This is a genomic window from Pseudomonas sp. 14P_8.1_Bac3 (genome assembly GCF_025466085.1).
In the GTDB taxonomy this organism is placed as follows: Bacteria; Pseudomonadota; Gammaproteobacteria; order Pseudomonadales; family Pseudomonadaceae; genus Aquipseudomonas.
In genome coordinates, this window is the sequence record NZ_JANLOD010000028.1 from 1 (window position 1) to 45,149 (window position 45,149).

Here is a 45,149-nt window from a genome sequence, read left to right on the forward strand (position 1 = left end):
CCCCCCCCCGGCCCCCCCCCCCCCCCCCCCCCCCCACCCCCCCCCCCCCCCCCCCCCCCCCCCCCCCCCCCACAGGGGGATATGTGTTTCAACCCGGGGGCCTCCATCCACCGGTCATTCCGTCCAGCAGCGCTACTGGACCCGCGTATCTTTGGCATATGATGCCGGCCTTCGCCAAACGCCGCCCCGTGCTCGCTCCTACCGGAACAGCCAGGCAGGAGTCACCATGCAGCTCAAACACAAAATCGTCGCGCTCGGGATTCTGCCACTGGTGCTGGCGATTGCGGTCATCTGTGCGCTGGTGATTTCCCTCAATCGCCAACTGGGCGATCAACAGGCCCAACTGATCGAAGACAGCATTCTGGCGAGCAAGCGCGCCGAGCTGAAAAACTACGTGGAAATGGCCCGGAGCCTGATCGCGCCGCTGTACGACGACGGCCACGGTGACGCGCATGCCCAGCAGCAAGTGCTGGAGGAACTGCGCAAACTCAGCTTCGGCATTAACGGCTATTTCTTCGTCTACGACCGCGAAGGCCGCAGCCTGATGCACGCGCGGCAATCGGACCTGGTGGGCCAATACCTGTGGGACATGAAGGACCCGCACGGTCTGCCGGTGATCCAGGCCTTGCTCAAGGCCGCACAATCCGGCGAAGGCTTCCAGCGCTACGCCTGGAACAAGCCCTCCTCCGGTCAGGTGACCGACAAGCTCGCCTATGTGGTGATGCTGGATCGCTGGGGCTGGATGCTCGGCACCGGCATCTATCTCGAAGACGTTGAACGCGCGACCCAGCAGGCGCGTGACGAAGTGGCCCAGGGCATCCGCAAGACCATGCTGGCGATTGCCGCCGTGGCGCTGGTGGCGGTGCTGTTCGTGTTCGCCAGCGGCATGACCCTCAACGTCAGCGAGCACCGTCTGGCTGACAAAAAACTGCAGCGCCTGACCCAGCGTATCGTCAGTCTGCAGGAGGAAGAACGCTCGCGGGTGTCCCGGGAATTGCACGACGGCATCAGCCAGGTGCTGGTGTCGATCAAGTTCCAGTTCGAACTGGCCAGCCATGTGCTGGAGAATGGACAAGACAAAGGGCTGAGCATTCTGAAGGAGGCCACCGAGCGTCTGGGCGAAGCGATTGGCGAGGTGCGCAGCCTCTCCCACGACCTGCGCTCATCCCTGCTCGACACCCTTGGCCTGTCAGCCGCCATTGGCCAACTCGCCGAGGAATTCGAGCAACGCAGCGGCCTCACGGTGACCTACAACGACAACGAATTCGACTGCCATCTGGTCGATGGCGCGGCGGTCTCGCTGTTCCGCATCGTGCAGGAAAGCCTGACCAATATCGAACGGCATGCGCAGGCGAAAAACGTTTCCATCAGCCTGCACGGATCTGAAGAATCCTTGCGGTTGACGGTGATCGATGACGGCGTCGGCTTCAACGTCGCCCAGGTCGAACGGCTGCATGCCGGCATTGGCTTGCGTAACATGCGTGAACGTGTCGAACATTTCGGTGGTCGGTTCGACTTGATATCGATCCCGGGAAGAAGTGAGCTGGATGTGCTGCTGCCGATGAAAATGCCCGGCGCCAAACGCTGAACTGACCTTAAGAGTGAATTGCCCGTGATGAACCTGCCCTCCCCGATCCGCGTCGCCCTGGTCGACGACCACTCTTTGGTCCGCGACGGCATCAAGGCGCTGCTGTCGGTCATGGCCCCGCTGGAAGTGGTCGGCGAAGCCGAGAACGGTGCGGAGGCCATCGAGATGGTCGGACGCTGTCAGCCCGACCTGCTGCTGGTCGACATCAGCCTGAAGGACATGAACGGCCTGGAGCTGACCCGCTTGCTGCGCAGCCAGTACCCGGCGCTGAAAGTGCTGGTGCTGAGCATGTACGACAATTACGAATACGTCAGTGAATCCGTGCGTTCAGGGGCCAGCGGCTATGTGCTGAAAAACGCGCCGTCACGGGAAATCATCGCCGCCATCGAAGCCATTGCCAGCGGCGGCACGTTCTACAGTGCCGAAATCGCCCAGCGGCTGATCGCCGATAAAAGCACCGACAACGAGCTGACGCCCCGGGAAAGCCAGGTGCTGTACAAAATGGCCCAAGGCATGAACAACAAGGAAATGGCCCGCGACCTCGACATCAGCGTGCGCACCGTCGAAACCCATCGCCTGAGCATCCGTCGCAAGCTCAACATCGACAAACCGGCGGCACTGGTCAAATACGCGATCGATCACGGGATCATCTCCAGGTAGGCCTCTCTCAAGTCATCCCGGCTTCCACGACATCGCCGTTCAAGCGCACCGGCCACCCTTGATTCACTGCGACCAAATCAACCGCGCCAACACCACCTCCAACGGATGGCGCAGCGGCTTACCGGCCAAGCGCTTCACCTGACTGCGGCAAGAATAACCCGTTGCCAGTGCCTCACCCGGCTTGTCCAGCTTGCCGGCCCATGACTGCTCGAAAATGGCCCGCGACGTTTCCTGGTTCCGCGCTTCGTGGCCGTAGGTGCCGGACATGCCGCAGCAGCCGGTCGCCTCGGTCACCAGCTTGAGCCCCAGACGCGCAAACACCGCCGCCCATTGCGAAGTACTCGCTGGGGCATTGGTCTTCTCAGTGCAGTGCGCCAACAACCGGTAGGTCTCGGTGGCAGGGCTCGGATTTTCCGGCAGCGCATCGATGAGCCATTCCTGCGGCAGCAAGACCTTCGGGCAATCATCAAGCCCCGGCACTTTCTGATATTCCTGGCGATAAACCAGCGTCATCGCCGGGTCCAGCCCCACCAGTGGCACGCCGCAGTCGGCGAGGGCCTTGAGCTGATTGCCGTTGCGGATCGCCGCCTTGGCGAACGCGCCGAGGAACCCCTGCACATGCAACGGCTTGCCATTGGCGCTGTAGGGCGCGAGGAATACCCGATAACCCAACTGATGCGCCAACTGGATAAAACCCGCTAGCAACGGCGTTTCGAAGTAGCGGGTGAACGCGTCCTGTACCAGCACCACGCTGCGCTCGCGTTGCGCGGCGGTCAGTTCGCGCAAGGCCGGCACGCTGGCGACGGCGACCTTGCAGCGGGTCAACGTGGCCTGCAAGTCATGGCGATGGATCAGCGGACTGTCGAGCATCCCGACGTGTCGTTCGAGCAGACGGCTTACCCACTTCGAGCCCATCACCGCGTTGTACAGGCCGGGAGCGTAGGCCATGTAAGGAATGGTGAACTCCAGCGAGCCAATCAGATAATCACGCAACGGACGCTGATAACGACCGTGGTACAGCTCGAGAAAACGCGAACGAAAGTCCGGCACGTTGACCTTGACCGGGCATTGTCCCGCGCAGGATTTACAGGCCAGGCAACCGGCCATCGCGTCGTAGACCTCATGGGAAAAATCCGCCTCGCCCCGCGAACGCGCGAGGTTATTGCGCAACCGCATCGGCAAGCCGCTCAACCACGCCAACCTGCCCCGCGCCGCTTGCAGCACATCGATATTGGCCGCCCCTTGCAACCGCAACCATTCTCGAATCAACGACGCCCTGCCCTTCGGCGAATGCTGGCGCTCACGAGTGGCTTTCCACGACGGGCACATCGCGTCGTTGGGGTCGTAGTTGTAGCAGGCGCCATTACCGTTGCAGTGCATGGCGGTGCCGAAACTTTGCCAGACGCGCTCGTCGATCTGCCGATCGAGATCACCGCGCAGCGTCACCTCGTTGACCTTGAGCAAACTCTCGGCGGCAGCCGGCGGCGTGCAGATCTTGCCGGGGTTGAGCTGATTGTGCGGATCGAACGCCCCCTTGAGCGATTGCAGCGCCGGGTACAACTCGCCGAAAAACCCGGGCACGTATTCCGAGCGTAAACCCTTGCCGTGCTCACCCCACAGCAACCCGCCATAACGCTGGGTCAGCGCGGCCACAGCATCGGAAATCGGCTTGACCAGCGCGGCCTGGGCCGGGTCTTTCATGTCCAGCGCCGGGCGTACGTGCAACACCCCGCCATCGACGTGACCGAACATGCCGTACGCCAGGTGGTAGCTGTCCAGCAATGCGCGGAACTCGGCGATGTAGTCCGCCAGTTTCTCCGGCGGCACCGCGGTGTCTTCCACGAAGGGCTGCGGACGAATCTCACCTTCAACGTTGCCCAACAGCCCGACCGAACGTTTGCGCATGGTGTAGACGCGGCTCACCGCTTCGGCGCCTTCGGCCAACGTGTGTCCGACGCGTTCAATGCTCGTGTCGGCCTGCAAGTGCGCCACAAACGCTGTCACCCGCGCGTTCACTTCAGCCACGTCGTCGCCGCTGAATTCCACCAGATTAATGCCCAGCGTCGGGCGTCCGGCGTCGCTCGGGAAATACTCGGCGACGCTGTGCCAGACGATGTCCTTCATCGCCAGCAACAACACTTTGGAGTCCACGGTTTCGATGGACAGCGGCTTGTGCGCCAGCAACGCATTGGCGTCGCGCAACGCCTCCATGAAGCTGCCGTAGCGCACGTTCACCAACACTGAATAGTTCGGAATCGGCAGCACGTTGAGCTTGGCTTCGACGATGTAGCCCAGCGAACCCTCCGCACCGCACAGCACGCTATTGAGGTTGAAGTGCCCATGTTCGTCGCGCAAGTGCGCCAGGTCGTAGCCGGTCAGGCAGCGGTTGAGCTTGGGGAATATCGATTCGATCAGTTCCGCCTGGGTTTCCTGAATGTGCCGGGCCACCCGGTACACCTCGCCGATCCGGCCGGTTTGCGCGCAGGCGCTCTCCAGCTCCGCGTCGGTCAGCGGCTGGCTGTGCAGGCGCTCACCGCCGAGCAAAACGCTGTGCAGCTCCAGCACATGATCGCGGGTCTTGCCATAGGTGCAACTGCCTTGGCCGCTGGCGTCGGTGTTGATCATGCCGCCGACGGTGGCGCGATTGGAGGTCGACAGCTCCGGGGCGAAGAACAGCCCGTGGGGCTTGAGCGCGGCATTCAGCTGGTCCTTGACCACGCCGGCCTGCACCCGCACCCAGCGCTCGGCAACGTTGATTTCGAGGATGGCGTTCATATGCCGCGACAGGTCGACCACGATGCCATCGGTCAGTGACTGGCCGTTGGTGCCGGTCCCGCCACCGCGCGGGGTCAGTTTGATCTGGCGAAAATGCGGTTCGGCCATCACGGTCGCGATGCGCACGACGTCGTCTGCATCCAGCGGAAACACCGCAGCTTGCGGCAAACGCTGGTAGATCGAATTGTCGGTGGCCAGCACGGTGCGTGTGGCGTAGTCGGCGCTGAGCTGGCCGCGGAAACCGCTGGCACGCAGGGCTTCAAGAAACTCGGGGTAGTCTGCCGCGAGTGCAACGGTGGGCAACTGGGCGATCATCGCAGGCGGTTCTCTTCTTGGTCTGAACACGGAAAATGCAAAACACTTGTCGCCTGGGCATTAATGGGTCAGCCTCAGGTCGTCGGCTACGCCAATGATCCTGAAGGTTCTGGCGTAGGACAAACGGATAATCCTGCCGCTATCGATGACTTTTACGAATGAATTACCGCCACCTCACTCCTTCGATGTCGTTGCTGTTGGCGTTTGAAGCCGCCGCCCGCCACGAAAGCTATACCCGCGCCGCGATGGAACTGTCGCTGACCCAAAGTGCCGTGAGCCGCCAAGTCCAGGCGCTGGAACAGCAACTGGGCCTGACGCTGTTCCGCCGCGAAGGCCGACAAGTGCAACTGACCGATGTTGGCCGTCTCTATCAGCGAGAAATGAGTGAAGCCCTTGGACGCATCCGCAGCGCCACGTTGCAGGCCATGGCCTATCAGTCCGGCAGCGGCACCTTGCGCCTGGCCACCTTGCCGACCTTCGGCTCGAAGTGGTTGCTGCCGCGCCTGCATGATTTCTACAAAACCCATCCCGGCATGCTGGTGCACATCAATTCGCGGATCGACGCCATCGATTTCGAAACCAGCGGCATCGATGCGGCAATCATGGTGGGAAGTGCCGACCTTCCGGGGCTGATCAGCCACCGTCTGCACACTGAAGAGCTGATGGTGATCATCTCTCCTGAAGCCGCCGAGGCCCATGACCTGTGGACGCCGGAGCGTGTTGCGGGCCAGACGCTGCTCAACGTCGCGAGCAACGCCAACGTCTGGGGCGAGTGGTTCAGCCATCACGCCCTGCCCCATCGGATGATGCGGCTGGGGCCGAGTTTCGAACTCACCTCGCACTTGATCCAGGCCGTCAGGGCCGGTATCGGCATCGGTCTGGTGCCGCGGATTCTGGTGACCGATGAGCTGGCCAACGGCGAGCTGATCAGCCTCGGACAGCCCTTCGCCAGCCAGCGCAGTTATTACCTGGCTTACCCGCCACGCAACGAAATGCTGCCGTCACTCGTGGCGTTCCGTACCTGGCTGCTGGAACAGATATGACCGATGCCGGGGCATAGGCAGCGGACATGCGGGAGCGCGCAGGCTCTCCTTAGGGGTTTGTGTTCGAAGGGGTGATGGCGGAATTTTGCTGTCGCTACGACATCGCCAACGCATAAACCAAATCATTGCGTGCTGCCGCATGACCCCTCTTTGACCCAAGGTCGACAAGCGGCTCCATCTCGTGAAAAATGCGCCTTTCGCTACGGGACGAAACTTCTTCCCGCGAGGCTGAGCCCACGAGGTCCTGGATGTTCCCCGAGTCAACCGCACCCGACCACTTGCCCGATCACTGCATGGCGGTCCTGTACGGGTTGGTAACGTCATTTCCCGGCAAGGGCAAGATGTCGCTGCTGAAACTGGTGCGCTCAATGGGCGTCAATGACTCCAGTGGCCGCCTGCTGGACGCCGAAACGCTGTCCGCGCTTCTTGAGTCTCTTCAGCGGGAGCACTGGATCACGTTGGAGGAGCGGCCCGAGGGCCGTTATTTCAACGTTGCGTCCGAGCGGCGCAATCGCGTGTTGCTGAGCCTGTTGGATTCACCCGATCTAGAGCGGTGGCTGCACGAGATCAAGGACGGCCTGCCCTTGCTCAGTGAATGGCAAACCCCTTCCCGCTCACGGATTTTGCAGGACCTCTGGCTGAACCTGCTCAGCGGCAACCTGGGCGGACTGGCGCAGTCGCTGCGCCTGGCGACCTATCTGTTTTTTCACCACCAGTCTCCGGCACCCCACCCGGTGCATTCGTTGACGTCCGACGCGGAAGGCCTCGAGGTGGTTGCCCGGCTCGATGCTGACATCCGCCTGTTGCTGGTGGAGGATCATCTCAATCTGATCAATACCCAACTCGGCCCCGCCGGCCACAGCTACCCGCTGGCGCAGCGCGAGATGGAAGCTCGGCCAAACCGGATGCTGGGGTTGGAGTTGGCGCTTCAGGCGTTGTGGCGGGGAGACTGGGGCAACCTTGAACACATCGACGTGGATGAGTTGACGTTATTGCAACAAACCGTCCATCTGATGCTTCGCGGCCACGTGAGCGAGGCGCTGCGGGGGCTGCGCACCTGGCTGACCGAGATTCGCAGACTCACCAAGAAGCGCAAGATCGACCTGCCTCCCGTGCTCAACATTTTTTACTGCCTCGCGCTGGTCGCGGAGAACGACCCACTGCAGCGTGCTTCACTCAAGCAAGCCATCGCGCTAGGCACGAAGGAAAACTACGGCGAAGCCTACAAAGAGTTACAAGGATTGTTGGAGCAAATGGCAGGAGACAAGCCGTCTCTACCATCTTTCCTGCCCTCCACGCTCAATGGCCTGGACGGTCTGGTGCGTGCCATTGCCCTGTACTGGCAGGATGCGCCTCAGGTGCGCCAGGATAAATGGCGTATCACCCTGCAGGATTATCGTGATGAACTGGCGCGGGATGAATACCTCTGGCTCGCGGCGGAGTTCGACGCGCTGATCGCCGTGCAATTCGGCCAACCCCGGCTATTCGCCGAGGTGCATCAGCGCGCTGGCTTGCAGCCCCTGGTTGGACTCTGCCAGCGCCAGGAAGCGTGGGAGCATGCCCTGAATGCGCTGAGCCAGCTCAGGCCCGGCAAGGCACCAGCCACCCTCAAGGCTGACGAGAAAAACACGCGCCTGGCCTGGTCCATTGAACTCGATGCGTACTGGAGCAGAGTCGAACCCCGCGAACAGAAGCGCAATGCGAAGGGCCAGTGGAGCAAGGGGCGCGCGGTGGCGTTCAAGCGCCTCGTGGAAGATGTTGATCTCATGGATTTTCTCTGCGAACAGGACCGACAGACGATCGGCGCGATCCAGGTGAGCTATCACTACGGCAGACCTGAATACGAATTGGCCGCCGTTCACGCCTTGCCTCGGCTGGTCGGTCATCCCGCCGTCTACTGGCAGGACGCGCCGGACGTGCGTATCGACGTGCATGCGGGTCAGGCGGCCTTGCACCTGCAAAATCATGCCGAACAGATTCGCCTGCACCTCGAGCCACCTGGCATCGTCGAAGCGGGTGAAACCTATACGCACAAAGAAACCCCCACGCGTCTGGTGGTGTATCCCATCAACCGCGAACTGCGCAAAATCATAGACATCGTCGGCCAGGGCCTGAGCGTGCCAACATCGGCCAAGGCGCAACTGATCGAAGCAGTGAGCGCCATCGCGCCACTGTTGCCGATCCACTCGAACATCCCCGAACTCACGGGCCACCTTGACCGAGAACCCGCCGACACCCGTCTCTACGCGCACCTGCTGCCACTGGCTGAAGGGGTGCGCCTGCAATTACTGGTACGTCCATTGGCCGACGGCAGTTGGTTCCGCCCGGGTCATGGTGCCGAGAATCTGCTGAGTGAACGGGACGGCAAGCCGCTGCAGGTCACTCGAGACCTGGCCGGTGAACGACACGTCCTGCAGCAAGTGCTGCACAGTTGTCCGGGACTCGCCTATGCCGACAGCGATGGTCAGGAGTGGCAGCTGGACCAACCCCAGCATGCTCTGCAGTTGCTCAGCGAATTGCACGCACTGGACGGTGAGCAACTGCATTGCATCTGGCCGGAAGGTGAACGCATGCGGATCAAGGCCCGCCCCGGCCTGCCCCAGCTAACGCTGGGTCTTCGCCAGCAGGGCGACTGGTTCGTTCTGCAAGGAAATATCACCCTCGACGACGGCAAGGTGTTGCAGCTCAAGGAATTGATGGAGCTGCTCAAAGCCAGTCCCGGACGCTTCCTGCGGCTCAACGAGCGTGATTGGCTGGCCCTCGACGAGAGCTTGCGCAAACGCCTCGATGAACTGGCTCACCTGACGGACCGGGTCAGCGACCAAGGCCTGCGACTCAGCGCCCTCACCTCGCCGCTGCTCGCCAGCCTGGCGCAGGAAGTCGGGCAATTCGATGCCGACGCAAACTGGCAAACGCACCTGGAAAAACTGCAATCCCTGCGCGACTACCAGCCGCTGGTGCCCGGCACCCTGCAAGCCGAACTGCGCGATTACCAGCACGATGGGTTCGTCTGGCTGGCGCGCCTTGCCCAGTGGGGCGTTGGCGCCTGCCTGGCCGACGACATGGGTCTGGGCAAGACCGTGCAGACGCTGGCCCTGCTGTTGCAGCGGGCCAGCCTTGGGCCGCAACTGGTCGTCGCTCCGACGTCGGTTACGCTCAACTGGCAAGCGGAAAGCGTACGCTTTGCGCCAAGCCTCAGATTGCGCCTCTATCAGCAGCAGCGCAGCTTGAACGACCTCGGTCCTGGCGATCTGGTCATCGTCAGCTATGGCCTGTTGCAACTCGACGCCGGGGCATTCGCTGAGCAGCACTGGACCAGCGTGGTACTGGACGAAGCCCAGGCCATCAAAAATGCCCAGACCAAACGCTCGCAGGCCGTCATGGCGTTGCAGGCCGACTTTCGCATGGTCGCCACCGGCACCCCGCTGGAAAACCATCTCGGCGAGTTGTGGAACCTGTTCCGGTTTATCAACCCTGGTCTGCTCGGCAGTCAGGATAGCTTTGCCGCCCGCTTCGCGACCCCCATCGAACAAGGTGACGTGGCAGCGCGCCGGGCACTCAAGGCATTGATCCAGCCCTTTATCCTCCGTCGACTGAAAAGTCAGGTACTCGCAGAACTGCCGGCCCGTACCGAAATTACCTACAAGGTGCCGTTATCGGAGGAAGAAGCGCACCAGTACGAAGCCCTGCGCCAGCAGGCAGTGGACAACTTGTCGCGACTCGATCCACAGGCGGGCAAATCCATGCAAGTCCTGGCGGAAATCACCCGCCTGCGGCGCTTCTGCTGCCACCCTTCACTGGTCCTGCCTGGCTCGACGTTACAAAGCAGCAAGTTGCAGGCGTTCACCGAAATCGTCAGCGAATTGCTTGAAAACCGGCACAAGGCGCTGGTCTTCAGCCAATTCGTGGACCATCTGAGTATCGTTCGCGCCTGGCTCGACCAAGCAGGTATCGCCTATCAGTACCTTGATGGCGCGACACCCGTGAAAGAGCGACAGAGCCGGGTCAACGCCTTTCAGTCCGGGGTCGGCGACATCTTTCTGATCAGCCTCAAGGCAGGTGGCAGTGGGCTTAACCTGACGGCGGCGGACTATGTGATCCACCTCGACCCCTGGTGGAACCCGGCCGTCGAAGATCAAGCCAGCGACCGCGCTCATCGAATGGGTCAACAACGGCCTGTGACGATCTACCGGCTGGTCACCGAAAACAGCATCGAAGAGCAGATCGTCGGCTTGCACGGGCGCAAACGCGATCTGGCCGACAGCCTGCTGGACGGTGGGGAAATCAGTGCAAAACTGGACGCTGATGCGCTGCTGGAGTTGCTCAAAGGCTAGAGGCGGTGCCGGCTGCCTGACGTTGCGCCAGGTCCCGGCACCTCGCAAAAACCGGGCTTCACGGAGCCCGGATATACGCAAGACCCGCAGGAGCCAGCTTGCTGGCGATGGTCGTTAACGATTACGCGACTGGCCTGAATGAACGTGGAGGTTTTTTTCAGGCACAAAAAAAAGCCACTCGATTGAGTGGCTTTTTCTTTAATTTGGAGCGGGAAACGAGACTCGAACTCGCGACCCCGACCTTGGCAAGGTCGTGCTCTACCAACTGAGCTATTCCCGCGTCTTGGTGTGGCGCATTCTATAGAATCCAGATGCCCCGTCAACCCTTTGATTCAAAAAAGCTTATTTCTTTTCCACGTCCGTCTTCAGATGCGGCCAGGCGGCCCGCAGGTATTGAACCATCGACCACAGCGTCAGGCCTGCGGAGATCAGCAGCAGCGCGTAACCGACCAAAACCCAGAAACTGAAGTCTGACGGATTCGCCAGCAGGATCACCAGCGCCAGCATCTGCGCGGCGGTTTTCCATTTGCCCAGGTTCGACACGGCGACGTGGGCACGTGCGCCGAGTTCGGCCATCCACTCGCGCAGTGCCGAGACGACAATCTCGCGCCCGATAATGACCGCAGCCGGCAATGTCAGCCACAAATTACCGTGTTCCTGCACCAGCAGGACCAGCGCCACGGCGACCATCAGCTTGTCCGCCACCGGGTCGAGAAAAGCCCCGAATGGCGTGCTTTGCTCCAGACGCCGAGCCAGGTAACCGTCCAGCCAGTCGGTGGCGGCAGCAAACGCGAAAACCGACGCGGACGCCAGGTAGCTCCATTGATAAGGCAGGTAAAACAACAAAATGAAGATCGGGATGAGCAGGACGCGTAGAACGGTAATCAGATTAGGGATATTCATCGGCACAACTGGCTACGAGGTGAGTTGGGCATTCTACTCGCTGTGCAGATTTGCATAAATCAACTCTGCGAGCTTTTTACTGATCCCGGGTGCTTTGGCGATCTCTTCGATGCTGGCACGAGACAGCTCCTGCAATCCACCAAAATGTTTCAGCAGATCACGCCGGCGTGTCGGTCCGACGCCCGCGACGCCTTCCAGTGTAGACGTGCGGCGGGTTTTGCCACGACGGGCACGGTGTCCGGTAATAGCGAATCGGTGGGCTTCGTCACGGATCTGCTGGATCAAATGCAGCGCCGGTGAATCACCGCGCAGGGTGAATTCGTGGGCGGCATCGTTAAGGTACAGGGTTTCGAAACCGGCCTTGCGCGTCGCGCCCTTGGCCACGCCGAGCAGTATCAGGTCGGGCACCGCCAGTTCGTTGAGTACGTCACGGGCCATGGACAACTGACCTTTACCGCCGTCCACCAGCAGAATGTCCGGCAGCTTGCCCTCCCCGTCCTTCAGTTTGCTGAAGCGTCGGGTCAGCGCCTGGTGCATGGCGGCGTAGTCGTCGCCGGGCGTCACGCCCTCGATGTTGTAGCGGCGGTAGTCGGATTTGATCGGGCCTTCGGGACCGAACACCACACAGGACGCCACGGTCGCTTCGCCGCTGGAGTGGCTGATGTCGTAACACTCCAGGCGCTGCGGCGGCTCATCCAGTTTCAGCACATCGGCCAGCGCTTCAAAACGCGCGGCCACGTGTTGCCGGTTGGCCAGGCGCGCACCCAGAGCCTGTTCGGCGTTGGTCACGGCCAATTGCTGCCAGCGCGCGCGTGTCCCGCGAACACGGTGGCTGATGGACAGTTCGCGACCACGCAGTTCTTCGATCGCCGCGATCAGCGTCGGGAAATCTTCGTGAACCACGTTGACGATCAACTCGCTCGGCAAATCGCGTTCCGGGCTGGTGATGAAGTATTGGCCGAGAAACGCGGCCATGACCTCGGAAACATCCTCGTCGATACCCACTTGCGGGAAGAAGTTCTTGCTCCCCAGCACCCGGCCGCCGCGCACACTGATCAAGTGAACGCAGGCACCGCCCGGGTTGACGAACGCAGCAATCACATCAACATCACCGGAACCGCCTTCCATGCTTTGCTGATCCTGGACCCGGCGCAGCAATGAGATCTGGTCGCGCAGCTCGGCGGCACGTTCGAACTCCAGGTTGATCGCCGCCTCTTCCATGGCGGCAGACAACTCGTCGGTCAGCGCATTGCTACGCCCTTCCAGGAACATCACCGAGTGCCGCACGTCTTCGGCGTACACCTCGGGCTCCACCAGCCCCACACACGGCGCCTTGCAGCGTTTGATCTGGTATTGCAGGCACGGACGCGTGCGGTTCTTGTAGTAGCTGTCTTCACACTGTCGAACGAAAAAGGTTTTCTGCAGCAGGCTCAGGCTTTCGCGAATCGCACCGGCGCTGGGATAAGGGCCGAAGTATTTGCCCTTGGCCTTTTTCGCCCCACGATGAATGCTCAGTCGTGGAAACTGACCGTCCGAGAGAAAGACATACGGGTAGGATTTATCGTCGCGCAGCAGGATGTTGTAGGGCGGCCGCCATTCCTTGATCAGCGTCTGCTCAAGCAACAGGGCTTCGGTTTCGTTGGCCGTGATGGTCGTTTCGACCTGGGCGATACGCGCGACCAGCGCCGCGGTCTTTGGCGCGAGCCCGGACTTGCGGAAGTAGCTCGACAGCCGATTCTTGAGGTTCTTGGCCTTGCCGACGTAGAGTAGGCGCGCCTCGCTGTCGAACATGCGATAGACGCCGGGGCGTCCACTGACCGTCGACAGGAAAGCGCTTGGATCGAAGGTGTCAGTCATGTTCAGAGGCTGGCATCCACCATGCCGTGACGAACCGCGAGCAGCGTCAATTCGACATCGCTGCTGATCGAAAGCTTTTCGAAAATTCGATAACGGTAGGTGTTAACGGTTTTGGGCGACAGGCACAGCTTGTCGGAAATGATCTGGACTTTCTGGCAGCCGACAATCATCAGCGCGATCTGGATTTCCCGCTCCGACAGTACGTCGAACGGCGAATCGTTGGTCGGCTGGAAGGATTTGATCGCCAATTGCTGGGCGATCTGCGGGCTGATGTAGCGTTGCCCGGCAAACACCAGACGAATGGCCTGGACCATTTCAGGCAGCCCGGCGCCCTTGGTCAGGTAACCGGCGGCACCGGCCTGCAACAATCGGGTTGGAAACGGATCTTCTTCGCACACGGTGACCGCGACCACCTTGATGTCGGGGTGACTGCGCAACAATTTACGGGTGGCCTCAAGACCGCCGATACCGGGCATCTTGACGTCCATCAGAACCACATCGGGTTTCAACTCACGCGCCTTGAGCAGGGATTCTTCGCCAGACTCAGCCTGGCCGACCACTTGCAGGCCATCGATGTCAGCCAGCATTCGTGTAATGCCTGTACGAACGAGATCATGGTCATCGACTACTAGCACCCTAATCAAGCAGACACCTCGCGATATGGTCTTATTGAGTTGTCGACACCTTAGCAAAAAGCGACTGGCAGACCTAGCGGCAAGCGTCATATAAAAAGTTTCAATACATCTTGAAAGGCTTGTCTTATGCGTGTTTCAGCGTTTCACGACCTCGACATCGAGCTGCATTCTCAGGAAACACTCGTCCGCGCCGACCACCTTCAGGCCCTTTCTTTCATATAAGGCTTTCGCCGGATTATTTTCAAATACTGTCAGCCGCAAGGCCGGGCGCCGCTCATTGCAAGCCATCGTCAATACCTGACCGATCGCCCAGGAACCAGCGCCCTGTCCGCGAAACGCCTCAAGGACGTGCAGTTCACGGATGTACAGCGCTCTCGCGTCCCGGCTCAGGCTCACATAACCCAGCCGCTCGTCATCGCGCACGATCAACCAGTTTTGCCGTCCCGCCCAGGCCCTATCGAAAGCCTCGTCCTGCCACAACAAGTCGTGCTGAATGTAATAGCGGAGCAATGACCGACAGGTCAGCTCGCGAGCAAAGTGGAGATCCTGCGCGGTTGCCGGGCGTAATTCGAATACGTCGGCGCTGGTCGATATCGTCATGGCAGGTCTTGGCGCTTTTGAAGAGTTCGAAGTGTGGCACAACCTCCGATGCACTCAAGCGATAGATAACCCCTCCAGTCATTGATAGCAATTTCTGATTGAATCCGCGTACCGGCCTCTAGTAAGCTCGGCGCATCCATCGGAGACAGACCATGTCCAACGCCCTCTTACAGCTTCGTACCGCCAGCGCCTCGCGCTCGGTTGTGGCTGCCCGGGCGAACTGTGTTTGCGCTCCGGTCAGCTTTTATTTTGGGTATTGGTTTAGCCACTGGCGCGCCTGATACCCACACGGCGCCCACTTTAGACGGGTCGCCACCAGAGAATTCTCAACCCCCGGTCGGCCTCCCGACCGGGGGTTTTGTTTTTTCAGCCCCTACATTTTTAGCAACACACCAGACAACTTGAGGATTCAGAAAATGAACTACGCCACTTATTACCGTTACGACAGTTTTACCGCCTGGCGATTTAGCAGCCTCCGCTCGGGACAGCCTGCCGCCTCCGATCGGTCACCCACAGGTGGCAAGCACACCCACGCAGCCAATCCGGCCAATTGTCGAACACCCCAGTAGGGCCGAGCGCGCGGGAAGAACCCGCTGCTCGCCCAGGAAACCTGACTATGAACTCGTCCGTCTCTGCTCTGCCGCTGTCCACCCTGAGCCCTGCCAACGAAGCGCTGACCTTGCGCCTGCCCAGCTCGTTGCAACTCAAGCAGCAACTGCCCCTCAGCAACGCCCTGACCCGGCAAGTCGCCGCCCATCGCGACGCGGTCCGTGCGATCCTCAACGGTGAAGACTCCCGTTTGCTGGTCATCGTCGGCCCCTGCTCGATTCACGATCCCCGCTCCGCCCTCGAATACGCCGGCCACCTCGCCCGCCTCGCCGCTGAAGTCAGCGATGAAATGCTCCTGGTGATGCGCGCCTATGTCGAAAAACCTCGTACCACAGTCGGCTGGAAAGGCCTGGCCTACGATCCGCACCTGGACGGCAGCGATGACATGGCCGGCGGCCTGACGTTGTCTCGCGAACTGATGCGCGAAATGCTCCAGCTCGGCTTGCCGGTCGCCACCGAATTGCTGCAACCGATGGCCGCCGGCTACTTCGATGACCTGCTCAGCTGGGTCGCCATTGGCGCCCGGACCACCGAATCGCAGATTCACCGGGAAATGGCCAGCGGCCTGAGCATGCCGGTCGGCTTCAAGAACGGCACCGATGGTGGCGTCGGCGTGGCCAGTGACGCCATGCGCTCCGCCGCGCACCCGCATCGGCATTTCGGCGTCGACAGCCAGGGCCATCCGGCGATCATTCAGACCCAGGGCAACGCAGACACCCACCTGGTCCTGCGCGGCGGTCATCGCGGCCCTAACTATGACCGCGACAGCGTTGCCCAAGTGAACATCGACCTGAACAAACTGAAGATCCCGGCGCGGATCATGGTCGATTGCAGCCACGCCAACAGCGGCAAAGACCCGCTGCGTCAACCGGCGGTGTTCAACGATGTGCTTGAACAGCGCTTGCAGGGCGATCGAACGTTGATCGGGATGATGATCGAAAGTCATTTGTTCGAGGGTTGCCAGCCGTTGAGCCCCTCGCTCCAGTACGGCGTGTCGGTGACCGATGGTTGCCTTGGGTGGGAGGGGACGGAAGAGTTGTTGCGCCGGGCGGCGCAACGGTTGCGTTCCGCCCGCGGCTGACGGGTAAAAGCCCTGCCGGCGGTAGTCCATCGCGACGTTGTGGGCTACCGCCGATTAAAAGACGCTCGGACATTCCGAAACGGACCTCATCCAGATTCGAATCTACACACAGTTTCTATTCCGTTTTCATCCGCGTACAGCGGCTTTTTCAGACATCGCGCAAACGTCCGAGTGCTTTAGAGTGAGGCCCGAGCACATCCACGAACTTCTGCGAAAAGGTACGAATATGCAACGGAATGCAAGCACTCTCTATCCCATCCTGCTGGTTCACGGCCTGTTCGGTTTCGACCGGATTGGCCCCTTCGAACTCTTCCATGACATCAAGCAAGCCCTGCGCAGTGGTGGCGCCAGGGTGTTCGTTCCGCACCTGTCGGTGACCCATAGCAATGAAGCACGCGGCGAGCAGCTGCTGGCGCAGATCGAACGGGTGCTGGAGGGCACCGGTGCCGAAAAGGTCAACCTGATCGGGCACAGCCAGGGCGCGCTTGCCGCGCGTTATGCCGCCGCGATAGCACCGCACATCGTGGCGTCGGTGACGTCGGTCAGCGGACCGAATCATGGCTCGGAACTGGCGGACTTCCTGCGCAAAGCCCTGACACCCGGACGCATCCCCGAGCGGGCGGCCGATGCGGTCGTCACGTTGTTCGCCGATTTCCTGGCGGCGCTGAACGGCCATCCCGACCTGCCGCAAAACGCCCTTTGCGCGTTGAATGCGTTGACCACCGAAGGTGTCTACGCGTTTAACGAGAAGTACCCCCAAGGGCTGCCAAAAACCTGGGGCGGCAAGGGCCGCGAGCTGGTCAACGGCGTTCGCTACTATTCCTGGAGCGGCACATTGCAAGGCAGCGTCCTCGATGAAGGATTCAACGCCCTCGATCCGATGAACGCCTTCTCCCGGGCCTTTTCCCGCTATTTCACCACCGAAGCCGATCAGAACGACGGCATGGTCGGGCGCTTCAGCTCGCATCTGGGCAAGGTGATCCGTTCCGACTATCCACTGGATCACCTCGACAGCATCAACCAGACCGCCGGTCGCGTGCGCCAAGGCATTGATCCGGTTGAACCGTTTGTGCGGCACGCCGAGCGTCTGCGAAAGGCGGGCCTTTAAGCAGCGGAAGGAACTTTGAGGAGAAATGGACCACTGAATCCGGTAGGCTCAGCACTTTACTGAACATTGAAAGGAGTATTTCCCCATGGCTAAAGCCACTGCCCGTCACATCCTGGTTGCCAGCGAAGACAAGTGCAACGAACTCAAGGCCCAAATCGAGGCAGGTGCCGATTTCGCCGACGTTGCCAAAGCCAACTCCACCTGCCCGTCCAGCCGTCAGGGCGGCGATCTGGGTTCGTTCGGTCCAGGCCAGATGGTCAAGGAATTCGACACCGTGGTCTTCAGCGCACCGATCAACGTCGTACAAGGCCCGGTGAAGACCCAGTTTGGCTACCACCTGCTGGAAGTGACCAGCCGCCAGGACTGATCAATTCGCAATGTTTCCCCACGACGGCCCGCCATTTTGGTGGGCCGTCGTGTTTCGGACGCGCGATACGGCTGGCGAGGGACGCGCCGCTAGCGTACAAATTGCGGTTATCGATCACCCGGCTCTAAGGCTGACAATGCGACTGGCTTTCCCTACTTTATTGTTCACTGCCGTGGCCCTGTTGTTGGGCGCCGCCGGTGTGAACGCGGCACCGCAACATGCGCTTACCGTCTACGGCGAGCCGGCGAAATACCCTGCCGGCTTCAGTCACTTTGCCTACACCAACCTGCAAGCGCCCAAGGGCGGGACGATGCGCCGTTCAGCGATCGAGATCGGTCACTTCGACCATCTTCTTCCTTATATAGACAAAGGCATCGGCGTGACGCAGATCGACGGTCTGCTCTACTCGCCCCTGGCCCAGCGTTCCCTGGACGAGCCTTACACCGTGTACGGCCTGGTGGCGCAGACGATGGAGCGCTCGGACGACGGTTTGTCCCTGCGGTTCTATCTCAATCCCAAGGCGCGCTTCGCCGATGGCCAGCCGATCACCGCCGAAGACGTGCGCTACACCTTCAACCTGCTGATGACCCAGGGCAGCCTGCGTTATCGCACACAGTTCGCCGACGTCAAAGGCGTTGAGGTGGAATCGCCGCTGACTGTGCGTTTCGACTTCAAAAGCAACGAAAACCGCACCCTGCCCCTGGACATCGCGACCCTGCCAGTGTTTCCCGAACACTGGTGGAAGAGCCGCGATTTCGCCGGTGGTGGCGGTTACGAGCCGCCACTTGGCAGTGGCCCGTACAAAGTGAGCAAGGTCGATTCCGGGCGCAGCATCACCTTTGAACGCAATCCCGACTGGTGGGGCAAGGACCTGCCGGTCAGCCGTGGCTTGTACAATTTCGATCATTTCAGCATCGAGTACTTCGGCGACACCGACGTGGCGCGCCAGGTATTGCGCGGCGGCGCCTACGACTACAACCGCGAATTCTCCGCCACCGGCTACTCCATCGGCTACGACAGCCCTGCCCTCGCCGACGGCCGCCTGCAAAAGGCCCACCTCGCGCAGAGCGCGCCGCAATCGGCGCAAGGCTTTGTGTTCAATCTGCAGAATCCGCTGTTCCAGGATCGCCGCGTCCGCCAGGCCCTGGTGATGCTCTGGGATTTCGAGTGGAGCAACCGGCAGATGATGCGCGACCTCTATATCCGTCAGCAGAGCTTCTTTTCCAACACCGACCTGGCCGCACGCAGCTTGCCGGATGCCGCCGAACTGGCGATTCTCGAGCCGTTGCGTGGGCAGATCCCCGAAGAGGTGTTCACCAAGGTCTTCGAAGCGCCGAAAACCGATGGCAGCGGCGTGATCCGCGACAAACAGCTGCAAGCGCTGGACCTGCTCGAACAGGCCGGATGGAAACCCGATGGCGACCAACTGGTGAACGCCGAAGGCAAGCCGCTGAGCTTCACTTTCCTGGTCAGCCAGAACGGCATGGACCGCCTGCTGTTGCCGTACAAGCGCACGCTGAAACAGATTGGCATCGACCTCAACATCCGCCGCATCGACTCGTCCCAGTACGTCAATCGCCTGATGTCGCGCGATTACGACATGATCGTCACCGGCTACCCGGTCACCACCTCGCCAGGCAATGAACTGACCAATTATTTCGGTTCGGCGGCGGCCAACGATCCAGGCTCCAACAACTACATGGTGCTGAAGAACCCGGCGGTCGATACGCTGGTCAGCGGCCTGGTCCGCGCCACCACCCAGGCCGACATGTTGCGCTACGCCCATGCCCTGGACCGGGTGCTGCAATGGAACTACTACTGGATTCCCAACTATTACCCGCCGGGCAGTTCCACCGTGTGGTGGAACCGTTTCGGTATTCCCAGCGTCCAGGCGGCCAATGACGAAGCCATCGAGAGTTGGTGGGAAGTGAGTTCCACGCCCTTGACCAACCAACAGATGACCGCCGAGCTGATCAAACGCGGCAGACCCGGAGGGCCGCACTGATGTGGGCTTACATACTGCGGCGCCTGCTGCTGATCATTCCGACGCTGGTGATCATTCTTCTGGTCAATTTCATCATCGTCCAGGCCGCACCGGGTGGACCGGTTGAACAGGCCATCGCGCACCTGCAAGGCATCGGCGGCGCCAGCGTCGGCGGCGGTGCCAGCGAAGTCATGAGCGGCAGTTCGCGAGCCAGTCGTGGCCTCGATCCGCAATTGATCAAGGAAATCGAAAAACAATACGGCTTCGACAAACCCGCCCCGGAACGCCTGTGGCTGATGCTCAAGAACTACGCGCAGCTGGATTTCGGCAAGAGCTTTTTTCGCGGCGCCACCGTCACCGACCTGATCCTGGAAAAAATGCCGGTGACCATTTCCCTCGGGCTATGGGCCACGCTGATCACCTACCTGGTGTCGATCCCGCTGGGTATCCGCAAGGCGGTGCACCATGGCAGCCATTTCGACATCTGGAGCAGCACCGCGATCATCATTGGCTACGCGATGCCGGCATTCCTGTTCGCGATGTTCCTGATCGTGGTGTTCGCCGGCGGCACGTCGTTGAACTGGTTTCCGGTACGCGGCCTGGTCTCGGACAACTTCGACTCGCTGTCCACCGTGGGCAAGATCGCCGACTACTTCTGGCACCTGGTGTTGCCAGTCACGGCCCTGGTGATCGGCGGCTTCGCCACCCTGACCATCCTGACCAAAAACTCCTTCCTCAATGAAATCACCCGCCAATACGTAGTCACCGCCCGCGCCAAAGGCATGAGCGAGCGTCGCGTGCTCTACGGCCACGTGTTCCGCAACGCCATGCTGCTGGTGGTGTCGGGGATTCCCCAAGCGTTCATCAGCGTGTTCTTCGCCGGCTCGCTGTTGATCGAGGTGATTTTCTCCCTCGATGGCCTGGGCCGCATGAGTTACGAAGCCGCGGTGTCCCGGGACTACCCGGTGGTGTTCGGTTCGCTGTTCATCTTCACGTTGTTCGGCCTGCTGATCAAACTGGTCGGCGACCTCTGCTACACCCTGGTCGACCCGCGTATCGACTTCGCCGCGAGGAACGCCTGATGTTCAATCTTTCACCGTTGGCGCGGCGCCGCTTCGAACGCTTCAAGAAAAACCGCCGCGGCTGGTGGTCGCTGTGGCTGTTTGTCGGCCTGTTCCTGCTGACCCTCGGTGGCGAACTGATCGCCAACGACAAGCCGCTGGTGGTCAGCTATCAGGGTTCGTTGTACTTCCCGGTGTTCAAGCGCTACACCGAGCAGGAATTCGGCGGGCAACTGCCGTTCCAGGCGGACTACCGCAGCGACTACGTGCAGAAGCTGATCAGGAAGGACGGCGGCTGGCTGCTGTTTCCGCCGATCCCGTTCAGCGACGACACACCCAATTACGACCTGAACAAACCGGCACCGAGCCCGCCCTCCAACGTCAACTGGCTGGGCACGGACGACCAGGCGCGGGACGTGCTGGCCCGGGTGATTTTCGGTGCGCGGGTGTCGATTCTGTTTGCGTTGATGCTGACGTTTGTCAGTGCGCTGATCGGCATCGCCGCCGGCGCGCTGCAAGGCTATTACGGTGGCTGGGTCGATCTGATCGGTCAGCGTTTGCTGGAGGTCTGGTCGGGTCTGCCCGTGTTGTACCTGCTGATCATTCTTTCAGGGTTCGTTGAGCCGAATTTCTGGTGGCTGCTGGGGATCATGGCGCTGTTTTCCTGGCTGGCGCTGGTGGACGTGGTGCGTGCGGAGTTCCTGCGCGGACGCAACCTCGAATACGTCAAGGCTGCCCGGGCGCTGGGTCTTACCGATCGCAAGGTCATCGTGCGGCACATCCTGCCCAACGCGATGAACGCGACCCTGAGTTACCTGCCGTTCATCCTGACCGGGGCGATCTCGACGCTGACTGCGCTGGATTTTCTCGGCTTCGGCATGCCGGCCGGCAGCGCATCCCTGGGCGAGCTGATCGGTCAGGGCAAGCAGAACCTGCAAGCGCCTTGGCTGGGCCTGACGGCGTTTTTCACTCTGGCGCTGATTCTTTCTTTGCTGGTGTTTATCGGTGAGGCATTGCGAGATGCCTTTGACCCACGATCCTGAAGCGAGCGTTGAGATGAGTAACCTGATCGAAATCCGTGACCTCAGCGTCGCCTTCAACGGCCAGATCGTGGTGCGTAACCTGTGCCTGGACATCCGCCCCGGTGAATGCCTGGCGCTGGTCGGCGAGTCGGGTTCCGGCAAATCGGTGACTGCGCACTCGATCCTGCAACTGCTGCCGGAAATCGGCACCGAATCTACTGGCAGCATTCGCTATCGCGGCAAGGAACTGCTGGGCGCCTCCTCGAAGGTGCTGCGCGAGTTGCGTGGCAACCGCATCGCGATGATCTTCCAGGAGCCAATGACCTCGCTCAATCCGCTGCACAGCATCGAAAAGCAGATCGGCGAGACCCTGCTGCTGCACAAAGGCCTGACCGGCAAAGCCGCGCAGGCACGGATTCTGGAGTTGCTGCATCTGGTGGGCATCCAGAAACCCGAAGAGCGGCTCAAGGCCTATCCCCATCAACTGTCTGGCGGGCAGCGGCAACGGGTCATGATCGCCATGGCCCTGGCCTGCGAACCGGAACTGCTGATCGCCGACGAACCCACCACGGCGCTGGACGTGACCGTGCAGCGCAAGATTCTGCTGCTGCTCAAATCCCTGCAACAGCGCCTTGGCATGTCGCTGTTGCTGATCAGCCACGACCTCAATCTGGTGCGCAGCATCGCCCAGCGCGTGTGCGTGATGAAGGCCGGGGAAATCGTCGAGCAAGCGCCGTGCGAGACGTTATTCACCGAACCAAGGCACCCTTACAGCTGCGTGCTGCTGAATGCCGAACCGGAAGGCGAGGCGCTGGCCCGGGACGAGCGCGAGAAGGTCCTGGAAGTGGACAACCTGCGGGTGAAGTTCGCCCTCGGCGGCGGACTGTTCCAGCGCAAGACTTACCTGCACGCGGTCGACGGCATCAGCCTGAATGTCCAGCGCGGCAAGACGCTGGGGATCGTCGGTGAATCGGGCTCTGGCAAGTCGACGCTGGGCCAGGCGATCCTGCGCCTGCTCGAGTCCGAAGGCAGCATCCGCTTTCAAGGCACGGCCCTGGATGGCCTGACGCAGAAGCAACTGCGGCCGTGGCGCAAGAAAATGCAGGTGGTGTTCCAGGACCCGTTCGGCAGCCTCAGCCCGCGGATGTCGGTGGCGCAAATCATTAGCGAAGGCCTGGAAGTTCACAGCCAGTCGACCGCTGACGAATGCGAGGCCCAGGTGATCCAGGCCCTGCAGGAAGTCGGCCTCGACCCGCAAAGCCGTCATCGTTACCCCCATGAATTCTCCGGCGGCCAGCGTCAGCGCATCGCCATTGCCCGGGCGCTGGTGCTGAAACCGGCGCTGATTCTGCTGGATGAGCCGACGTCGGCGCTGGACCGCACCGTGCAAAAACAGGTGGTCGCGCTGCTCCGCCAGCTTCAGGAAAAACATGGCCTGACGTACCTGTTTATCAGCCATGACCTGGCGGTGGTCCGCGCCCTGGCCCACGACATGATCGTGATCAAGGATGGCAAAGTGGTGGAAAGCGGTGCGAGCCACGACGTGTTCGACTCGCCGCAGCATCCGTATACCAAGGAGCTGTTGGCGGCGGCGCATCAGCGGTAGACATAATTGCGCCATTCAGTGAGACCGCGTCGCGGCCTTCGCGGGCAAGCCCGCTTCCACATGGGGTTGTGTGAACGACACAGACCCGGTGTGGGAGCGGGCTTGCTCGCGAAGAGGCCGGGACAAGCACCACACAACCAGGATCTGTCAGCATGAACACCACCGAAAGCCTCAAGGATTACCAGCGCGTGCGCCTGTTGGCGATCCGCTCGCTGTTCGAAATCATCGAGCAGTCCAGCGAAGGCACGGTGATTGTCGATCGCGACGCCAACATTGTCTGGATGAACGAGCGTTACGCCCGGCGCTTTGGTCTGGAATCGGCGGAAGTGGCCATCGGCAAGGCCTGCGAAAGCGTGATCCCCGGCAGCCTGCTGCGTGAAGTCGTGCGCACCGGCCGGCCGATCCTGCTCGACATGCAGGACACCCCCAAGGAACCGCTGGTGGTCATGCGCCTGCCGATCCACGACGACGCCGGTGTGGTGATCGGCGCGATCGGTTTTGCCCTGTTCGACGAGTTGCGCAGCCTGTCGCCGATGCTCAAACGCTACATGAGCATGCAGGAGGAACTGGCCTCCACCCGCTCGTTGCTGCGGGCGCGGCAGACCAAATACAACTTTGCCCATTTCATCGGCACCAGCGCCGCCAGCCTGGAAGTCAAACGCCGCGCCCGCCGCAGTGCCAGTGCCGATTCACCGGTGTTGCTGCTCGGAGAAACCGGCACCGGCAAGGAACTGCTGGCCCAGGCTATCCACGGCGCTTCGCCGCGGGCCCATAAGGCCTTCGTCAGCATCAACAGCGCGGCGATCCCCGAGTCGCTGCTGGAAGCCGAATTCTTTGGCACCGCCCCCGGCGCGTTTACCGGTGCTGATCGCAAGGGTCGCGCAGGCAAGTTGCAGATCGCCCAGGGCGGCACGCTGTTCCTCGATGAAATCGGGGACATGCCGCTGCCGTTGCAGAGCAAACTGCTGCGGGTCTTGCAGGAAAAGGAATTTGAACCGGTCGGCTCCAATGAGGTGATCCAGAGCGATGTGCGGGTGATCGCAGCGACCTCGACAGATCTTGAGGCGGCGATCAAGCGCGGTGAATTTCGCGCTGATCTGTATTACCGGCTCAATGTGCTGCCGATCCAGGTGCCGCCGTTGCGTGCTCGTCTCGATGACCTGCCGGCCCTGAGCGAAGCCATTCTTGAGGAGCTGCGCAGTCAGCATGAGTTGAACCATGAAGCCCTCGCGTTGCTGGCGCAACACGCTTGGCCGGGGAACATCCGCGAACTGCGCAACGTGCTGGAACGGGCGGCGTTACTCAGTGATGACCTGCGGCTCACGGTCGCGGATATTCGGGCAGCCATTGGCACGTTCACCCCGGTAGATCGTGTGGTCCCCAGCGCTATCGAGGCATTTGCCCATGAAACGTTCAGTGCCGCGCGGGAGCGGTTTGACCGGCAATTGATCGAGACCACCCTGGCGCAATGCGGGGGCAAGGTGATTGAAGCGGCGGCGCGGTTGGGCTTGGGACGGTCGACGTTGTACAAGAAGATGGTGGCCTTGGGGATCGCCGAGTCTCCATAACGAGACACCCATCTCCCTTATTAGACAGGACCTCTTTGCGGGCAAGTCCGCTCCCACAATGACCGGGTTGTGGTAAAAGACGCGCTCACCTGTGGGAGCGGGCTTGCTCGCGAAGAGGCCATCACTGACGAAAAAATCTCCAAACCGAGACAACTTACTCACAACAAAACTGAAACCCTAAAAATATCCTTATATTTCAATAAGTTGCCAACCTGGCACGCATCTCGCTAAAGCCCTCCCACCCAGCTTCATCACAAAAATAACAATCCAGGAGACACACCATGAGTGTGATCATTGCCTTGGCAGCCCTCGCGCTGCTGATGCTCGCGGCATACCGTGGCTACAGCGTTATCCTCTTCGCCCCGATTGCCGCCCTCGGCGCCGTGCTGCTCACCGACCCTTCCGCCGTCGCCCCTGCCTTCACCGGGGTGTTCATGGAAAAAATGGTCGGCTTCATCAAGCTGTATTTCCCGGTATTCCTGCTGGGTGCCGTGTTCGGCAAGCTCATCGAGTTGTCGGGTTTCTCGCGCTCCATCGTTGCCGCGGCCATTCGCCTGCTCGGCACCCGCCAGGCGATGCTGGTGATCGTGCTGGTCTGCGCGCTGCTGACCTACGGCGGTGTCTCGCTGTTCGTGGTGGTGTTTGCGGTCTATCCGTTTGCCGCGGAAATGTTCCGCCAGAGCAATATTCCCAAGCGCCTGATCCCGGCAACCATCGCCCTTGGCGCGTTCTCGTTCACCATGGACGCCCTGCCCGGCACCCCGCAAATCCAGAACATCATCCCCAGCACCTTCTTCAACACCACCGCCTGGGCGGCGCCGTGGCTGGGGTTGATCGGGACGATTTTCGTGTTCTGCACCGGCATGTTGTTCCTCCAGCGCCAACGCAACAAGGCCCAACGCGCCGGTGAAGGTTACGGTACCGAGTTGCGCAACGAGCCGGAAACCGCGGCCGATATCAAGCTGCCGAACCCGTGGATCGCCCTGTCGCCGTTGCTGGCCGTGGGCATCATGAACCTGCTGTTCACCCAGTGGATTCCGCAGTGGTACGGCAAGACCCACAGCCTTTCGCTGCCGGGCATGGCCACGCCGGTGACCACCGAAATCGCCAAACTCACCGCGATCTGGGCGGTGCAGGCAGCATTGCTGGTCGGCATCATCATGGTGCTGGTGTTTGGCTTCCAGGCGATTCGCAGCAAGCTCGCCGAAGGCAGTAAAAGTGCGGTCAGTGGCGCGCTGCTGGCGGCGATGAACACGGCGTCGGAATACGGTTTTGGCGCCGTGATCGCGTCGTTGCCGGGTTTCCTGGTGCTGGCCGACTGGCTCAAGAGCATCCCCAACCCGCTGGTCAACGAAGCGATCACCGTGACCTTGCTGGCCGGCATCACCGGTTCGGCGTCAGGCGGCATGAGCATCGCGCTGGCGGCCATGGCCAACGACTTCATCGCCGCGGCACACGCAGCCAACATTCCACTTGAAGTGCTGCACCGGGTGGCCGCGATGGCCAGCGGCGGCATGGACACCCTGCCGCACAACGGCGCGGTGATTACCTTGCTCGCGGTGACCGGCCTGACCCACCGCGAAGCCTACAAAGACATTTTCTGTATTACGCTGATCAAGACCCTGGCGGTTTTCGTGGTGATCGGTACTTTCTACGCCACTGGCATTGTGTGAGGACTTCATGACAACTCTTTCCGGCAAGACGGCACTGGTTACCGGCTCCACCAGCGGCATCGGCCTGGGCATCGCCCTCTGCCTGGCCAAGGCTGGCGCCAACCTGATCCTCAACGGTTTCGGCGATGCTTCCAAGGTGGTCGCCGAGGTCGGGCAATTCGGTGGCAAGGTCGGCCATCACCCCGCCGACGTCAGCGACCCGGCGCAGATCGCCGACATGATCGCCTACGCCGAGCGCGAGTTCGGCGGCGTCGACATTCTGGTCAACAATGCCGGCATCCAGCACGTGGCGGCGGTGGAAGATTTTCCCGTGGAGCGCTGGGATTCGATCATCGCGATCAACCTGTCGTCGGTGTTTCACAGCACCCGCCTGAGCTTGCCGGGGATGCGCGACAAAGGCTGGGGCCGGGTGATCAACATTGCTTCGGTGCATGGCCAGGTGGGCTCCGTGGGCAAGGCCGCTTATGTGGCGGCGAAGCACGGGGTCATCGGCCTGACCAAGGTGGTAGGCCTTGAAACCGCGAAGACCGGTGTCACCTGCAATGCGATTTGTCCAGGCTGGGTGTTGACGCCACTGGTGCAGAAGCAGATCGATGACCGCATCGCTACCGGGGTTGACCCGCAGCAGGCGCAGCACGACTTGCTCGCCGAGAAGCAGCCGTCACTGGAGTTCGTCACGCCGTCGCAACTGGGGGAGTTGGTGCTGTTCTTGTGCAGCGAAGCCGGCAGTCAGGTGCGGGGGGCGGCGTGGAATATTGATGGTGGGTGGTTGGCGCAGTAAGTCGTCCGGCTATAGACCGCGTTATCGTTCTTCGCGAGCAGGCTCGCCCCCACAGGGGTTTTGTGTCGAAACAAAATGTGCAGACCGACCCAGAACCTGTGGGAGCGAGCCTGCTCGCGAATGGATCTGCAGAAAAAAGAAGAGGCAAACAATGTCCGACATCCTCTGGCAACCCGACGCCAATCGCGTCGCCAATACCCGCATGGAGGCCTTCCGGCGCTTCATCAATCAGCGGCACCCTATCGATGTCGCCGACTACGCCGACCTGCACCAATGGTCCATCGATCAGCGGGTAGATTTCTGGCAAGCCATCGTCGACTTCTTCGACCTCCGCTTCCACACGCAACCGGACGCGGTATTGATCGAAGGCGACCAGATGCCCAGCGCCCAATGGTTTCCCGGCGCCACCCTGAACTTCGCCGAACACCTGCTGCGCCGTCGCGATGATGCAGTGGCCATGGTCGCCATCGGTGAAAACGGCCAGCGTGAGCAATTGACCTGGGCCGAACTGGCCGAGCACGTCGCCGGTTTCCAGAACAGTCTGCGAGCGGCCGGGGTCGGCCTTGGTGACCGCGTCGCCGCGTGCATGCCGAACACCTGGCAAACCCTCGTGGCGATGCTTGCGACCACCAGCCTCGGGGCGATCTGGTCGTGTTCGTCGCCAGACTTCGGCACCCAAGGGGTGATCGACCGTTTCGGTCAGATCGAACCGAAAGTGCTGATCACCTGCGCCGGTTACCGCTACGCCGGCAAAGACATCGACAAGCGCGCCAAGGTCAACGAAATCCTCGAACGCCTGCCGACATTGCAGCAGCTGATCGTCGTGCCCTACGCCCGTCCAGGGGTGCGCGCCGAAGATTTCCGCACCCCGGCCGATGTCGCCCTGTGGGACGAGTTCTACGAAGCGGGTGGCGAGCCGGATTTCGTCGCCGTGCCCTTCGCCCATCCGCTGTACATTCTCTATTCCAGCGGCACCACCGGCGTGCCCAAATGCATTATTCACAGTACCGGCGGCGTGCTGTTGCAGCACGTCAAGGAACATGGCCTGCATTGCGACCTCGGCCCCGGCGACCGATTGTTTTACTACACGACGTGCGGCTGGATGATGTGGAACTGGCTGGTCTCGGCCCTCGCCGTGGGCAGTGCCGTGGTGCTGTACGACGGCTCGCCGTTTCACCCCGGCCCCGAGCGCTTGATCGACCTGATCGACGACGAGCGCATCAGCGTCTTCGGCACCAGTCCCAAATTTCTTGCGACCTTGGAAAGCAGCGGCGAGAAACCTCGCCAGAGCCATGACTTGGGCAGCCTGAAAACCCTGCTGTGCACCGGTTCCGCGCTGTCGCCGCAGAGTTATGACTATGTCTATCGCGACCTCAAGGCCGACCTGTGCCTGGCGTCGATGTCCGGCGGCACCGACATTGTGTCGTGTTTTGTGAACGGCAACCCGTGGCTGCCGGTGCGCCGCGGTGAGATCCAGGGCAAGAGCCTGGGCATGGCCGTCGAGGTGTGGAATGACGCTGGCGTGCCGGTGATTGGTGAAAAAGGCGAGTTAGTCTGCGCCCGCCACTTCCCGGCGATGCCCATTGGCCTGTGGAACGACCCGACCGGGGAAAAGTTGCGCGCGTCCTACTTCAGCCAGTTCCCCGGCGTCTGGGCCCAGGGCGATTACGCCGAGCAGTTGGCCCATGGCGGGATGATGATTCACGGTCGGTCCGACGCCGTGCTCAACCCCGGCGGCGTGCGCATTGGTACCGCGGAAATTTACCGGCAAGTGGAAAAAGTCCCGCAGGTGCTCGACAGCGTCGCCATCGGTCAGCACTGGCAGGACGACGTTCGGGTGGTGCTGTTCGTGCGTTTGCGCGAGGGCGTCGAACTCGACGATGCCCTGCAACAGCAGATTCGCCAGGTGATCCGCGCCAACACCACGCCCCGGCATGTACCGGCAAAGATCGTCGCGGTGACCGACATTCCACGCACCATCAGCGGCAAGGTGGTCGAGTTGGCCGTGCGCAATGTGGTGCACGGTCAGCCGGTGAAAAACACCGATGCGCTGGCCAATCCTGAGGCACTGGCGCAGTTCCGCGACCGGGCGGAATTGCTGGAATGACCCGGACCGCTGTCCTTTGAGGGACGGCGGGTTTGACTCACAGCCCAGCCTGACCGAAGCTGGCAGTCTTGCAAAAGCTTGCCAGCTCCCGGATTCCTGCATGCCCCAGTCCCGCCGCTACCTGATCATCAGCCTCTGCGTCCTGCTTGCCATCGGTGTCGCCTGGCTGTTCCTGCGCAGCACGACCCCGGTGGTGCCGGAAGCGATCAGGCGCGGGTACAGCGAAGCGCTGACCCAGGCCCGGGCCGGTCAACCGGGCGCGGCACGGGTGCTGTATCAGCAACTGGGGCGTCCCGACATTTCTCCCAAGCGCCGCGTCTGGCTGCATGCCGAACTGCCGAACTATCCCAGCTCCGTGGCGCTGAAACTGGCGGACGCCGATCTGCAACACCCGGCGCCGGAAGTGCGCATCGCTGCCATAAAGAGCATCAGCGGACTGGTACCCAACGGTCAGCGCAGCCTGCTGCTGGGGCCCATGCTGGATGACAGTGAGCAGAGTGTCCGGTTGGCCGCGGTGAACGCGTTGCTGGGGTTGTCGCCCGACGATCTGGGTTTGTATTTCGGACCCTTGCAGCAAGCCATCGACGCCTGGGAACAAGTGCTCACCCAGGCACCTGAAAGTGCCGACAACCAATATCAGCTGGCCCGACTGCACCTGCACAACGGTGAGTACAAAGCCGCGCAGCAAGCCCTGGAAAACACCTTGCGCCTGGCGCCTGCCAATCTGCCCGCGCTGGTGATGCAGATCGAGGTGCTGGACAAGCAAGGTCAAAGCGAAGCCGCCCGGGTGTTGCTGGCCAAACAACTGAAGGCCCAGCCTGATTCGGCCTACCTGCAACATGCCCTCGGCCTGTGGTTGTTGCATCACGGGCAAAGCGAGTTCGCCCTGCTCGGCCTGTCCAAAGCCGTGGAACTGGAGCCGGACAACAAGGATTACCGCTACGACCTGGCGACCACCCTGCACGGCGAGCAGGAGTTGGAAGCGGCGCAGAAACAACTGCAGGAAATCGTCCAGCGCCACCCTTCCGATCGCAAGGCCCGGGTGCTGTTGATCAGCTATTGGAAAGAAAGCGGCCAGTTGCAGAACGTGCAGATCCTGCTGGCGCAACTTGAACAACTCAATCCCGATGATCCGGCGCTGCAGCAGGGTCTTTAATCGTTGCCTTTCAGACCGCTATCGCCAGCAAGCCGGCTCCTACAGGCGTCGGATCCACTGTAGGAGCGAGCATGCTCGCTCAGGTTTTGCGTTGAACCAAAATAAAAAACATATGACGATCTGTCGGAGCCAGGCATGCCGGCCAAGGGGCCCGCAAGATCTCTGCAAACCGTTGGAACCCCCGCCACGGCCAATGGTCAAGTGATCAGGCAGTCCATTCAGGCACTTCAGGCCTGCTGCCTCGCTTCCCCTAGTCATGAGAGGGCATTTTTTGTCTACATCTAACGAGTTGTTCAGTGCAAAAGCCGCCACCGGCATCGAAGGTCTGGATGACATCCTTGCCGGTGGATTGTCCCGCGGCCATGTGTTTTTGCTGGAGGGTGAACCCGGTACCGGCAAAACCACCGTCGCTTTGCATTTTCTGTTGGCCGGCGCCAAAGCCGGCGAGCGCTCGTTGTACATCACCCTGTCCGAAACCGAACGCGAGCTGCGCCAAGGGGCGCTGTCCCACGGTTGGGAGCTGGATGAAAACATCCACATCTTTGAGCTGACGCCGCCGGAAAGCCTGCTTAACGCCGAGCATCAGCAGAGTCTCCTGTACTCCTCGGACCTGGAACTGGGTGAAGCCACCAGGCAGATTTTCGAGGTGGTCGAACGGGTCAAGCCAACCCGTGTGGTGCTCGACAGCCTGTCCGAGATTCGCTTGCTGGCGCAAAGCTCCCTGCGCTATCGCCGGCAGATCCTCGCGATCAAACACTACTTCGTGCGCTATGACGCCACCGTGGTGCTGCTGGACGACCTGACCACCGAATCCCTAGACAAAACCGTGCACAGCGTGGCGCACGGGGTGATCCGCCTCGAAGAACTGACGCCCAACTATGGCGCCGAGCGCCGGCGCATCCGCGTGGTGAAATACCGTGGGCAGAAATACCGCGGCGGGTTCCATGACTTCACCATCATGGGCGACGGCGTGCACGTGTTCCCGCGCCTGGTCGCTGCCGAACATCGCGGCAAGTACATCCGCACGCAACTCACCAGCGGCATCCAGGAAATGGACGCCCTGCTCGGCGGCGGCATCGAGACCGGGTCCAGCACCCTGATCCTCGGCCCGGCCGGTACCGGCAAGTCGCTGATCTCGATGATCTTTGCCGCGGCCGCCGTGGCCCGTGGGGAAAAAGCCGCGCTGTTCATTTTCGACGAAGAACTCGGCCTGTTGTTTGAACGCATGCGCAACATGGGCATCGACCTCAAGGCCCTGCAAGACACCGGCAACCTGCTGATCGAACAAGTGGATGCCGCCGAACTGTCCCCTGGCGAGTTTTCCCACCGGGTGCGGCGTTGCGTCGATGACCGCGGCATCAAGACGGTAGTCATCGACAGTATCAACGGCTATCAGGCCGCCATGCCGGAAGAGAACGCGCTGATCCTGCACATGCACGAATTGTTGCTGTACCTCAATCGCCAGGGCGCCGCGACCTTCATGACCGTCGCGCAACATGGCCTGGTCGGCGACATGCAGGCCCCGGTCGACATCACCTACCTGGCCGACACCGTCATCCTCCTGCGTTACTTCGAGGCATTGGGCAAGGTTCGCCGGGCTATCTCGATCATCAAGAAACGCACCGGCAGCCATGAGTCGACCATCCGCGAATACCGCATCAGCTCGCGGGGCATGACCATCGGCCAACCACTTGACGCATTCCAGGGCGTCCTGCGTGGCGTGCCCACTTATCTGGGTGCCAACCAGCCCCTGCTCGGGGACGAAACCCCGTGACGGTGCAGCGAGCGACGTCCGAGCGCGCGATCATTCTCGCGCCACTGGGACGTGACAGCCAGATAGCCCTGATGATGCTCCATGAGGCCGGTTACGACGGGGTGATCACCAAGGACCTGATCGGCTTGTGTGCCGAACTGGAGCAAGGCGCCGGCTTGCTGTTAATTTCCTCCGAGGCCTTGCTTGGCGCCGACGTCGAACCGCTGTTCGGCCTGATCGAGCAGCAGCCGGCGTGGTCCGATCTGCCGATTGTCCTGATGACCTACCATGGCGGCCCGGAACAGAATCCGGCGTCGCGATTCGGCCCACAGCTGGGTAACGTCACGTTCCTCGAACGGCCTTTTCATCCCGTGACGCTGATCAGCCTGGTGACCACTGCCCTGCGCGGACGCCGACGACAGTACGAAGCCAGGGACCGGTTGATCGATCTGAGCCAAAGCGAACTGCGCCTGCAGACCACCCTCGAAACCCTGGAGCAGCAGGTCGAGGAGCGCACCGCAGAGCTGCGCCATAACGAAGAAGCGTTGCGCCAGTCGCAGAAAATGGAAGCGGTCGGCCAACTCACCGGCGGGATTGCCCACGACTTCAATAACATGCTGACCGGGATCATCGGCAGCCTGGAATTGCTGCGCCGACGCCTGGCGCGTGGTCGCACCGAAGACCTGGACAGCCTGATCGACCTGGGCGTGACCTCGGCCAACCGCGCGGCGGGTCTGACCCACCGTTTGCTGGCGTTTTCCCGGCGTCAGTCGCTGGATTCCAAACCCGTGGAAATGAACACGCTGGTGGTGTCCATGGGTGAGTTGCTGCAACGCAGCATCAATGAAAGCATCCAGTTGGACATGCAACTGAACCCGCAGCTGTGGGTGGCTGAGGCCGATCCCAACCAATTGGAAAGCGCCCTGCTCAACCTGGTGATCAACGCCCGGGACGCCATGCCCGGTGGCGGAAAACTGGTGGTCAGGACCGGCAACCAGTATCTGGGCAGCGACTTTACCGAGGCACACAGCAACCTTGAGCCCGGCGATTACGTGGTGCTCAGCGTCACCGACACTGGCTGCGGCATGCCGCAAAGCACGATCAATCGCGCATTCGATCCGTTTTTCACCACCAAGCCGATCGGCCAGGGCACCGGCCTTGGCTTGTCGATGATCTATGGCTTCAGCAAACAATCCCGCGGCCACGTTGCCATTGACAGCGAAGTGGGCAAAGGCACGACAGTGAGTCTGTATCTGCCGCGTTTCAGCGGCGATCTGCCTCAGGATGGGCCGTCCGACATGCAGCACCCACTATTCGCGCAGAAAGGCGAAACCGTGCTGATCGTAGAGGATGACCCGGCAGTGCGGGTGCTGGTGAGTACGGTGCTGAGCGACTTGGGGTATGCCTTCGTCGAGGCCGGCGACGCCGACAGCGCCGTGCCGATTCTGGATTCCGGGCAGCGCATTGATTTGATGATCAGCGATGTGGGATTGCCCGGCATGAATGGCCGGCAACTCGCGGAAATCGGCCGCCAATACCGGCCCGACCTGAAAGTGTTGTTCATCACCGGTTACGCCGAACACGCGGCTGTGCGCGGCGGGTTCCTTGACCCCGGCATGCAGATGATCACCAAACCGTTCACTTTCGACCTGCTGACGGCGAAAGTCAGGGAAATGATCCGCATCTGACCCACCACCCCCCTGTAGGAGCGAGCTTGCTCGCGATGAACTCAAGCGCGACGCGGGGTTTCAGGTTGACCGCGTTGTCGTTGACGACCATCGCGAGCAAGCTCGCCCTTACGACAGCATGTCCTGCATCAATTCCTGCAGCACATCCAGGTCAAACGGTTTACCCAGGATCGGCGCCTTGCGCGTGATCGGGCTGTCCGTCTCGCGGATTTCCTGAGGGTAGCCGCTGATGAAAATCACTTTGAGTTCCGGTCGCAGTTTTACCGCGGGCTCAGCGATTTGCACCCCGGAAATCCCGCCCGGCAGGCGAAAGTCGGTGATCATCATGTCCAGGTGCGGTTTGCTCGCCAGAATCTCGAAGGCCTGCTCGCCGTTTTCCGCCTGCAGCACCCGGTAACCCTCACCCGACAGGTAGGCCGACAGCACCATCAGGATCGAGGGGTCATCTTCGACGATCAATACGACGTCTTGTGCATCTTCACTCATGGGAAGCCTTTGTTCGGTCAATAGCTGCTGATACGACCCCGGGGGCGATCAGAGGTTGCGTTTATCTGGCTGTTTTCCTACAGCGGCAGACAAACGCGAAACAAGGCGCCTTCGCCAATCCGGCTCTCGACGGTAATAGTGCCGCCATGGGCGGTCACAATCTGTTCTGAAATGAACAGGCCCAGACCAAGTCCGGCAACGGCGTGTTTGGCCGTGACGCGCTCGAACTGCTGGAAAATGCGCTTCTGGTTTTCCTCGCCAATGCCGATCCCCTGATCGCGCACTTCCACTCGCGCCTGGTCGCCTTCACTGTACACCTTCACGGCGATCGGGCTCTTGGCGCCGTAGCGCAAGGCATTGGTCAGCAGGTTGGAAATCACCTGTTCAATACGAAATTCATCCCAGTTCCCCTCCACCGGCGTCTCAGCGTCCAGCGTTACCGAAGACTCGGCGGCATCGATCTGCGGCGCGAAATTTTGCAGCAGGTTGCGCACCAGCGCCGACAGATCAAAGCGTGACGGTCGAATCGACAACTTGCCCGTACGAATGCGCGACACATCGAGCATGTCTTCGATCAGGCGGATCAGGCTTTTGATCTGCCGTTCGTCGCGATCCACCATTGCGTGCATCTTGTCCAGGGTGAACGCCGCGGCGTTGTCCCGGGCCAGGTGCATCTTGCGCAATTGGGTTTCGAGGATCAGACCATTGAGTGGCGTACGGACTTCGTGGGCGACGATCGACATGAAGTCATCGCGCATGCGCACCGCCTGCTCCAGTTCCAACTGCGTGCTCTGCAACTGCTTGAGCAACGCTTCCTGCTCCCGGCGACTCCGCTCCAGCGCTTCGACCTGCTGTTTCATCGCCTTGCTCTGGCGATACAGATCGACGAACACGTTGACCTTGCTCTTCACCGCGTGAATGTCCAGCGGCTTGTGCAGGAAGTCCACCGCACCGCTCTCGTAGCCTTTGAACGCATAGTTCAGTTCACGGCCGGCGGCACTGACGAAGACAATCGGGATGTTCTTGGTTTTTTCCGTGCCACGCATCATTTCGGCCAACTCGAAGCCGTTCATGCCGGGCATCTGCACGTCGAGAATGGCCATGGCGAATTCGTGCTGCAGCAGCAAAGACAGCGCTTCGTCGGCGGACAAGGCTTTGTAGACCATGCGGTCTTCACGCTTGATCAGCGCTTCGAGCGCCAACAGGTTCTCCGGCAGATCGTCGACGATCAGCAGTTTGGCTTGGATGTTACTTAGCATGCGATTCGTTCCAGCTCGACAAGCAGACGGCCGATGCCGCGTATAGGGAGAATATGGTCAGGCTGGTGAACGTCCAGCGCCGCCAGGGGCATGGTTGCGACCTGGGCTTCGTCCGGGTCCTGGACGATGGTCAGGCCGCCACGGTGCTTGACCTGCGCCATGCCGCTCGCGCCGTCGCGGTTGGCGCCGGTCAACAACACGGCGGCCAGGGACGGACCGTAGGCATCGGCCGCCGACTCGAACAGAAAATCGATCGCCGGTCGCGAATAATGCACGCGGTCTTCCAGGCTCAGGGAGAACGTGCGGTCCTGCTCCACGGAAAGGTGATAGCCGGGCATGGCGAAGTACAGCGTTCCCGCCTCGACCTGGGTCTTGTCGCGAGCTTCCTCGACACGCATGGACACGCGCCGGGCAAACACTTCGGCGAGGTGGCTGCGACGTTCTTCCGGCAGGTGCAGTACCACAATGATCGGCAGCACGAAGCCTTCGCGCAGAGGGCTGAGGATGCTCAACAACGCCTCTACGCCACCGGCCGAAGCACCGATCACGATAGCCTCCACTGAAGGCAAATCCGCTGCATTGCTCATGATTTACGGTAGATCCGTTCTTGTTTGACCAACGGCTCGAACTGGTTGCCGAACGCCGAAAAATCCGGGGTTTCCTTGCTGCCGAGCACCAGGAAACCGCGATGGCAAAGGGATTCGTGAAACAACCCGAACGCCCGATCCTGCAGTTTTTTATTGAAGTAAATCAAAACGTTACGGCACGAAATTAATTGAGTCTCTGAAAAGACACTATCGGTCGCCAGGCTGTGGTCGGCGAAGGTTACGTTCTCGCACAAACTCTTGTCGAAAATCGCGTAGCCGTACGCCGCCGTGTAGTAGTCGGCGAACGAACGCTGGCCTCCGGCCTGCTGGTAGTTATGAGTGTAGGCGCGGACATTCTCCATGGAGAAAATGCCCTGCTTGGCTTTGTCCAGCGAACGCGGATTGATGTCGGTGGCGTAGATGATGGTGCGGTCGAGCAGGCCTTCTTCACGCAGCAGGATCGCCATCGAATAGACTTCTTCACCGGTGCTGCACCCGGCGATCCAGATCTTGATCGAGGGGTAGGTCTTGAGCAGCGGCACGACTTCCTGGCGGATCGCCAGGAAATGCGATGGATCGCGGAACATCTCGCTGACCGGGATCGTCAGCAGTTGCAGCAACTGCATGAACGCCGTCGGGTCGTGCAGCACCTTCTCTTGCAGCGCGGAAATGGTCGCGCACTCGAACTGGCTCAACGCGTGGGTGACGCGACGTTTGATCGACGCGCCGGAGTAATCGCGAAAGTCATAGCTGTATTTGAGGTAGATGGCCTCGATCAGCAAGCGCAATTCGATTTCGGTATTTTTTTCCACTAAACACTTTCCACTAGATGCGTTCCATCTTCGGTAACCACACGCGAATCAGCGAGAACAGGCGATCCAGGTCAATGGGCTTGGCCAGGTAATCGTTGGAGCCGGCCTGCAGGCAGCGCTCCTGATCGTCCTTCATGGCCTTGGCCGTCACCGCGATGATCGGCAGCTTGCGCCAGCGCGGGTCCTGACGGATCAGGCTCGTCGCCTCGAAACCGTCCATCTCCGGCATCATCACGTCCATCAACACCAGATCGATGTCCTCGACTTCATTAAGCTTTTCAATCGCCTCGCGGCCGTTCCGACCGATGACCACGACTGCGCCCTTTTGCTCCAGCGCGCTGGTCAGGGCGAAGATGTTGCGCACATCGTCGTCCACCAGCAGCACCTTGCGACCCTCGAAGACCTTGTCGCGGCTGCGCGCGGTCTTGAGCATGGTCTGACGTTCATGGGACAACCGCGATTCGACTTTGTGCAGAAAGAGTGTGACTTCATCCAGCAACCGCTCTGGCGAGCGTGCGCCCTTGATGATGATCGAGCGCGAATACTTGCGCAGTTCGGCCTCTTCGTCGCGGGTCAGGTTGCGCCCGGTGTAGACGATCACCGGCGGGAACGAGCAGATGTCCTCGGTGGACATGCGCTTGAGCAGGTCATTGCCGAGCATGTCCGGCAGTTTGAGGTCGATGATCATGCAATCGAAAATCGTCGTGCGCAGCAGATCCAGGGCGTCCTGGGCCAGGCCGACCGCGGTGATCTCGATGTCATCGTCGCCGATCAACCGGGCGATGCTGTCGCGCTGCAAATCGTCATCTTCCACCAGCAACACGCGCTTGACCTTCTGGGTCAGCTTGGCTTCCAGGCGGGCGAACACGTCCTTGAGCTCTTCGCGCGTGGTCGGCTTGACCGCGTAACCGATCGCGCCCATGTGCAGCGCCGCTTCGACGCGGTCCTCGACCGAAATCACGTGCACCGGGATGTGCCGGGTTTCACCGAGCTCCTTGAGGCGTTGCAGCACGGTCAGACCGGAGTGGTCCGGCAGGCGCATGTCCAGCAGGATCGCGTCGGGAATGTATTCCCTGGCCAGGTCATAGCCTTCGTCGGCGCCGTGGGCCACCAGACACTGATAACCCAGCTCGTGGGCCAGATCGTAGAGGATGCGCGCAAAGTTTGGCTCGTCCTCCACCACCAGAATGCAGCGCGTGGTGAACGGCGCGTTCATGCGGTCGTCGTTGAACCGCGGGATATCGACTTCGGCAATCAACGGCACCAGCGCGGCCGGCGCGGCCTTCGGTGCCATGACCACCGGCGAAGCTTTCATCGGTTCGACCGGCGTCTCGCCGGGCTCAACGTATTGCTGCGGCAAGACCAGAGTGAACACGCTGCCCTGCCCCGGCTCGCTGGTGACGCTGATGGAGCCGCCGAGCAACGCCGCCAGGTCACGGGAAATCGACAGGCCCAGACCGGTGCCGCCGTAGCGACGGTTGGTGGTGCCATCGGCCTGGCGGAACGCTTCGAAAATGCTTTCCTGCTGGTCGTCGGCGATACCGATCCCGGAATCGCGCACGATGAACGCAATGCCATCGTTCGGCTGGCTGGCCACCGTCAGGCTGACCGAACCGCGCTCGGTAAACTTGACCGCGTTGGACAGCAGGTTCTTGATCACCTGCTCCAGACGTTGCCGGTCGGTGTAGATCATCATCGGTGAACCGGGCTGCAGATCGACCTGGAAATCCAGCTGCTTGTCCGTGGCCAGGGGCTGGAACATTCCGCGCAAACCCTCCACCAGCCGCGCGACGCTGGTGTTTTCCGGACGCATGTCCAGCTTGCCGGCCTCGACCTTGGAAATGTCGAGGATGTCGTTGATCAAATTCAGCAGGTCGTTGCCCGCCGAATAGATCGACTCGGCGAACTTGACCTGTTCGGCGCTGAGGTTTTCCTGAGGGTTTTCCGCCAGCAACTTGGCCAGGATCAGCGAACTGTTCAGCGGCGTGCGCAGTTCGTGGGACATGTTGGCGAGGAATTCCGACTTGTACTTGCTCGAACGCTGCAGCTCATCGGCACGTTCTTCCAGTTGGGTCTGTGCCTGGTTGAGTTCGGTGTTCTTCAGGTCCATCGCATCGCGCTGTTCGGCGAGGATCTGCGCTTGCTCGGCGAGCTGCTCGTTGGTCTGCTCCAGCTCGACCTGCTGGGTTTCCAGATGCGCCTGGGATTCCTTGAGAATCCGCGACTGCTCTTCCAGCTCTTCGTTGGCGGTCTTCAGTTCTTCCTGCTGGACCTGCAGCTCTTCATTGAGCTGCTGGGTCTCGGCCAATACTTCCTGCAAGCGCTGACGATAGCGCGCGGCTTCGATGGAAGTACCGATATTGCCCGAAATCAGCTCGAGCAATTCAATGTCGCGGTTGCCCAGGGGGCGCAAGAAGCCCAGCTCGACCACACCGTTGACCCGATCGTCATCGCTGGTCGGCACCACCAGCACACTGTGCGGCAGGCCTTCGCCGAGGCCGGAGCTGACCTTGAAGTAATTGCCCGGCACGTCGTCGAGGCGGATCAGGCGTGCGGTTTGCGCCACCTGGCCGACAATCCCTTCGTCGCTGTAGATCTGCTGGTCCAGCGCTTCCTGCTCGCGGGAAAAACCATAGGTCGCAATACGCTTGAGGCCGCCGTGTTCTTCGCGCACATAAATGGCGCCGACCGCCATGCCGAGGTACTGGGCACAGAACTGCAGAATGTTGCGCCCCAACAGGTTGAGCGACAGCTGGCCCAGCACTTGCTCGGCCAGTTCGGTCTGGCCGTTGCGCAGCCAGGCTTGCTGCTCCAGGCGATCGGCGCTGGCCTGCTGTGCGGCCAGGTTGGCGCTGTAATTCTGCGACAGCGTCAGGAGATCGCGTCGGCCGATGTAGGCCAGCAATCCGCTGATCGCGAGGATGAACACCAGATAAAGGCTGATGCTCCAGATCGTGGTGCGACGCACGTCGTCGTTGCGCGTGGTGCGCAACTGCTGCTCCATGTCGATCACTTCTTCGAACTGCTTGCGGATCTCGTCGGTCAGGCGCTTGCCGCGTCCGGTCTTGACCGCACTGCGGTAGTCGCCGCTGGTGCGTTGCAGATCGATCATCGACTGCGCGTAGTCGGTCCACTCGTTTTGCAGGGCCTGGAGCCTGCGCAAGCGGTCGGTCTGCACCGGGTTGTCCGCGGTCAGTTCGAGCAAGGTGTTGACGGCGACCGTGATTCGCGGTCGCGCGGTTTCGTAGGGTTCAAGGAATTTCTCGTCGCCACTGAGCAGGAAGCCGCGCATGCCGGTTTCCAGATCAACGGTCAACTTCACCGCTTCATTGGCGTTATTGATCACCCGGTCGGTGTGCTCGACCCACTGGATCACCGACAACAAATAGGTGATCAGTGAGACAAAGAACACCGCACTGAGCACGCCGACGCCTAACGGAAGGCTGACGTTGCGGCTCAGGAGTTTACGGAATCGTTGCTCATCAACCGAAGACGCAGTGGTCATGGGGAAGCCTTGTCGAACTATTGAAAACCACGGAGTTTGCCCCAAATCGGCCACGTTGATCCAATTTTCTGACGTCATTTTGCGCAAAATCCTACATTCAGCTGCTCCAGCGCAAAGGGAGCGGTTATCCTTGCCGCACTTGTGCAGCTATTCTTTTTGCAGTGCGCCTGGGAACTTGTCGGGTTCCAATACTTACTCATGCTAGAGCCCGGCGTTTCTGATCGACCGGACAAGCGAAACCAACCCCCTGAGAGCCCCCTTATGTCCGCCGAAAAATCCATCATCCTGGTCGTTGAAGACGATGACATCGTGCGCATGCTGATCGTCGATGTCCTTGAGGAGCTGGAATTCAAGGTGTTGGAGGCCGACGGCTGCGAGCAGGCATTGATGTTTCTCAACGATGAGGACCAGTACATCGACCTGATGATGACCGACGTCGGCTTGCCGGTGATGGATGGCCGCGAACTGGCCACCCAGGCCCGCATGGTGCGCCCCGAACTGCCGGTGCTGTTCGCCAGTGGTTACGCCGAAAGCATCGAGGTGCCCGCCGGCATGCACGTCATCGGCAAGCCGTTCTCCATTGATCAGCTGCGCGACAAGGTCAAAGGCATTCTCGGCCAGGCCTGAGGCACGGGGGCGGGTTCGGGAATCGTCCGCGGCTGTGGTTTAATTGCCCGGCGTTTTTGCCCCCCCGTTTCTAGGAATTCCCCGCATGAATCAGCCCCGCGTCACCAGAATCCTGGTCATTGGCTATGTCTGGCCCGAACCCCGGTCATCAGCGGCCGGCGGGTATGTGATGCAGTTGCTTGCCACGTTCCTGCAACAAGGCTGGGACGTGACGTTCAGCAGCCCGGCCGGGGCCGGTGAACACCAGGAGGCCCTGACGCCACTGGGTATCCGTGAAGTGCCGATCGAGCTGAACAACAGCAGTTTCGACACCTTCGTCAGCGAACTGGCGCCGGATATCGTGCTGTTCGAACAATTCATGATGGAAGAACAATTCGGCTGGCGCGTGGAAAAGCACTGCCCCGACGCCTTGCGTGTGCTCGGCACTCAGGACCTGCAAAGTCTGCGTCAGGCCCGGCATCAGCGGCTCAAGGACCGCCTGAAGGCCAGCGACGACAACAACGACTTCAGCGACCTGTTCGCGCCGGCCTTGCGTGAAGAATTCGAACTCATGGCCGACACCGACCTGGCCAAACGCGAGATCGCCGCGCTGTACCGCTGCGACTTGAACCTGATGGTGTCTGACGTGGAGATTGAACTGCTGGTCGAGCAGTTCAAGGTGCCGCGCAGCCTGTTGCACGGGTGCCCGTTGATGGTCGACCTGCCGGACAGGGCGCCCGCCGCGTTTGAAGACCGCGCGCACTTTCTCAGCATCGGCAACTTCCGCCACGCACCGAACTGGGATGCGGTGCTCTGGATGAAAACCACGATCTGGCCGCTGATTCGCGAGCAGTTGCCTGCCGCACAACTGCACATCTACGGGGCCTACACGCCGCCAAAGGCAGCCGCCCTGCACAACGCGGCCCAAGGTTTCCATGTGATGAACTGGGCGGAGGACGCGTTGCAGGTGATGTCGGCGGCGCGGGTGTGCCTTGCGCCGTTGCGTTTCGGCGCAGGCATCAAGGGCAAAATCATCGACGCGATGCTCTGCGGCACGCCCAATGTCACGACACCGATCGGCGTTGAAGGCATGCGCGGCCAAGGTGCCTGGCCAGGTGCGGTGACCCGCACGGCGCGGGAATTCGCCGACAGCGCGGTGCAGCTTTATCAGGACAGGTACATTTGGGAAAGCGCCCAGAAGCAGGGTCGGGCGTTGCTGGCGGAGCGTTTCCAGCAATCGGTGCACGGCCCGGCGCTGATCGAGCGACTTGCGGAGTGCCGGCAACACCTGGCACAACTTCGCCGGGATAACTTTACCGGCAGCATGTTGCGCCATCATCAGCACAAAAGTACCCAGTACATGGCGCAATGGATTGAAGCCAAGAATCGTCATTAACTGATGCGCTGTCGGCGAGATACTTCCTGTATCAAGCCGCCACTTGGCTTTTCATTTCCCCCTCCTTATACCTGCCTCCCATGGACTGTAGGAGCGAGCACGCTCGCGAAAATCGTCAGGGCGCCGCTGGGTAACAGACTGGCAGCGTAATGGCTGGCTACCATCGCGAGCGTGCTCGCTCCTACAGAGTTTGCCAACTTCACTTTTCTGCACATGCCCCAAGGCCGGGGCACGTTTTTTACAACAAGGATTTATATGCCACTCAATAAACAAACTTGGATGAGTAACGTCCTCGATATCGACACCTTGAAACTGACCGACATTGTCTGGCCGGGCACGCATAACGCCGGCATGGATAAAAAAGCACCGAACCATGAAGTGGTCTTTGGCACCTGGACCACGTGCCAGAACGACTCATTCGCCTGGCAACTGGCCAATGGCGCCCGGGCATTCGATTTGCGTCTGGGTTACAAGCAAGCCAGGGATCAAGCGATCTTCTATTTTCATCACAGCGGTTTTCAGTCCCATCGTGTCCTCGACGATCTGATCGAAGCCGTGCTGGCTTTTCTGGATCGCAACCCGGACGAGTTCATCGTCCTGGACTTTCACCAACTGGGCGACGACAAACCGTTCAACGCGATCATGCTCGGCGAGATCCTCTTGCGCCGACTCGGCGAGCGCGCCATTCCCTACACCGATGTCTTCAAAACCGTGGGAGAACTCAAACAAGCCAGTCCACTGCGACGCATCGTCATGGCAGCGCCTTCAGTGCCGGGGATGAACGGCGTGTATTTCTGGCCGCGCATTACCCACAAATGGACCGGGACGCGGTTCACCGACACGGAGGCGCTGCAGCGTCATATCACCGCCACCCTGAAAGAAATTTCCTCCGCCACGTTTCTCTGGTCGCTGTCTGCCACCAGCTACACCTTTCTCAGCGGGCCGCAACACCTCAAGGTCCAGATCAATGACTGGTTCAATACCACCGGCGACTGGGTGACCCGGTGCAGCATCATCAACACCGACTTTTTCGACGAATCCGAGATCGTCCGTTATTGCTGGAGCGCCACCAGCATGAAAGCGGTTTACGGCGACCGCCTGCATGAACACCGCTGAACAGCGGGCGCTGGCATTGAGAGCCGGGAAAGAGGCATGATCAGGCGGCGATAACAAGAAAAGCGCCCTGACATGACCCGAACTGCCCGCGTGACCGACCCTTCCTACGAACTGATGGATGACCACAACGGGTTGTCCATCATTTATCGTCAGCACGGCTTCCCCTGCCCGCTGGTGCGCTGGCATTTCCACAAGGAATACGAGCTGCACCTGATCGTCGCCAGTTCCGGCAAGGTGTTCATCGGCGATTACATCGGCAATTTCTATCCGGAAACCCTGTTCCTCACCGGCCCCAACCTGCCCCACAACTGGATCAGCCAGGTTGCCGAGGACGAAGTCGTGCCCAAGCGTGACATGCTGGTCAACTTCACCGATGAACTGTTCGAGAGCGGCCACCTGGTGTTTGCCGAACTCAAGACCCTGACGCCGTTGCTCGAACGCGCCCAGTACGGCATCGAGTTTCGCTGCAAACGCACGATCCGCCAGGCCATGACCTTGATGCAGCGCATTGCCGACACCAAGGGCGTGACCCGCCTCGGGCACTTTTTCATCCTGCTGGAGCTGCTCGCCGCTTCCGACGACTACCAATTGTTGTCCGGCGCGACGACTCCACAACTGGCGGATGAACACAACATCGACCGCACCAACCGCGCGGTGGATTACATCTTCGCCCACTACGCCCGCGAACTGCCGCTGGAGGAAGTCGCCGAGCACCTGGGCATGAAGCCAACCTATTTCAGCCGCGTATTCAAACAGGCCACCGGCCGCTGTTTCATCGAATTCGTCAATCGGCTGCGCATCAGCAAGTCCTGCGAACTGCTGGCTGATGGCGACAAACCGGTGACGGATGTGTGCTTCGAGTCGGGCTTCAATAATATTTCCAATTTCAACCGACGGTTTCAGCAGCTCAAGGGCATGACGCCGTCGCACTATCGGCGGTTGGCGGTGCAGCGCCTGACAGAGCAGAACCTGGGCTGACCACAATCTGATGTGGGAGCGGGGGGGGGGGGGGCCCCCCCCGCGGGGCCCCCCCCCCCCCCCCCCCCCCCGCCCCCGCCCCCCCCCCCCCCCCCCCCCCCCCCCCCCCCCCCCCCCCCCCCCCCCCCCC

Annotated in this window: 32 protein-coding genes and 1 tRNA gene; 22 read left to right on the forward strand and 11 right to left on the reverse strand. The window is 61.0% G+C overall.

The genetic code is table 11. From position 1 onward, the window contains the following. Nucleotides 1–226: 226 nt before the first annotated feature. Both NTD84_RS08990 and NTD84_RS08995 read left to right on the forward strand, forming a co-directional pair. Nucleotides 227–1,588 (forward strand): cache domain-containing protein, encoded by a 1,362-nt coding sequence (locus NTD84_RS08990; RefSeq protein ID WP_262164791.1) that lies wholly within the window; start codon nt 227–229, stop codon nt 1,586–1,588. 27 nt (nt 1,589–1,615) lie between these two features. After that, nucleotides 1,616–2,248, forward strand: a complete 633-nt coding sequence (locus NTD84_RS08995; RefSeq protein WP_262164792.1) for a response regulator — start codon at nt 1,616–1,618, stop codon at nt 2,246–2,248. 63 nt (nt 2,249–2,311) lie between these two features. Here the strand turns inward: NTD84_RS08995 and NTD84_RS09000 are convergent, their stop codons facing one another. Further along, a complete protein-coding gene (locus tag NTD84_RS09000; RefSeq protein ID WP_262164793.1) occupies nt 2,312–5,338 on the reverse strand; it encodes an FAD-binding and (Fe-S)-binding domain-containing protein in 3,027 nt (1,008 codons plus the stop codon). Nucleotides 5,339–5,496: 158 nt separating this feature from the next. Between NTD84_RS09000 and NTD84_RS09005 the strand changes: the two genes are divergently transcribed. Then, nucleotides 5,497–6,381, forward strand: a complete 885-nt coding sequence (locus NTD84_RS09005) for a LysR substrate-binding domain-containing protein (protein WP_262164794.1) — start codon at nt 5,497–5,499, stop codon at nt 6,379–6,381. Nucleotides 6,382–6,629: 248 nt separating this feature from the next. Then, the gene (locus NTD84_RS09010; protein ID WP_262164795.1) at nt 6,630–10,715 is read left to right on the forward strand and encodes a DEAD/DEAH box helicase; all 4,086 of its coding nucleotides are present in this window, start codon (nt 6,630–6,632) and stop codon (nt 10,713–10,715) included. 204 nt (nt 10,716–10,919) lie between these two features. Here the strand turns inward: NTD84_RS09010 and NTD84_RS09015 are convergent. The 5 genes from NTD84_RS09015 to NTD84_RS09035 form a co-directional block, all read right to left on the reverse strand. Further along, nucleotides 10,920–10,995: transfer RNA gene (locus NTD84_RS09015), tRNA-Gly, on the reverse strand. A 62-nt stretch (nt 10,996–11,057) separates the two neighbouring features. After that, a complete protein-coding gene (gene pgsA / locus NTD84_RS09020) occupies nt 11,058–11,618 on the reverse strand; it encodes a CDP-diacylglycerol--glycerol-3-phosphate 3-phosphatidyltransferase (protein ID WP_262164796.1) in 561 nt (186 codons plus the stop codon). Nucleotides 11,619–11,651: 33 nt separating this feature from the next. Next, nucleotides 11,652–13,475, reverse strand: a complete 1,824-nt coding sequence (gene uvrC, locus NTD84_RS09025; protein WP_262164797.1) for an excinuclease ABC subunit UvrC — start codon at nt 13,473–13,475, stop codon at nt 11,652–11,654. A 2-nt stretch (nt 13,476–13,477) separates the two neighbouring features. Beyond that, on the reverse strand, nt 13,478–14,119 hold the full coding sequence (uvrY, locus tag NTD84_RS09030; RefSeq protein WP_262164798.1) for a UvrY/SirA/GacA family response regulator transcription factor: 642 nt from the start codon (nt 14,117–14,119) through the stop codon (nt 13,478–13,480). Between the two features lie 126 nt (nt 14,120–14,245). Beyond that, nucleotides 14,246–14,710, reverse strand: coding sequence for a GNAT family N-acetyltransferase (locus NTD84_RS09035; protein ID WP_262164799.1), 465 nt, complete (start codon nt 14,708–14,710; stop codon nt 14,246–14,248). A 616-nt stretch (nt 14,711–15,326) separates the two neighbouring features. Between NTD84_RS09035 and NTD84_RS09040 the strand changes: the two genes are divergently transcribed. The 14 genes from NTD84_RS09040 to NTD84_RS09105 all read left to right on the forward strand — a co-directional run bounded on the left by NTD84_RS09040 (nt 15,327) and on the right by NTD84_RS09105 (nt 34,274). After that, on the forward strand, nt 15,327–16,400 hold the full coding sequence (locus tag NTD84_RS09040) for a 3-deoxy-7-phosphoheptulonate synthase (protein ID WP_262164800.1): 1,074 nt from the start codon (nt 15,327–15,329) through the stop codon (nt 16,398–16,400). Nucleotides 16,401–16,626: 226 nt separating this feature from the next. After that, complete coding sequence (locus tag NTD84_RS09045) at nt 16,627–17,508, forward strand: esterase/lipase family protein (RefSeq protein ID WP_262164801.1); 882 nt, start codon at nt 16,627–16,629, stop codon at nt 17,506–17,508. Nucleotides 17,509–17,593: 85 nt separating this feature from the next. Next, entirely contained in the window at nt 17,594–17,875 is a 282-nt protein-coding gene (locus NTD84_RS09050) for a peptidylprolyl isomerase (protein WP_262164802.1), read from the forward strand. Between the two features lie 136 nt (nt 17,876–18,011). Then, complete coding sequence (locus NTD84_RS09055; protein ID WP_262164803.1) at nt 18,012–19,880, forward strand: extracellular solute-binding protein; 1,869 nt, start codon at nt 18,012–18,014, stop codon at nt 19,878–19,880. Then, on the forward strand, nt 19,880–20,941 hold the full coding sequence (locus NTD84_RS09060) for a microcin C ABC transporter permease YejB (RefSeq protein ID WP_262164804.1): 1,062 nt from the start codon (nt 19,880–19,882) through the stop codon (nt 20,939–20,941). Before NTD84_RS09055 ends, NTD84_RS09060 begins: the two co-directional genes overlap by 1 nt. Beyond that, entirely contained in the window at nt 20,941–21,963 is a 1,023-nt protein-coding gene (locus tag NTD84_RS09065) for an ABC transporter permease (protein WP_262164805.1), read from the forward strand. Before NTD84_RS09060 ends, NTD84_RS09065 begins: the two co-directional genes overlap by 1 nt. A 13-nt stretch (nt 21,964–21,976) precedes the next feature. Then, nucleotides 21,977–23,548: an ABC transporter ATP-binding protein gene (locus NTD84_RS09070; protein WP_262164806.1), complete on the forward strand. Its 1,572-nt coding sequence runs from the start codon at nt 21,977–21,979 to the stop codon at nt 23,546–23,548. Between the two features lie 152 nt (nt 23,549–23,700). Further along, nucleotides 23,701–25,116 carry a sigma-54 interaction domain-containing protein gene (locus tag NTD84_RS09075; RefSeq protein ID WP_262164807.1) on the forward strand — a complete coding sequence of 472 codons (1,416 nt, stop codon included), beginning with the start codon at nt 23,701–23,703 and terminating at the stop codon, nt 25,114–25,116. 281 nt (nt 25,117–25,397) lie between these two features. Further along, complete coding sequence (locus tag NTD84_RS09080; protein WP_262164808.1) at nt 25,398–26,789, forward strand: GntP family permease; 1,392 nt, start codon at nt 25,398–25,400, stop codon at nt 26,787–26,789. A gap of 7 nt (nt 26,790–26,796) precedes the next feature. Further along, complete coding sequence (locus tag NTD84_RS09085) at nt 26,797–27,570, forward strand: 3-hydroxybutyrate dehydrogenase (protein ID WP_262164809.1); 774 nt, start codon at nt 26,797–26,799, stop codon at nt 27,568–27,570. Nucleotides 27,571–27,721: 151 nt separating this feature from the next. Beyond that, nucleotides 27,722–29,677 (forward strand): acetoacetate--CoA ligase, encoded by a 1,956-nt coding sequence (locus tag NTD84_RS09090; protein ID WP_262164810.1) that lies wholly within the window; start codon nt 27,722–27,724, stop codon nt 29,675–29,677. 100 nt (nt 29,678–29,777) lie between these two features. Continuing rightward, complete coding sequence (locus NTD84_RS09095) at nt 29,778–30,833, forward strand: tetratricopeptide repeat protein (RefSeq protein WP_262164811.1); 1,056 nt, start codon at nt 29,778–29,780, stop codon at nt 30,831–30,833. Between the two features lie 271 nt (nt 30,834–31,104). Beyond that, entirely contained in the window at nt 31,105–32,607 is a 1,503-nt protein-coding gene (locus NTD84_RS09100; RefSeq protein WP_262164812.1) for an ATPase domain-containing protein, read from the forward strand. Then, nucleotides 32,604–34,274: an ATP-binding protein gene (locus tag NTD84_RS09105; protein ID WP_262164813.1), complete on the forward strand. Its 1,671-nt coding sequence runs from the start codon at nt 32,604–32,606 to the stop codon at nt 34,272–34,274. Before NTD84_RS09100 ends, NTD84_RS09105 begins: the two co-directional genes overlap by 4 nt. Before the next feature lie 108 nt (nt 34,275–34,382). Here NTD84_RS09105 and NTD84_RS09110 read toward each other — a convergent pair whose 3' ends face one another. From NTD84_RS09110 to NTD84_RS09130, 5 genes are all read right to left on the reverse strand, one after another. Beyond that, nucleotides 34,383–34,760 carry a response regulator gene (locus tag NTD84_RS09110; RefSeq protein ID WP_010460444.1) on the reverse strand — a complete coding sequence of 126 codons (378 nt, stop codon included), beginning with the start codon at nt 34,758–34,760 and terminating at the stop codon, nt 34,383–34,385. 77 nt (nt 34,761–34,837) lie between these two features. Beyond that, entirely contained in the window at nt 34,838–36,019 is a 1,182-nt protein-coding gene (locus tag NTD84_RS09115) for a hybrid sensor histidine kinase/response regulator (protein ID WP_262164814.1), read from the reverse strand. After that, nucleotides 36,013–36,606 (reverse strand): chemotaxis protein CheB, encoded by a 594-nt coding sequence (locus NTD84_RS09120; RefSeq protein ID WP_262164815.1) that lies wholly within the window; start codon nt 36,604–36,606, stop codon nt 36,013–36,015. Before NTD84_RS09120 ends, NTD84_RS09115 begins: the two co-directional genes overlap by 7 nt. Further along, nucleotides 36,603–37,418 carry a CheR family methyltransferase gene (locus NTD84_RS09125; protein WP_262164816.1) on the reverse strand — a complete coding sequence of 272 codons (816 nt, stop codon included), beginning with the start codon at nt 37,416–37,418 and terminating at the stop codon, nt 36,603–36,605. Before NTD84_RS09125 ends, NTD84_RS09120 begins: the two co-directional genes overlap by 4 nt. A 13-nt stretch (nt 37,419–37,431) precedes the next feature. Next, nucleotides 37,432–40,923, reverse strand: a complete 3,492-nt coding sequence (locus NTD84_RS09130) for a response regulator (RefSeq protein WP_262164817.1) — start codon at nt 40,921–40,923, stop codon at nt 37,432–37,434. Nucleotides 40,924–41,184: 261 nt separating this feature from the next. On the opposite strand from NTD84_RS09130, the gene NTD84_RS09135 reads away from it, so the two are divergent. The 4 genes from NTD84_RS09135 (at nt 41,185) to NTD84_RS09150 (ending at nt 45,019) form a co-directional block, all read left to right on the forward strand. After that, on the forward strand, nt 41,185–41,550 hold the full coding sequence (locus NTD84_RS09135) for a response regulator (protein WP_262164818.1): 366 nt from the start codon (nt 41,185–41,187) through the stop codon (nt 41,548–41,550). Between the two features lie 85 nt (nt 41,551–41,635). Further along, nucleotides 41,636–42,925, forward strand: coding sequence for a glycosyltransferase (locus NTD84_RS09140; protein WP_262164819.1), 1,290 nt, complete (start codon nt 41,636–41,638; stop codon nt 42,923–42,925). A gap of 279 nt (nt 42,926–43,204) precedes the next feature. Continuing rightward, complete coding sequence (locus NTD84_RS09145) at nt 43,205–44,041, forward strand: phospholipase (protein ID WP_262164820.1); 837 nt, start codon at nt 43,205–43,207, stop codon at nt 44,039–44,041. A gap of 72 nt (nt 44,042–44,113) precedes the next feature. Beyond that, the gene (locus tag NTD84_RS09150) at nt 44,114–45,019 is read left to right on the forward strand and encodes an AraC family transcriptional regulator (RefSeq protein ID WP_262164821.1); all 906 of its coding nucleotides are present in this window, start codon (nt 44,114–44,116) and stop codon (nt 45,017–45,019) included. Nucleotides 45,020–45,149: the final 130 nt, after the last annotated feature.

Coding starts and splice junctions, on each gene's coding strand:
- NTD84_RS08990 (WP_262164791.1), top strand. CDS start 227: ATGCAGCTCAAACACAAAATCGTCGCGCTCGGGATTCTGCCACTGGTG.
- NTD84_RS09095 (WP_262164811.1), top strand. CDS start 29,778: ATGCCCCAGTCCCGCCGCTACCTGATCATCAGCCTCTGCGTCCTGCTT.
- pgsA (WP_262164796.1), bottom strand. CDS start 11,618: ATGAATATCCCTAATCTGATTACCGTTCTACGCGTCCTGCTCATCCCG.
- NTD84_RS09130 (WP_262164817.1), bottom strand. CDS start 40,923: ATGACCACTGCGTCTTCGGTTGATGAGCAACGATTCCGTAAACTCCTG.
- NTD84_RS09045 (WP_262164801.1), top strand. CDS start 16,627: ATGCAACGGAATGCAAGCACTCTCTATCCCATCCTGCTGGTTCACGGC.
- NTD84_RS09115 (WP_262164814.1), bottom strand. CDS start 36,019: ATGCTAAGTAACATCCAAGCCAAACTGCTGATCGTCGACGATCTGCCG.
- NTD84_RS09070 (WP_262164806.1), top strand. CDS start 21,977: ATGAGTAACCTGATCGAAATCCGTGACCTCAGCGTCGCCTTCAACGGC.
- NTD84_RS09150 (WP_262164821.1), top strand. CDS start 44,114: ATGACCCGAACTGCCCGCGTGACCGACCCTTCCTACGAACTGATGGAT.
- NTD84_RS09055 (WP_262164803.1), top strand. CDS start 18,012: ATGCGACTGGCTTTCCCTACTTTATTGTTCACTGCCGTGGCCCTGTTG.
- NTD84_RS09050 (WP_262164802.1), top strand. CDS start 17,594: ATGGCTAAAGCCACTGCCCGTCACATCCTGGTTGCCAGCGAAGACAAG.
- NTD84_RS09145 (WP_262164820.1), top strand. CDS start 43,205: ATGAGTAACGTCCTCGATATCGACACCTTGAAACTGACCGACATTGTC.
- NTD84_RS09075 (WP_262164807.1), top strand. CDS start 23,701: ATGAACACCACCGAAAGCCTCAAGGATTACCAGCGCGTGCGCCTGTTG.
- NTD84_RS09060 (WP_262164804.1), top strand. CDS start 19,880: ATGTGGGCTTACATACTGCGGCGCCTGCTGCTGATCATTCCGACGCTG.
- NTD84_RS09110 (WP_010460444.1), bottom strand. CDS start 34,760: ATGAGTGAAGATGCACAAGACGTCGTATTGATCGTCGAAGATGACCCC.
- uvrC (WP_262164797.1), bottom strand. CDS start 13,475: ATGACTGACACCTTCGATCCAAGCGCTTTCCTGTCGACGGTCAGTGGA.
- NTD84_RS09000 (WP_262164793.1), bottom strand. CDS start 5,338: ATGATCGCCCAGTTGCCCACCGTTGCACTCGCGGCAGACTACCCCGAG.
- NTD84_RS09120 (WP_262164815.1), bottom strand. CDS start 36,606: ATGAGCAATGCAGCGGATTTGCCTTCAGTGGAGGCTATCGTGATCGGT.
- NTD84_RS09140 (WP_262164819.1), top strand. CDS start 41,636: ATGAATCAGCCCCGCGTCACCAGAATCCTGGTCATTGGCTATGTCTGG.
- NTD84_RS08995 (WP_262164792.1), top strand. CDS start 1,616: ATGAACCTGCCCTCCCCGATCCGCGTCGCCCTGGTCGACGACCACTCT.
- NTD84_RS09135 (WP_262164818.1), top strand. CDS start 41,185: ATGTCCGCCGAAAAATCCATCATCCTGGTCGTTGAAGACGATGACATC.
- NTD84_RS09005 (WP_262164794.1), top strand. CDS start 5,497: ATGAATTACCGCCACCTCACTCCTTCGATGTCGTTGCTGTTGGCGTTT.
- NTD84_RS09090 (WP_262164810.1), top strand. CDS start 27,722: ATGTCCGACATCCTCTGGCAACCCGACGCCAATCGCGTCGCCAATACC.
- NTD84_RS09065 (WP_262164805.1), top strand. CDS start 20,941: ATGTTCAATCTTTCACCGTTGGCGCGGCGCCGCTTCGAACGCTTCAAG.
- NTD84_RS09035 (WP_262164799.1), bottom strand. CDS start 14,710: ATGACGATATCGACCAGCGCCGACGTATTCGAATTACGCCCGGCAACC.
- NTD84_RS09040 (WP_262164800.1), top strand. CDS start 15,327: ATGAACTCGTCCGTCTCTGCTCTGCCGCTGTCCACCCTGAGCCCTGCC.
- NTD84_RS09085 (WP_262164809.1), top strand. CDS start 26,797: ATGACAACTCTTTCCGGCAAGACGGCACTGGTTACCGGCTCCACCAGC.
- NTD84_RS09010 (WP_262164795.1), top strand. CDS start 6,630: ATGTTCCCCGAGTCAACCGCACCCGACCACTTGCCCGATCACTGCATG.
- NTD84_RS09080 (WP_262164808.1), top strand. CDS start 25,398: ATGAGTGTGATCATTGCCTTGGCAGCCCTCGCGCTGCTGATGCTCGCG.